This window comes from Thermoprotei archaeon (genome assembly GCA_038881895.1).
GTDB lineage: Archaea > Thermoproteota > Thermoprotei > Gearchaeales > WAQG01 > JAVZOV01.
Map to the genome: position 1 here is coordinate 115,344 of JAVZOV010000001.1, position 57,671 is coordinate 173,014.

The window sequence follows — 57,671 nt, forward strand, 5'->3', positions numbered from 1 at the left end:
AGTTCCTTTATGCTTGCCTCCTATTGACCTAATTACATGATAAAACTCATGGAGCACAATATAGGGGTTACGAAATGATTCAGAATCTCGAAAATAAATTGTATGCTTTGATGGAACGTAACATGCGTAGGCCTTAAAACATTTATTTCGCGGTAATCCAATAGCACTTTTAGGCGGATCTACATGATAAAAAGTTGATATAAGTTTGAGTGCACCATCAGTATCACCGTTAATTATCATCCTTATTATCATCATCGCTTCATGATTGCTTAGTGGAAACGAATTCTTAGACATTTCTATATTCTATATTAAGAATCATATTTTATTTTTATCTAATTTTAACATTAAATGGATAAGTTTTTAACTTTTATTATTTTTCTATGCCTAGAATGCAGATGATGGACGATCTCATAGCAAGACAAGAAGAACTTAATGCCCTCAGAGAAATTTTTAAGGATTCCATCGAAAGTGGAAAGATTGCTCTCATTTCAGGAAAACCTGGAATTGGAAAAACTGCATTAGTAAACAAATTCCTCAATGATGTGAGTAATGATTCTATCACAATATTTTTGGATTCAAGATTTTACAACGTGCTCGAGCCCTTCATAACAATCTTTTCAAATATTAAAGATTGGTTACAAAAATCTCAGCTCAGAGTAACAAAACCTATAGATGAGATATTAGATTTGCTCAATGTAATAAATAAAGAATTAGATATGTCTGAAATCAGAGGAGATGCCCCTCATGATATTTTTAGCCCAATTTTAAATTACACACCGTTATTTAATGGTTTAACGATAAAGGAGACACAATTATCAAACAGGATTAAAGAATTCTTAGTAAGTATAAGTGATTTGTTGTCATTGGTAAATCTAAGATTGGTAATTGCGTTGGATCACTCGGAAGTTCTGAATGAATTAGTCATAAAACTCCTAACAAGCCTTATAGATAATTTACCACCAAGAATAATGTTAATACTTATCTATGAATTAACCAACGAAACAAGAGAATTGTATGAAAGGTTGGGTGATAAATTAATTAATTATGAAATGGGAATCGTTGAATTATCACCTTTCACAAACGATGACATATTAGAACTTTTCAATAAAGAAAACATTACTATCAATCCTATTATTGCAACAAACATAAAAGAAAAATTAAAAGGAAGTCCACTCCACATCATGCGTCTTATTAAGTTAATAAAAGATAATGAAATACAATTATCAGAAAACAACATCCCTACTATCGATGAACTCTATAAACTATTCTTCAAAAACCTTAATAAAAATGACATAGAATCACTAAGCCTAATAGCGTCATTAAAAGACCCTTTCACTGAGACGGAAATAGACGATGTAATAGGCAGAGAACAACTAAAACGTTTTCTTGACAATAATATTATAAGACACGATAACGGGTTATATGGATTCTTACACATAGATGATAAGGAGTTCTTCTCATCACTTCTTCCTAGCGAGAATCGACGTAAGCTTCATGAAAAAATTATCGGGAAATTAAAAACTAGAGTCGAAAATGGCCCAAAAGTAAGTTTTGAGTTAGTTTCGCGAATGTGTTGGTATAATCTGAGGTCTTTTCCTGATGAAAATTCACTAAGACTTTGTATACTTACAGCACGCATAGCCCACGATAAAGCACTATTCTTAACAGCTCTAAAGATTCATAATGAGGCTCTCTTACTACTACAAACACTCACACTACAAAGCTCTCGTTTAATATTAGCATTACTCTACTATTGGCAAGGAGTAGAATATTTAATGATAGACAATAAAAAACATGCAGCAAGAAGCTTTGAAAAAGCCTTAAAGAATTTTGAACGTCTTGGAAACATCGAGGGTGTTGGAGCCACATTATACATGGAGGGTCTCCTTAACGAGAAAAAAGGTGATTACAAAGATGCAATAAAATCATTCAATGATGCAATAAAAATGTTCGATTCAATGCGACACAATGAAATCAGCAAACACCTAAAAGCACACACATTATTAAGACTAGCCAGAGTCAACTTAAACCTAAATAATATTAATGAAGCAATTGAGCTCATCAACGCAGCGTTAACCCTATCACATGATATTAATAATAAACAACTAATAATTCATTCACTATATGAACTTGGTCTAATAAAATATGCGAAAGGTGATTTTGATGAAACTATAAAAATACTTAATGAAGCACTTAACCTATCATACACTACAGAAAATTTATACACAATGCCACAAATATTTCTTTATTTAGGGCTAACATACATAGGTCGTAATGAAATTGAAAATGCATCAACATACTTTAGAAAATCCGTAGAATTAGCGAGGGAAATTGGTGATAAGGAGACGGAAGGATTAGCATTGGCCCAACTGGGCATATTAAACTCTAGCACAGGCTCATATGACACGGCACTTAACTTATTAAAAGAAGCACATAAAATATTATTAAATACAGAAAATTGGAAAGACATCACAAAAGTAGATTATATGATCGCGACAGTACTAATATCATTAGGTGACATCGATGGGGCATTCGATGCACTATTAGATATGTTAGACTCAGCAGCAAAAGCAGGCAACGACATAATATTCTTTCGTTCGTTTAACATGGTACTAGAAACACTTGAAGAAATGATGCAAAAAGATCTCTGGGCACACTTATCCAGAGGAATAGATAAATTTATCAACGCATACTCAGAAACTGAAGTAATAGAACTAGAAAACTTCTTCAGAACATTAAAGGAAATAACAGTATTTAAGATAGCCAAATCTAACAAAAACTTAGTAACGAAATATTACAATTTAATAAATAACCGTGAACTCAGCAAAATAATTGAATCAATAATATCAAGGCACGCACCAGAATTGACAGATGCTCTAAAGAAAAATTAACAGAAAACATTTTTATAACTAAAAGCCTCACTTCAGAACAAGAAGTTCACGAAGATTCTTAACAAATCCTGAAAAATAATATCAGCATTTTCTTAACATAGTTAAGATAACTGAGAAACTGATTAAAGGTTAGCTGTTTTCACTTTCGATGATTTAATAATACTAAGGATACTCTAAAGTCAAGCCATCGCAAATTAACTTAAAAATTATATCACATCAAAGGAAATTTCAAGCAGTTGTTTCGCAGGCCTAAATCTGACTTTCTCTATCTTAATACCTCCAATCTCACCGGTCGTCTTACAGTGATTGGATTTACACGCATTAACATTCCAATCTTTTATATGAAGGATCTTAACACGAATAACGCCAGGAGGTAAGGGAAATAAATCGTATATCCTATCACCCCAAACACGTTCAGCTTCAGAACGATCTATTTCAAGTTCTTCAATAGACTGATTTTCTAAAATTTTTTTATTGGCCAGCTCCTCAATCCTGGAAATTTCTTCATCAGTAGGTTTTCTATCAAACTGCACAGTTAATCTACCATGTTTTCCCTCAACATACACACTAGCGGTCCATTTTGCTCCTAAAACCACCTGCACAGCACCCTTTAATACATGAAGAGCAGTATGCGTACGAACATTATCATCAACCATAGCACTCACAATGTCAATAAAAGCAACAATAGATAAATTTTTTCAAGCCCAAAAACTGTTTAATAATACATAATAATTAGACATTGAAGAACAGAACTTCGTGGAGTTGCTTTACTAAAACTAAAAATTTTTATTCTTCGAATACAGTAAGGTAATGTGAAGACTATGAATCAAGATACTGATGAATCCAAAGAATTATTGGTCTACAAAATTGTTGCACTACTCAGTGGCATAGTTATGGCTTTTTCCTTTGGTTACGGAATTTATGAAATGTTCCTAGAATATATAACCACTGGTAGTTTTGTGATTGGTGCAGCAATGGTCTCCATAGAATTTCCTTATAAATACTTTGCAAAACCCGTAACGTATTTTGCCATTTCCCTGGTTGTTTTCTGGTATAGTGTGATGCATGTTATCCATAAAAAAATTATTTCCTTAGATAAAGAAATTAAAGCACTTCTATCAATCATAGCACTCGGAGCAGCATATGCTAGTGGATACGAACTACTTTATAACTTCATGGTATGGAACGCAATAGTTGTGACACAAATATTTAAAGGTAATTTAAACATTGACCAAGCTATAATAGGATATCCAGACCCCCATCTACCATGGAATTTAGTCTTTGCTACCAAATTATTCTCAGCCCTGTTCGTTATTGCATTATATACGTTCTATTACCTATCAAAGAATACTAAAACTGAATAAACAAATATTTAAAAAACAAAACACATCCTAATTAAGTGAAAAATTAAATCCCAAAAATTGCATATGGATATATTTGTATGCTGTTTCAGAAATAATTCCTCTTCAAACTTAGAGAACTAGATTTACAACCTGAAAGCCTCCCTCTTTAGGGCGGGGAGGAGGTCAGCTATCGATAGGTGATTAACTGCATTAAAAATATTTAAGAACGCTTCATCTGTCAATAAGTACTGCACAGTTGACATTCTCCACGGCTGAAGCCGGGAGATTCTCGGTTCCTCAAGGCTAAGCCTTCATCATACCGAGTTCCGGGCTGTGTCAAGCAGCCCCTGCTATGGACGTGTAGTCCATGGCCCGCTTGCTGGAATCATCCCCACTCTTCTCGGTTCGGAGCCTTATTCCAGCCTTCGGACGTCCCATCCACATCCGAGCGACCCGCTCAAGAAAACATTGTTTAAGCACTTATTTAAGCCTATCGACGATTCATCCCAGAACAGAAGCTCTAGGCTTTCTCGTTGCATTTTTGTAATTTTCTTTTATTGTTAAATATTTTTCAATTATACCGAAAACTTTGTCTTTGAAGGGAATGATGCTAACTTAACATGTGTCAAGCTAGTTGAGGGCATACTTGATGATACGTTTGTTGTTATTCCTAGTTTATTCTGGACTTTGCTCTTGGTCAGCCTCTAAAATTAAATAGCCTCTATAACCACATTTCGTACAGACGTATCGTGAAGGATAAAGCCATCCGAAACTATGCTCGATTTTTATAGAAGAACTACCACAAACAGGGCATAGATATTTTCTTCGTTTACTGTTATGCTTCACGTGCCTTAATACTTCTCTTAAGTTGTTTAGCATCTTGATTACTCCACTACTATATTCTCTTTTGAGTATCCAATGCTTATCAGAATTTCTTTAACTCGATTTCTATGATCACCTTGCAGTTCAATGCGTTCATCTTTATAAGTGCCGCCACATGCTAGTTTGTTTTTTAAGAGTTTTGCTGTCCGTTCTAGTTCTGAATTTTCTAATCCTTCTATTATTGTAACCTCCCTTCCCCAACGGCGTTTCTCTAAACGTATCTTAATGCGTTTTTCCTCCTTCTCTAAGATTTTTACCACAGATTCTACGTCCAAGCTTAGATCTAGGTTAAGATCCGTGTTATCCTCATTTAACTGATCCTTCACCATGCTCATATCTACATGTAAATAGTTACGTAAATACTTTTTGGTTTAAACTTTGAACAATTCATAGAAAAAATAAAATAGTTGTTTACTGTAATAGCTAAAGTTATATACTTCTGAAACAAATTTCTAGTGAGGATGTCATGAAATACAGGCTCATGGATTTACTTGCATGCCCTATATGCAAACACTGGCCATTAGAACTAATACCTTTTACAGAAAATCATTACAATTATGAAAACTTACCAAACAAAATACCATATTGTAAAGATTATTGCGGTCTCAATAAAGCAAAAATATCCGAATTAAAGATAGACCAACTTAATTGTAAGGAATGTGTTACACACGAAATAGCCGAAGGAATCCTAATCTGCAACCAATGCGGACGCTGGTATCCCATAACAGAAGAAATACCAATAATGCTACCAGATCCACTACGAAACGGAAAAGAAGACCTGGATTTTCTTAAAAAATGGTCAGAAAAGATACATGAAAAAGTACTCAAAGAAGGGAAACCAATACACTTGTAAACAGCATCTCGAAAGAATGAGAACCTCAATTAAAAATTATGAAATTAACATCAGAATCTTTAAAAATCCCCACACATATGATAAATGTGGTGAAAGCCGAGGTAGCTCAGCTAGGTAGAGCACCCGGCTGTTAACCGGGTGGTCGTGGGTTCAACTCCCACCCTCGGCGTCTCTATCCTTTTAACTTTGACGGCGGGGAGTCTCCATCCGTAGGGGTGGGGATGAAGGCCGATAAGCTTATATTTTTTCTCGTTGTATTTATCATTGTCTGCTTGGCTGGCAGACCTAGTAGGCATGGGACAGGCTGAAAGAGAAGACTGCTGAGGGCAAGACCTCCGTAACCCACCTTCCACACGGGATTCCCGAAACGGTCTCACCTGCCGAGACCTCCGCTGTGGGTGAGTGGAGATCGAGTCTGTCCGTGGAAGCAGGAAGCCACCTGCGAAAGCTGGTGGTAGTTCACACACCCAACTTAAACTATGCTAACTTTTGAATCAACATTAAAACTAATTCAATACGATAATAAAAAATATATGGAAAAAAGAAATTATAACACCATGTCAATAAAAGGCATAAATCATATAGCAATTGCAGTCTCAAACCTCAACGAGGCATTAAAAATCTACAACGAAATACTTGGTCTTAAAATAAAAAACATCCTAGAAATAAAAGAGCAGGGTGTAAAAATAGCCATACTTGAAACAGGCTCAACATTAATTGAACTCCTTGAACCCCTTAACGAAAATACTCCAGTAGGCAAGTTCATTAAAGAAAAAGGAGAAGGCATACACCACATTGCACTAACAGTCGACAATATAGAATCATTCACATCAAAAATAAAAGAAAAAGGACTAAAACTAACAAATGAAAAACCACAAAAAGGTGCCGAGGGCCTTATAATTTTCATTCATCCATCATCAACAAGACGAACACTCATAGAAATCGTAGAACCGTACAAGTAAACAAAAAATATTAAGAACTGAAATGTAAGAAGAAATGAAAAACGAAATGTATCCTACAAAAACAAACAATACTGGAACAGGAGGCTCATCATTTTCTCACACATCTAAAATAATAGTCCTAATAGTTGCTACATTCGCATCATTCATGACACCATTCGACTCTAGCATAGTAAACCTAGCCATTCCTTCTATTGGAAAAGATTTGGGAGGAAATATAGAACTCCTAGGCTGGATCCCTATTGCTTATTTAATGGCACTATCGATATTTTTTATACCGTTTGGAAGACTCGCAGACATACATGGAAGAAAGTTAATATTTGTTTTAGGGATATCAACATTCGTAGAAGGTTCACTAGCATGCAGTTTATCACCATCCCTACCACTTCTAATAGCTTTTAGATTCATTCAAGGATTGGGATCAGCGATGATGGGAGGCACCGCCATAGCATTAATAACATCAGTATTCCCACCAGGAGAAAGAGGCAAAGCACTGGGTATCAACACAGCAGCAGTATACGTAGGATTATCACTGGGACCTCCTTTAGGTGGTTTTTTAGTGCAGTACTTAGGTTGGAGATCAATATTTTATGTAAACATTCCAATAGGTATTATAGTAATCATACTCACATTAATCAAAATTCATGAAAAAAATTATATTAAAGATGAGAAATTTGACCACATTGGTTTCATGCTATATTTTCCTTCATTAACATTAATATTTTTAGGTCTCACACTATTACAACACACATTTGCAAATGAAATACTAATTATCGGTATCCTAATCTTACCGTTATTTTTTACCTATGAATATTATGTTTCCCATCCGCTAATAGATGTTGAATTGTTTAAGAACCTTACATTTACATTTTCCAACATTACCGCCCTTCTTAATTATAGCTCAACATATGCAATCTCCTTTATAATGTCTCTTTATCTGCAGCTAATCCTTAAACTTGATCCACAATACACCGGATTAATACTTTTATCTCAACCATTATTAATGGCTATATTCTCACCATTTGGCGGATGGCTCTCTGATAAAATAGAACCCAGGATTATTGCATCAATAGGAATGGCATTAATATCCGTATCAATTTTAAGATTATCATTCTTAAATATTAACACATCCATCCTAGATATAGTATCATGGTTAATGATACTAGGATTTGGATATGCCCTCTTTAGCTCGCCCAATACCAACGCAGTCATGAGTTCTGTAGAGAGAACCAAATATGGTATCGCTTCAGGAATACTTGGAACCATGAGGTTCACAGGACAAGCACTCAGCTTAGCGATCACAGTGTCAATCTTCTCAACAATCACCAGAACAGTAATAACCACAACAGGCAATTTACAGAGACGTAGCAGAAAGCCCATGATTTTAATCATGGGATGAATGCGTTTAAATACTTGTCAGTTAATTTTTCTATGGGCGAGTCGCTCATGAAGGCTAAGAAAACCATTAAGGCAAAGATTCTTGAACTTCGCAAAGGCAAGGAAGAGCTTCTTAGAAGGGAATACGAGAATTGGCAACGCTATTTGCATGGAGACAAGTCTGTTCCACTTTATTCCGCTACAAAGCAACAGGCTGACAGACTTCTAAAGAGGCTTGGAAATGTTAAGCCTAACAAGGAATACCCGCTAATTCTGAGGAGAGATGTCTATAGGGCTGACACCAAGCTGACGCCTTATTGGCTCAAGATTCCAATTTATGGGGTTAGAGGCGGAATAAACGTCCCTATAAAGACCCATGAACCAATAACTGATGACATGATTTGCAAAGAAGCTAAAATCGTAAAGAAAGGTAATGAGTGGTTCGTTCACATAACTGTTGAAAAAGAAGTGGAAGAGAGAAACCCTAAATCAGCTCTAGCAGTTGATATGGGGATACGATGGATAGCCACAACAGTCAACTCAAGCAATCCGAGACCGAAGTTCTATGGGAGAGAGCTTAGGAGGGTTAAGGGGCATTTCTTCTGGCTTAGGAGAACCTTAGCCCTGAAGAAGGCACATAAAGCGATAAAGAAGATTGGGCGTAAAGAGAGAAAGGTGGTTAGCGACATCCTGCATAAGATTAGCAGAGCCATAGTAAACGAAGCTTTGGCGAACGACTCCATGATAGTTCTTGGAAAACTCAAGGGTATAAGACGAAACAGCAGAGGTAGGACCTTCAAAAGAAAGCTCAACAACGGATTTCCATATTATAGGCTAAGCCAACTCATAGAGTATAAGGCGAGATGGCGCGGAATCAAAGTTGTTAAGATAAGCGAAAGAAACACTTCAAAGCTGTGCCATAAATGCGGTCACATGGGCATCCGAGTCGGAAGCTCCTTCAAATGTCAAAACTGCGGAATCCAATGCAACGCAGACTATAATGGGGCAACGAACATCCTTAAGCGGGGCATGGGCTACATGCTCATGCCAGGGGGTGATTTGACACACCCCGAACTCGGTAGGATGAAGGTATACGAAAGCCCAACGAACCGAGAATCTCCCGGCTTTAGCCGTGGAGAGTGTCAACAATAGAACCACAGAAATTCTTAACAGGCATGAAACTAACATTAATCATCATGACCATCATATGCACTATTGGTATATTCACATCACTCATTAGAGGAAAAATAAAAATCAACAAATAAAAAACATAAAATAATTATCAATAATACCAATCTCCCACACTCAAGCATCATGCATAAACACAGCTAAAGACTATGAAATGGAAACTTTTTGAATAATACTCCTTAACGAATCTTCCAACTTCTCACGTAACTCCTCCTTGGTATCACTTACGATAATTTGAGAATTATAAATCTTGACTATATTCCTAAGATAATCAGAGATTTTCCTAATCCTACTTGTAAGAATAATATTCCTCATCCCACAATCCGCAGCTTTTATAAGAAAGCTCATAACTTCGCTTTCATCATCACTAAATATGAACATTATCGCTATATAGTTAGAATCCTTTTCTAATGCTAAATCAAACCTCTGAACAATACCTGAAGAACCCGTTCTCTCATAATTCTCAATCAGATTAATACCAAGCTTATCAACTACAGGTTTTATGAGATCTTTCAATATAAGACTTTTTATCACATTATCGTTTATCAAAACATCATAATTAATATTATAGGCAAAGATAGGAACATACTGCGCATCCGTTATTGAAAACTCACTATCGCATACATTACACTTTAATGTTATGCTAGGATCGTTAGTCCTGTATGAACAACTTTGACACTCATACAACCTACCTAACTCCTTATAATCACTACTACTTAAAGAAAACAATCCCTTACACTTTGGGCACTCATATATAATCTCCTTTCTTCTATCAACAATCCTAAAAGCACTTTCGACGTCCGTAAAACCACAGACTCTGTGCTGCATCACCAACTTCCTCTCAAGATTATATGAATCACACTTTGGGCACTTTAACCTTGCACGAACACTATTACTTCCACACTTAGGACAACTAATAAACCTGTTAACAATAACAGGCTTAAAAACATTAACAGCAACAAGCTCATCAAATACAGACGCATCCACCGCCACGGAACTTGAAACAGAATAACTAATACCAGAAAAACTAACATGCGGCTCAATGCTCTTGACATTTGAAAATAGAAGATACTCCAAAAGATCCATAGCTTGACGACTCAACTTGATATGGATTTCTTCCATTTTATCTATATTATGTATAGAACCGCGAATTAATATTTGTTTCTATGCACAAAATACTTAATAAACCTCCTCTTAAAAAGAGATAAAAAACACAAAACAACAACCCAACAAGAACTGTTTTCCATGAATATTTTATAGGTTTATGTTTTTCTCGGCTCGTCACTATCGCATAAACACTCTTGGACATTCATCTTTTTATTATCTCTAAGAAATACAACGCAAGGAATCCTTTATAAGGAATTTGACAGGAAAGCTTACGGTTTTAACCGTGGGATGAATCGTTGATAAGTTAAAGAGTGTTGTAGGTGCATTAAATATAGCTCTTCTCCAAGGAGAAGAGGTTAAAGGGGTGGTTGCACACTCCTCGCTTCTAAGATGAAATGAGGTGAGGTGAGAGCCTAGAAGGGCAATGAACGATCAACTGATGAAAACCTTAGAAGCAAGAACCTCCCGACCTCAATCGTGGAAAGCGTCAACATGTTATGGTATTATGTCTACTCTCTAACCAATAATGCAAAGTTTTTCTTTGTTAATGAAAAAAGCAGTCCAATAAAATTCAACTAGAAATGAATCATCATGATTACTTCTCATTTTGTTATTATTACATCTACAATCTTTGTTTCAGTATTCGATATGATAGGTAGGCCAGTCTTAGTTGTATCAACACTTACAACAAACACAAAATAATTATTAATTTCTCCATCTTTTGGGACATAGTATGTGAAGTTAAAAAGGAGAGATTTTGTCTGACCAGCTGAAAGAGATACTTCCTGTGTTATGTTTACAGCGTTTCCTTTCGGTTTTTGAGGGAATGCTCCAATCTTTGTATCTGAAGAGAGTGTGTATCCTAATACTGTTATATTAAAGTTAAGTGTTTGCTCGACTAAGTTGGTCGCATTGACAACTAACTGTATAACACCCTCCTTGTATTTAGTTTGTATCACAGTTCCATTTTTGGGGTATGCAACAATATACACAAAACGTGGTATGCTTGGTAAAGGCCTGTAAGTAACTTTTACGACAGCAATATCATAAAATCCCTTTGGAGCATCTGAGTAACTTGCATTAAAAATCACAACAGAGCTGGGGGCGCCACTTATCAACACATCCCATTTAAATACTGCTACATCACCGAACCCTAGCCATGGAATTGTTGGTGCATTGCTTGCTACTATACTATAACTTGCATTACCGCTAATATTCAGAACGGGAGTTAGATCATAAACTGCATCAAACCTAGTGTCGTTATTCCTTATAATTAGGAGTAAACTAGCCCGCTGCCCACTAGCTATTAAAGGAGGAGAAGCGTAAAGTTGAATTTGAAGTCTAGCTTGTTTAGATGGAGCAAACCTTGCAGAAAAAATATTCCCTCGACTAGTAACAAGCTTTAAAACATAAATGTTACCCCTCTGAATAATAATGTTGGAACCAATGTTAGAAACACTCTCGCCAGGATTTAAGATGATGAAAGGGTTAATGTCGAAATTATAATAATAATTATTCGTAACATTGATAAGCCATATCCTCACTATATTAACAACGACAGAGCCAGTATTTATAACAGTGGCATTTAACCTATTGCCAGGACCAAGCATAACCGTTTGAATGAAAAGTCTTTCGTTCAACTTCTCACTCTCGCTAGCTTCACGAGATAAGATAGCACTCTGTATATTATTTGAGTAGATCATTATTAGTTCAAGACCAATGAACATTAAAAGCGCAACAGCAATAAAAAACATAGCAGCAACTATACCACCAACACCCCTACCCACCTTTACTCACCACCACAACAGAATTACCATTTTCACTCTCAACACTAAACATGTAAACATTACCATACACAGGTAAAACAAACCTAATAAAAGCCTTACCTCCAGGGCTCAAATAAAGAGGCAAAGAAGGTTTAGAGGAAGTAACGAGAGTCTCATTAACATATACATGAACAATATTAACACCAACGTCACCATAATTGTACACACTCAAAATAACGGTACCATTTTTCATAACCCACGCATTATCTATAATAAAACGCTCCTTTAACCTAGAAATTTCACCAGAAGCAATAGAACCGAAAGAACTCGTCGTTGTAGTAAAAACACTCAGCGCATAAGTATAAATAATAATACCCAAAACAACAGCTAAACCTAAAATCATCATGGAAGAGATGATCTCACTAATACCCCTCAACAAAAACCACCTATAAATAAAAAACAAAATAGAAATAAAAACATTACTACTATAACCACACTAAAATACAGGTAAATACTAAAAATAAGAGCCTCTCTAAATTTCCTCTTCTTCTTCCACAGGAGGAGCTCCCGGAGCTCCAGGCTTCCTTATTCGCCTCCAAATCAAAAACGCAGCTAACGCTACTATAACAACAGTGACGCCTATCATGAGTGGCTCAGCAAACAACGGAGCGGGAGTAGTTACAGCTTTAGCGGGCACGATGAACTTCACATCTACAGTCCCAACATGCGCAACACACGCTATATTCTTTTGAACAGACCTACCATCAGTAGACGTAAAAATAGCCGTATAATTATCCTCTTCAAGAGTTATCGTAGAAGGTACGCTAGAACGCATAACCATTGCTGTATCATTATATATTATTACAGTCCCACTGATAGAGCGACCGCTCTCATCAACAGCACTTAAATTAATACTACAAATACTATGTAACGTCACAGAAACTTGCTTATCAGCATCAGCTAAAACACTACTCCTAACTAGGTTATAACCCTCCATACTCACATTATAATTTACCACATAATTTATTGGAACCAACAACTTAAACATGCCAGTCTCATTGGATTTACCTACAAATGTTTCATTCTTAACATTAATAACAATAGAAGCGCCGGATATTGGAGCATTCGACTTAAACTCTCTTACAAGAAAAGTCAATAATACAGACGTTCTATTTGTTTTTAATACAACAGAAGTATCACTAGCAACATTAACAACTTTACTTACGCTCTCATGCATGTTTGAAGAAAATACTAAAGTATAATTACCAGCCAAAACAAACGTGAATACCTTACCATTCTTAACTGCAAACTCCTTATGAACAGTCACACCATTGAAAGTCAAACCATCAATAGTGACACGCCCAACATTCACAGGACCAAACTTATCCTCAACACCAATGTTAAGATTATAGTTCATTGGCTTAAGAACAGCAAAAACAAAAGCATTAGGATTGTCTCTTGTCACATTAACGCTAACAATAGTTGGTTCCAAATAAGAACCACTAACTTCCAAATGATAAACACCAGACCTAGGCAGAAAAACAGTCGCACTCCCATTTATCGAACTAGTAATACCTAGCTCTCTCACAACAACACTTCCCACAACAGGACGCATATCAGAAGTCACAGCAGTCACACTAACACTAAATCCACCTAAAAACGTCGGATTAGGTATCACAAAAGTACCATCGGACCTCAAATACACCAACATCACATCAGAACCAGCGACCATAACGGGTGCAACCCGAAGCTTCAAAGTAACCCACACACCGCCTGACAAATCCCTAAGCAAAAGCAAACTTGAATTAAACGGAGCATCAACCAAATATGAGCCAGCGGGAACTAAAACATCACCAGATGGCGCAGACATTAGAACAGTATTATTGCCAGCCACACCATACACAAAAATACCATTGCTAGTCCCAATACCAACAACAGACAATCTAGAACCTATAAACCTAAGATCTCCGGAAATTGGCGGTTTCTCACCAGCATCCATAATCCACAGCAACCTAGCATCAGAATACGGCAACCTTACACTTGTCACACCATTAAACCTGGAAACAACATAAAGAATACTACTATTACTATCCTTAAAAAGAACACCATGAAAATTACCATCAGTAACCAAACCACTAACAGAAATATAACCAGTCCTATAACTGACAATCTCCTTAAGAGACAAACAATCAAAAACATGCATCACAATATTATTTCCCTCGCGTACATACAACACAACATTGCCAGAAACAACCTGGGCCCCCTCCAAAAAACCAAACACACCAGCATTCAAATACCTTAAAGACCCATCAAGCAAATTAATCACTCCAACAATACTACTATTCCTAGACCAAACCACAGCATACTGCCCATCCAAATCAAAACCGTCAATGCTAGGAAATCGTCCTCCAACACTAAAACGTCCCTCAATACTGAACACATAAAAATCCCTAGTGCCCCAAGCAATCAAATAACCATCAACAATCCTCACACTACTCACACCAAATACATTCCCGCTCCACGCTTTCGTCAAACTACCATTAATATACTTATACACATTTACAACATTACCAGAAAACACAGCTAAATAATTTCTCCACACACTCACAACATCGCCAGGAGGCAATACAGACTTAGAAATATAACTCTCATCAGAGACTACATAACTCACAAATGGCTGCCCACTCGACCTTATAATAGAAGCATCACCCAATACAAAAGAACGCATGACAACCCTATAATTAACAAAACCTGGCGAAGTAACAGCAATAACACCCTCACCATTAAGAAAAACCCCCACAACCCTAAACCAAACACTACTCGACACAGGAACCCTAAACTCAACATCATAACCCCTAAAATCAAACACAAGATCAAAACCAAAACGATTAACCCTCACAACACCCTCAACCATAACAGGATTACCATACCCATCCACAAAACTCAACCTAACAACAGCAACAGGAGATCTAGTAGCATAATCCACAAACACAGTGCCGTTCGAATAAAAAACAAAATAAAGCATATCATATTCATGCGTTACACCAACCAAAGACGCATTCCGAACACTAACCAGCTTATCCACGACTCCACTGAACACATCAACAACACCAAACTCCGCAACCTTTAAACCATCAACCTCATACCCAAACCCAACCATACCGTCAACTTCATCAACATCAACGTCAGATACAGACACAAAACTCTTGACAAGCCTACCATCCAAGGAATAGATGAAAACCACATCACCAGCCTTAATCAACATAAACCTATCAGTGAACCTCAACAAATCTGTCGGAGAACCAACAGAAATTCCAAACTCAAACTCACCACTAGAATTCACAACATGAACAACCCTATAAGACAAACTCTGATTAAGAGCAGGAACATAAACAAAAGCAAAAACCCTCCAACCCCTAGCAACCTCAATAAACGGATAACCACCCAAAAACCTCACATCACCCAAACCAGGCACAAGAGAAATATGAAAACCACCAACACCAACAACATTACTAGAACTCACAACATGAACCACAGTACCGTTCTGCAATCTAACGAAAGCACTCCCATTAACAACCAAGGGAGCAATAAAATTAACAGCTACATGAACTACACCGTCAACAACACCAACGCCAACAACATTAACCTTAAGAACATTCCTAGCTTCATCACCAGTAGCAGAAACAGGAATAGGAACCTTATAACTAACAGTCTCATTCAAAACAACCCCACCCAATGAATTAATAACTTTAGCCAACACTACATCCCGCACAGTATAATGAAACGAACCATTCACAACATAAATTGAACTTGACGGTACGGAGGAAGAATTCAACAAACGATAAACATAACTCCACACATCATAAACACCAGGCCTAACATAACCAGGACCACCAAACACATAAACAGTCGAATTATCCCAAACAACCAAAGACCCATCAAACAAAACCTCAACACCAGACAACCTATTAACAGAAAACCTACCGACATTCATTAAACTACCATTCCACAAAGCCACACTCCTCCCATCAAACAAACCAAAGAAACCAGGACTCCTAAAAAACCTCACAGGACCAACCAAACCAAAACTAGCTAAATTACCCAAAACCCTCTCCTCACCACTACCAACATTAACAGCAACAACGGAACCATCCCTCAAACTAATAAACCAACCATTAAACACCCCAAAACCTCCCACAAAACCCAAAAACCTCCTCTCCCCAACAACAGAATAACCAGAAACACCCTCACCCAACACAAACGAATACAAGAACGTAACAAAAAACAATACAAAAAACAATGCAACAACCACAAACACAACCAAAATCCTTCTTCGATACATAGTTATAATCATTCTCAAACAAAATATTTAAACTTAACTCAAATAAAACTATCCATTTAATTTTATTCCTAAAACTTAACTAAACCTAATACTTCTCATTAAAACCGATGACCTCTTCCAAAAAGCAGAATCCCATTTTTGTAAGACATGATCACACTGCTAATAAAAAAATATTTAATATTATTTTCCGTTGTACCATTGACACACCCTTATCATGCAGTAAACCTAAGTATTGCAGTATTATTCTTAACAGTCGTAACCTCAACAACATAGTCTGTTCCTTTAGCCAAGGGGTTATTTAATGGTACTTTTAGCGTACTTGTCGCACCTGGATTGATGACGATGGTGGGAAAGCTGGTGGTATTTGTAGCTTTAACTTTGGTGTAATTAGCATAATATACCTTCACAGAAGTAACATTGATTGCTGAGGATCCTTGATTGAGTATTGTAACATCCAAATAATTGGTGCTGCTGACTACATAATATTTTGCTTTTGTTATTACGAAGTTTTCTTGTCCTGAGAGCCCTCCGATTTGTGTTCCTATGTAGCCTGTTGCCCAGATATATACTATAACTCCTGCTGCTACTGTTATTAGTATGAGGATTAGTGCTGCTATGATTGGTGATATTGCCCTCTTTTTCAGGGTTTTAGGCATGTCACGTTCATTATATTTTTGGAGGTATATAAGTCTATTTTTTTTATGGTGTTTTGATGTATGTTTTTTGTTGTCTTTTTGTATGTTTTTTGGTTTTTTTGTGTTGTGTTTATGTTTTTCCTTGTCTGTTGCTCGTATCTTCTTTGTTTGTGTTGGGTGTTGTTTTTATGTGGTGTGTTATATTGTTATGAGTGGGTATGCTGTCAGGAGTATTGTTGTCATGATTGTTGTGTGTATTAGTCCGGCTTTTGTGGTTCCTTCGGTTATTTTGCCTATTACTAGTCCTCCGAAGATGGCTTGCATTAGTGATGTGTAGAAGAATATGGCGTAGTAAAAGTTTGGGTTTATGAACGCGATGAATCCTGTTCTTGGGTTTTTTGTTAGTGTTAGTATGAATTGGTTTACTGTTATGTAGGCTATGATGAGGTAGATTATGAAGCTGAGGTATATTATGAACGTGTATGGTTTAAGTTCTGTGCGTTTTTCTTCGTTGAATAGTAGTAGTTCTTTGTATAATTTGGCTGATGTGTTTAGTGTTTCTGTTATGTTGCCTCCGCTTTCGAGTGCTTGCTTTAGGATTTCTATGAAGTGTGTGGAGAACTTGCTTTCGAGTTTTTTGGCTGTGATGTCTAGTGCTTGTTCGATGTTTAGTCCTAGTTTGATTTTTGCTACTGTTTGTGCTAGGGCGTTTCTTAGGGGTGTTTTGCCGAGTTTTGCTGACCTCTCTATGGCTTGTATGAGTGTGAGTCCTGCTCTTGTGCCGTCGGAGAGCTCTGAGAATACTAGTGGAATTTCTCTGTCGATTAGGCGTGTTCTTCTCTGTCTTATTAAGTTGATTATTGATTGTGGTGCGATCGCGATGAGCATTCCGAGTCCGATTGTTAGGTATGCCCATTTGTTTGTTGGTATGCCGTTGATGAGATCAAGTTTTATGAAGAGTAGTGCGTATAGGATTATGCTTATTCCTATGATTATTGAAGTGCTTAGGAGCGTTAGGTATTTCTTTTCTGTGTATTTTGTGAGAGTTTTTAGTGTTCTGTTTTTCATGTTCATACCTCCGAGAGCATGCTGTCTGTGATTATGATTATGGCTATTGCGCCCAGCGGCATTACTATGAAGAGTAGTATTGTGATGAGTAGTAATGGTGGCATTCCCGCTATTGTGCCACCGAGCATTAGCATTAGGGATAACATTATAATTAGGATTGAGGGGAAGACTACCATGAGCGATACGTACAGTTCCCCGATAATGCCGAGTGAGCTTACGAGCCGTTTTAGGCGTTCTCTTTTTTCCTCTAGTAGCCTTGTTGTTTCGCCGAGTAAGTAGGAGTGTATATCACTGGTTGTTGACGATACGCTTGCTAAGCCGTCTAGGAATAGTGAAAAATTTATGGAGGGTGAGGTGTCCCTTATTTCTTTTAGTGCGGAGATTGTGTCCATCCCTAGTATGAATTTGTTTCTGAGGAATCTGAGGAAGAGTAAACGTAGGGGTTTTATGGTGGTGATTTTTGCGATTGTTTCTATTGTTTTGTCGATGGTTATGCCGGAGGCTGTGATTGCTGTCATGAGTGTTGACGTTTCTAGGAATTTTGAGTTGATGGTTCTGCTTTCTGAGTTCATTTTGTAGATGGGGTAGTAATACATGATAGCTATTGTAGTGCTGAATGCTGTTGAGGCTAGTATGAGTGAGAGTGGTATTGCGTAGTATTCGTAGATGATGAAGTGTATTGGGAGAGATATTATGAGCGTGACGGTGAAGACTATGATTGCGATAAACAGCATTTCGCTAATGTAGACTTTGAAGTATATTGGGATTCCGGATTTCGAGTATGCGAATTTTTCGTAGAATTCGAGTTTTTTGGAGAGGGGGTCTGCTATGTTTTTCATTAGGTTGTAGCTGAAGTGTGCAAGGTTGTTTTTTATCTTCATTGTGATCACTTATATTGTTAGTGTTTTTAAGTCTAGGCGGACATGTTCCATGATTACATCTGGTCTTGTGTAATATGTTCTTATTACCTTTGCAACGTCTTCTTTTCTTCTTAGGTTGTTCCTTGCCATCCACTCGATGATGCTGGCTCTTTTTTTAATTTCTTCGAATAGCATTGAGGGGTCTATCTGTAAGAATTTGGCTATTCTTTCTGCTATGATGCTTTTGTTTGTAAATTTTATTGTGTCTTCTTTCATGTCATATTGGAAGGCTTGGTTGAAGATGACCTCGTTTTTTTCATTGATTCCTACGATTTCTTCTATGTCCAAGATTCTTCTTATGATTGTGTCGCCATGTTTTAGTCTGCCCATAAGCGCGAGGGAGTTAACCATGGGGATTAGTTGTAGTGGGACGTCCATGGGTTTGGAGATTAATCTTTTGATGACTGAATCGATGTTGTCTGCGTGGATTGTGCAAAGTCCACCGTGTCCGACGGCTATTGCTTGGAAGAATGTGTATGCTTCTTCGCCTCTAACTTCGCCGACTACTATGTAGTCAGGTCTCATTCTTAAGGAGGCTTTAAGGAGGTCAAAGAGTGCAACTTCTTGGACGCCGACTTGGTGTGCAGGTCTAACGACTAGTGAGACCCAGTTTTCATGGACTAAATTCAATTCAGGTGTTTCTTCTATAGTGACTATTTTCATTTCAGGACGAACGAAGGAAAGTAACGTATTCAGTAGTGTGGTCTTGCCTGAAGCCATAGCACCGGCAATGAAGATTGGTCGTTTATGCTCAATGAGAAGCCAGAAGTAGCCTGCTGCTTCTGGAGAGATTGTGCCTGATTTAACGAGGTCAATGATTGTGAGCGGTTCAATGAAGAATTTTCTGATCGTGAAGGATGATCCTTTTCTTGAAACATCGCTTAGTAGAGCGTGAAGTCTAAAACCTTCCGGAAGCATGCCTTCTGCGACTGGTCTCGCTACGGAGATTTGTTGTCCTGACATACTAACTAGTCTTACAACGTAGGACTCTACTTCTTCAACTGTTTTGAAGATGATGTTAGTAGGCATGGATTCGTAAACTCTATGCCACACGTAAATGGGGATGCCAGCGCCATCACAACTAACGTCCTCTACCATCTCATCGTTCATTATAACATCTAGTTTGCCATAGCCTATTGAATCCCTAATAATGTAATAAATAATCTTGTTTAACCTATCTTTGTTGAGTTTGATCTTGTGTATTTTTGCAATTTCTCTGACTCTTCTTCTTAAGTATGTTTCGATTGATTTTTTGTCTTTGAGTATGTCGAGTGGAATGTCGATATCTTCGCTTCTGATAATTTCTCGAATTAGATTGAAAGCGTTTGTCTCCTCTTTGTCTAGAATAGGTTCGATGATGTAGTATATGAGTTTACCTGTCTCCTTCTCTAACATAATGCCAACGTGAGCGTAAGGTTTTCTAACACTGTAGAAATCTTTCATGATTAAATTTTCGGGAAGTGTTTTCTCTATACTTTCTTTGGTAAGAGTTTCTTTAGTAGTAACTTTTTCTTCCTTTGGTCTTCTGAAGACTTTAAGAATTTTAAGTATACTAACCATTTCGGTTCCTCCGCTCTATTTATTATAAAATGATCAAAAAACCTTATAAATGTATGTGAACTACCCCTCGCTTTCGCAAGGGGCTTCCTGCTTCAACGATGAGGCTTGCGGGAACACGGATTAGTTCCCGGCGAGCCTCCATCTCGGCAGGCGAATCAGGGCTGCCCCCTCCCCTCATTTTTATTCTATTCGCCGATATCCAATCCCTATAGGGATTTTCATAGCTTAGCCCTTCAGATGTACCTCTTGGGTTCACCTTCACCACCCGAACACCGGCGCTTTCAGCCTTGTATTCGAGTAGTTGAAGGAATTTTCCCCAAGAAGCGTCAAGGATCTTCTGGGCTAAGTTGTGGTTTCTAACCATATTTTTTATGTTTAGTTTTTCAACACAAATAACGTCATAGTTATCCACGTAGAATCTTGAAAGCTTGTGTAGGAAGTCGTTTCTCTGGTTTACGAGTTTCTCATAGGTTTTGGCAAGCTTTATTTTTTGTTTTTCTCGATTCTTTGAACCTTTCTTTTTCCTTGAAAGCCAATGCTGAAGAACTCTTATCCTTCTAAGTGTTTTCTCATAGAATCTCGGATTCTCTATTTGTCTTCCGTCACTGTCCGTGAGAAAGTGTTTTATTCCAACATCTAAGCCTACAACATTTTTAGGCTCTCTTTGAACGTTAAAGTTAAAGTTAAAATAAAAAATGGAAGTGTTTAAATTTTTTCGAAATATTCGATGTCGTTTATGTTTCCTTTTCTTTGATCTTCAGACTTTAATTTTGCTTTAACTTTCATACCGATTTTGAGCTCATCAACATTGACCTTTAGTTTGTGAATGAGTCCGCCTTTAATGTTATCGAATGAGATGAATGCAACTATTATTGGTGGAGATATTGGTTTATCGTCTTTATCAATGTGTATAACAGTATATGTTTCTACGGTTCCTACTGGTTCTACTTCGATGTAGTCTTTGATCTCGTTGAAGCAATTTTCGCAAAATGTTTTGGGAGGTATGTATTTATTTCCACATTTGTCACACTTTGAGGCGATTAGAAGGCCCTTGTCTTTAAGTGTTTTAAAGAATCGTTCTCCTGCTTCTCCAACTGTATAAACGTAACTGTCTACTTCCATGTCACCGAACCATTGTATTATCTCATTGGGTTTAATGAGCTTCTCCGAGCTCATAGGGCTCACTCCTTAACAGGCTCAAAATATTCGATATCGGTGATGCTTCCTGTTCTCTGTTCTTTTGTTTTCCATACAGCCTTTACTTTCATTCCGAACGCACTTCTGTTAATCACGTCTTCAGGTTTTATGTTTAATCTATGGAAGATTCCTGAGCCTGGAGCATCTTCAAATTCTATCACACCAATAACTTCTGGCTTTTCTAATTTGGCCCTGTCTGCGGATATGTAACTTACTACGGCTGTTGTTATTTTTCCTACATCTCTTACATAAACCCATTCATCAGTAGGTCTGAAGCATGCTTCGCAGTACATTCTTGGTGGTATGAGTATTCTGCCGCACTTGTTACATTTTCTACCGATTATCCTGCCTTCTTTTAGTTCAAGCAAAAATCTGCTCATTGCTGTTCCAGCCGACCACGAATATTTTGCAGATGACTTATCTTCTACTAGAATTACTCGTTTGAGATCATCCTCTTTTAATCCGTGACCATATAATTTAGCCTCTTTTGTCATTTCATCCACCTCTCATTACAATAACAGTGCCAACCTGCATCAGATCACCCCATGCTTGTGCTAAACCTGTATACACGGGTTTTTTCACTTGTCTTTTTCCTGCCTCATACCTTAATTGCCAGAATATTTCAGCGACCTTCATTAAACCGGCAGCGGCAATAGGATTACCGACACCTAAAAGCCCACCACTAGGATTTATTGGAAGGTCTCCATTTCTTTGGGTTATACCCTCTTTTGTTAAGATTGGGGCTTCGCCTTTTCTGGCTAACATTAATCCCTCCATGTGGTGTAGTTCTTTATAATCAAAGGGATCGTAAACTTCAGCAACGTCAATCTCCTTTCTCGGGTTTTCAATGTTAGCCATTCTGTATGCCATCCTAGCCGCGACCTCTAAGTATTTAGGATATGAGAGATCCCTGTTAGTCCAATGAGTTGAGTCGAGTGCCCAACCAACACCTTCAATCCAAACTGGGCTGTCTGTGAGTCTGCGTGCGATCTTTTCAGACACCATGACGACTGCTGCAGCACCATCACTGACTGGGCTTATGTCAAGTCTCTGAACAGGCCAGACTAAAACCTCGCTCTTTAATACATCGTCTACAGTAATTTTACCTGCGGCTTGGGCAGCTGGATGATTTAGGGCATTGGCTTTATTCTTTACACTAACTAGCGCAACGTCCTCTTTCTTTATATTATATCTGTATATATAACTATGCATTTCCATGGCAAAGATCCAAATCAGATTGAGATTGAGCGGTCTTTCGATTATTGGATCCCAAATGTGTTTGAATACGTACTGAGGATGAGGTTGTGCAGGGCTCATCTTTTCTTCAGCAACAGCAATAACCACATCAAACAAGCCAGATGCTACATGCCACCAGCCTGCGATAGGAGTGAACACGCCAGTCCCACCACCCACATAAACTCTCATGGTTGGTTTCTCAATGCCACCGGAACCATCACTTAAGTATTCTCCTTTCATGTGAACACCATCGAATGCGTCGGGTGCAGATCCTATTACTACAGCTTCCACATCTTTTATATCAAGTCCGGCACTTTCCAAAGCCATTTTCACAGCTCCCCATGCAAGCTCTTTAGGAGTATCTAACATGCGTCTTCTAAATAATGTGAGCCCAGCACCAACAATTGCCACTCTGTTCTTAACATTAATGTTTGTTTTCATAGGATCACCCCTAATTATCACTACTTAACACAGCTACAGCACCTGTTGTAGTAGGAATCCCTCTCCAAGATTGTATGACGATCTTCTTTGCAGGGACTTGCCTACCTATTGCTTCATTTCTTAGTTGATAAACTCCCTCAAGTACTGCAACTAATCCAGACGCTTCTAATGCCCAACCAACGCCTAATTCGCCACCGTGTGGATTAACAGGTAGTGAGCCTTTGATGCTAAATTCTCCATCCTCAAGCAATCTTAGCACATTGTTACCTCCAGTTAATCCAAGAGCCTCTATATGCTCCAATTCTTTATAACTAAATTTATCATCAACAATAGCCATATCAAACTCTCTTGACGGATTCTTGATACCAGCCAGTTTATAGGCCATGTTAGCTGCAATTCTTGTATATGTAGCGTGGCCCCAAATCCTGTTTTCTATATTAGGATTCTCAGTAGCCCAACCAATGCCATCAATCCATACGATTTTATCAGTAAACTTTTTAGCTATATCACCACGCGCCAGTACCACGACAACACTTACGTCAACAGGTCGAGCAATGTCAAGAGAGTTTAGCGGTTCTATCACTGGTTTTAACTTATCAACATCTTCGGCAGTAATTTTGGATGCATAACTAGCTAAAGGATTTTTAAGGGCATTAGTTTTATTTTTTTCCACGACTAAAGAAAGATGATGCCTCGAACCGCCGGTTCTGTGCAAATATTTAGTAGCTTCTAAACCTGCCAGAAAATATGGATGCAAACCTAACGGTCTATTGTAAATCGGATCGTATGCAAAGTTAATAATATCATTGAGTGTGATGATTTCGCTGGCTTTACTGTGGGCTTCAACAATCACGATGTCAAACAATCCAGTGCGTATTTTCATGTATGCTGAGGCTAACCCAACCAAACCATCACCAGCAATGGTGTATACTGGTTTATACACTCCACCAAGCTGATCCGGTGTAAACTCGTCAAAAATGCTAATTCCGGACCAAAAATCTTCTTCACAAGTCACAAAAGCGTCAATAGTTTTCCTCGGATCATCAACACCCGCATCAGTATACGCTCTGGATGCAGCTTCAAACATCATTTCTCTGAAAGAAACTTCGGGGGTTGTTGGTTTAAAGCCATAATACCCAACACCTATTATGCCAACATCATACAGCGTTAATCACCTCAACAATAACTATTCGTCAACATAGATAAGCTTTACCAAAAACTCACAGAAACTCAACAAGAAAGTCTACAGTTAAATACACTTATAATAACAGAGAATGACCTTGATCACCTTTCGTCCTGAAATGCAAAGGTTCTCCTTGAGGCTCATTAGTTTTCCACATTTATTTGAGTTTACATCTTTCATCTGCGGGTGTTAAGTGATCAGAACCTTATCTATCTTGAACAAGATTAGAACCCTCCGTTCTATGAAAAAAGGTTATTAGACCGTTATCATAGAAAGGGATATTATTGAGTTCTCAAATTTAAACATTTCATTCTCGTTAAAAGTATCTAAGAGAATTATATGCAAGAATTCCTGAACCTAGTCGCAAACGAATGACGATCAGAGTTATAGTAAGAACTGTTAGATCGTAGTCAATACATCCACTATTTCTTTGACGGTTTTCTTTTTACCGTCATTTGTTAATGGTTCTCTACGCTTCCCAACCATCTTTTCAACTAAACTCCTTATATTATAAAGGTCTTCATAAGAAAAACCGAGTCTAGTAGCGTTGTATTCTTGTTCGAAATGATTTTTAATTGGTATAGCAATTATCGGTGTGCCATAAACCAACGCTTCATCGATCGTACTCTTTCCAGCCAACGAAATAACAAGGTCTGCGGCTGCAATATATTCATGAAGGTCCCTTACAAAATTTCTCATAATAAATCTGCTATCATGTCTAGTCTTATTATTAAATTCTCCTACAATAAAAAACTTATAATCGCCTTTGAGTAATGATACTTCCTTAATAATTCTTAGGATCATGTGTTTCCCAAGATTGCTACCACCACCAGTTATCACAATCAATTTCTCGTAATCAGCTATATTAAGCTCTTTCCTAATATCATCTTTATTACGTTTAGTATCGCGAACAATAGGACCAACATAAACTACATTATCGCTAGGATAATCAAATTCAGATTTAAAACTGGGTACGATAACTTTTAAAGAATTTGATATTCTTTCCTGCATCCACTTATGAACTCTCTCTTCAAAAAATTTAGCTACCTTTGTTTTAGCGAAAGCTACGCTGAGCTGATCTGTGATGAGTATTGTAGGTATATTGAGCTTTTGAGCGTTACCAAGCACAATAAAGTCTTCATCAGAGACCACTAATCTCGCGTTTAGCTCTTTATACAGTTTTTTAAACAATTCGAAACTTTTGCGATACCGCAACCAATACCTCAAATACCACAAAGATACATTAACAACTTTACCCTTCATAGTAGTTAGCAACGGTTCACCATAATATTCGATAAATTTAAAACCATAACTTTCAACAAATTTACGGATAGTACCACCACCGATAAAAATCGGTTTTATTCCTATCTCATCTAAGCTCGTACATACTGCCACGTCTCTAGAAACATGACCATAACCTATATTACTGGAAGCATAAATTAACTCTTTCATACATAAAACCTAAGAGTGTGAATAATTTAAATTTTTAGTATTTCATGAAACTATTCACATAAACTGCGTATTAAGGTCAAAGAAGAAAGATTACTACAAGGTTAAGAAGCTCTCTTCTGTTGATCATATTTGAGTAGAATCTAGCGTCACGGGCTTTAGTCTTAGGTTAGTCATGATCGAACTGAAAGTCTCACATTTTAGGATGAAAGAGTTACAGGAGTTTTAAGTGTCCAGTTATTGGGTCAAGTAGGTCTTTTGGAGCGGGGCCTATTCCGAGGGTTGTGATTGTGCCTGTTTCTAGTTGCGTTAATCCTGCGTCTTGGATGAGGGCGTTGGGCAATCCTTTTTCTTCAGCGATTTCTTTTATTCTAAGTAGTTCATTAAGGTTGTCTGCTTTGACAACTATCTTTTTCTGACCCTCGCTCATCCATTCTCTGTACCATAGTGGTCTTGTGTTTCTACAGATTTCTGCTGCTAGTACTGCTGCATGGGCTACTTGTGCAGCTAATTTTCCTTTACCCATTTTCAAATCAGCTCTAACGATGATAACCTGCTTGTATGTGGCTTCCTTTATTTTCTGGTTGGATGTCACATTACTGTATTCTATTTTGGTTAATTTAAATTTCACGGAAAATGCTGTAAGATAAACTTTTAGAGTTGTGAATGTCTTATTGTTTTGTGGCTTTGCGGACAGATTTGGTTGTTGTTGGTGCTGGTCCAGCTGGTCTTTCGGCAGCTATCGCGGCTGCTGAGGCCGGGCTTAGGGTGGTAGTGTTAGAGGAGCATAGGCAGATAGGTAGGCCTCGGCATTGTACTGGTTTATTGAGTTTGAGGGGTGTAAAAATTGTAGGTGAACCTGCTAGACAGTCTATAAAGAACTTGCTTAATGGTGTTGATGTCTATGTTAATAATAGGAAACGGTTTTCTGTTATTTTTAAAGAACCGCAGACAGCAGTTCTTGACAGAGTAATGTTTGAGGAGTTATTGGCAAAGAATGCTCTGCAAAAAGGTGTTGAAATATACTTTGGTAGAAATGTTAGGAAAATAAGGATGTACGATACTGGTGTGGATGTAATAGCTAATTCGAGTGATGGTGAATTTGTGCATTCAGGAAGGTATGCTGTTGTTGCTTCTTCTGGTTCTGCTGCTCTGCTTCTCAGTGAGTTTGGTTATGAGCCTCCTAATGGGAGATTGCCGGCTGCTCAGCATTTGGTAGAAGTTGATGAGGTGGATCCTAATATTGCGCAGATGCATTTTTCAAGGATAATAGCGCCTGGTTTTTTTGCATGGGTAGTGCCTGTAAGTAATGAGAGAGTGTTAGTTGGTTTGGCTGGAAAAATTAATGTGTGGTCTGCCCTTAAGTTTTTTGAGGGGACGGTGCTCGGTTTAAGAGGTTTAAAGACTCTTGATGTTTATCCTGGTGTTGTGATAACTGGTGGTATGTTAGATAGGTTGGTTTATGGGAATGTTGTGGTGGTTGGTGATGCAGCTGGGCAGGTAAAACCTACGACTGGTGGCGGTATACTTTTTGGTACTAGTTGTGGTCGTATTGCTGGTAACATTATTGCATTAACGTTGAGTGGTTTAACAAGTTTAGATGATTATGAGCGTGTTTGCAATATGATGTTAAAGAGGGAGATGTGGAGTATGTTATTCATTAGGAGAATGCTTAATCGTTTACCTGATGAAATTCTATCCATGTTAGCTGATATTGCGTTCAGGAATGATCTGGCATCAGTATTTATTAATGGTGATCAAGATTATCAGAGTAGTTTGTTGAAGAATCTGTTTAAGGATCCTCGTTTTTACTTAACTTGGTTTCGATTTTTGTCAAGTTTGTACAAATTAAAAAGAGAAGTATAAATCCTAGTTTGTAGAATTTAACTTGAGCGGATATGGCGACAACTAGTGAGACAACATTTGTTATTGAACTACCTAGGTGTACTTCTTGTAGGAGACCTATAGCACCGTATGATAAGGGTGTTAAGTTTGTATGCCCGAATTGTGGTGAAACCATCATATGGCGTTGTAGTCATTGTAGAAAACTATCAATAAGGTATAAGTGCATTAAATGTGGTTTTGAGGGACCATAAGGAGTGAGGTGCATGGGGAGCATTATAGTCGTGATCAGAATTTTACCGAGCGATATCGATGTGGATCTTGAGAAATTGAAGGAGGAGATTAAAAAGCGAACACCAATAGGTACTACTGTAAGAGCATTTGATGTTAAACCTGTGGCCTTCGGTCTCAATGCGCTTTATGTTTATATTTCAATGCCTGATGATTATGAAGGAGGAACTACCAAGGTGGAGGAGGCAATCTCCTCCATTCAAGGCGTTGAGCAGGTCGATGTAGAGTTTATATCTTTGGAACACTAATTTCATATATGGAATTTGGGAGGGTCTTTTTTAAGTCATGTCTGAAGGAAAATTAACTGAAGAAAGGAGAGAAATCACGCTTAGAGTAGCGGAGGTTAAGCAAAGAGACTTATACAAAGGCAGAGCACGGATCGGAAGAGCAGATATGGAAAGACTTAATATAAGTAGTGGAGACTTCATAGAACTTGAAGGTAAGAACAAGACTGTTGCAATGGCTATGCCAGCATACCCTGAGGATGAGGGTTCAGGCTTAATCAGAATTGAGTATACAATACGAAAGAATGCTGGTGTAAATTTAGGAGAAATGGTTGTAGTTCGGCCTGCTACAGTTAATCCAGCAATCTCAGTAAAGATCGCAACACAACAACCTTTAGATCCTGAAGCATTACAACAGATAACTGAGTATGTTAAAAAGAAGATAATTGGAAGACCGTTCGTTGAAAATGACATATTCCAAATACCAGGAATGTCACAATATTTCAGGGTAGTATCTACAAAACCAAAAGGACCAGTAGTGGTAACTGAGGAAACAAACGTGGTAATGACAAGAAAAACTGGTGTGTTAAGCAAGACTGTGCACATATCTTATGAGGACATAGGCGGGCTAACAGAAGTAGTAGAAAAGGTTAGAGAAATGATAGAGTTGCCACTGAAATATCCAGAATTATTTAAGAGAATGGGAATAGAACCGCCGAAGGGTATATTATTCTATGGTCCTCCTGGCACAGGCAAGACTCTATTGGCCAGAGCAATTGCAAGCGAAACTGACGCATACTTTATTTCCGTTAATGGTCCTGAAATCATGAGTAAGTTTTACGGTGAATCAGAGGCTAGATTAAGGGAAATTTTTGAGAGTGCGAAACAGCATGCCCCATCGATCATCTTCATCGATGAACTTGATGCGTTAGCTCCTAAAAGAAGTGAGGTTACTGGCGAGGTGGAGAAGAGGGTTGTAGCGCAGCTGCTAGCACTTATGGATGGTCTTGAACCTAGAAGTAATGTTATTGTAATAGGAGCTACTAATATGATTAATGCTGTTGACCCAGCTCTTAGAAGGCCTGGAAGGTTTGATAGGGAGATAGAATTTCCAGTACCAAATAAACAAGGGCGTCTAGAAATACTAAAGATACACACAAGAGGAATGCCTTTGGCTCCCGATGTAAATTTGGAGAAGATAGCGGAGATTGCTCACGGTTTTGTTGGTGCTGATTTAGCTGCACTTAGTAGAGAAGCTGCTATGAGAGCGATAAGGAGAATCTTCCCGCAGATTGATTTTAAACTTGATCACATCCCTGTAGAAATACTTGAAAAAGCAGTGGTAACGAACCAGGACTTTATGGATGCCTTAAAGTCGATAACGCCTAGCGCATTACGTGAAGTATACGTAGAAGTGCCGAACGTTAAATGGAGTAACATAGGTGGTCTTAAATCCGTGAAGAGAGAACTTGAGGAATCTCTTATTTGGCCTGTTAAATATCCTCATGTTTATGAGAAAATGGGCATAGAGCCGCCACGTGGTATTTTGCTCGTTGGTGCTCCAGGTACAGGAAAAACGATGCTTGCCAAGGCTATTGCTACTGAGAGCGGACTTAATTTTATTTCTATCAGCGGTCCGGAAATATACAGCAAATGGGTTGGCGAATCAGAGAGGGCAATAAGAGAGGTATTCAGAAAGGCTAGAATGGGAGCACCTAGTATCGTGTTCCTTGATGAAGTGGAATCCGTTGGAGCATTTAGAGGAGCAAATACAGATGAGGGTGTGAGTGAGAGAGTTTTAAGTCAATTGCTTACTGAGATGGATGGATTTAGAAATGGAGGCTACGTTTTTGTGCTTGCGGCCACTAACAGACCTGATCTTATCGACCCTGCACTCTTAAGACCTGGAAGATTTGATAGGATTATTCTTGTTAATCCTCCTAATGTGGAGGAAAGGATCGAGATATTACAAATATACACAAGAAAAACACCGTTGGCATCTGATGTAGATTTAAAAGAAATAGCGAGGAGAACGGAAGGTTATACCGGTTCTGATCTGAAAGCATTGGTAAGGGAGGCTGCGTTCTCAGCGTTAAGAGAGGACATGAACACTGCTGTAGTGAAAATGGAGCACTTTATTGAGGCCATGAATAAGATTAAACCGTCAATCAATGAACAAATTGTGAACTATTATGTTAATTGGGTTAATAAAGCTCGTCAGTTATATGCTTCAAAACCATCGCCTATAAGTTTTATGTAGGTGGTCACAATGTCTATGCAACTTGAAACAACAATTGTTGAGATATTAATGAAGAATAGCAGCAGGGTTGTTTCAGATAAAGAGCTATTGAGAATGATTAAGGCAGAATTGGGAGAAACTTTTACCTTGAAGGATTTTTATAAAGCGTTAATGAAGTTAGAAATGTTCGATGTTATACAAGTTGCTTCACAGAAAGATGGTTTCTCTATAGCAATTAAGGGAGGTAAAGAGAATGGGGGTTGATTTAGGAGATTTAATAACAAGAAAAACATTAACATTACAACAATTACGAGATAAAAGTATTGCGATCGATGGTTATAACGCATTGTATCAATTCTTAACTGTTATCAGACAACCTGATGGCACACCTTTAATGGATTCTCACGGGCGTATAACAAGTCATCTTAGCGGAATATTTTATCGAACCATAAACCTACTGGAGGAAGGCATAAAACCTGCGTACGTTTTTGATGGAAAACCACCTGAAATAAAGGAAATGGAGATTGCTAGAAGAAAATCACTAAAAGAAGAAGCGATTAAAAAGTATGAAGAAGCATTACAGACTGGTGATCTTAAAGCCGCGAAAATGTATGCCATGCAGGCGGCTAGGTTAAAGGAGGATATGGTTGATGAGGTAAAGAAATTGCTCGATGCAATGGGCACTCCATGGGTTCAAGCTCCTTCAGAGGGCGAAGCTCAGGCTGCTTATCTTGCCATGAAGGGTGATGTATGGGCATCAGCAAGCCAGGATTATGATTCTCTTCTCTATGGAGCGCCAAGACTTGTTAGAAATTTAACAATAAGCGGTAAACGTAAGCTACCTAGAATCGAAGAATACGTAGAAGTACAACCTGAATTAGTGTACCTCGACGATGTATTAAGACAACTTAGGGTTACTAGAGAACAGTTGATAGATATAGCTATATTAATAGGTACAGATTACAATCCTGATGGTATAAAGGGAATTGGTCCTAAGCGCGCTTATAACCTAATTAAACAATTCGGTAATTTAGAAGATGCTTTGAAGCGTTTGCCCGAAGCGCATTTTCCAGTTTCACCCCAAATCATTAGAGAAGCCTTCTTAAAACCTGCTGTTACTGATAATTATACGCTAAGGTGGTCTCCCATCGATAGAAGTAAAGTGATCGAAATATTAGTAGAAGAACATGACTTTTCATTGGAACGTGTTGAGAAAGCATTGAATAAGGTTGAAGAGTCATTAAAGAAAACCACAAAACAGACAGGACTTGATCAATGGTTTTAATTAGAGTAGGGAAAATTCTTTATTCAAGGTATCAGTCTATCAACGTCTCTAGGAAACATTGTGACCTCTTTAATGTTCTTTTTACCTGTCAATGTTAACATTAATCGTGATAATCCTAATCCAAACCCAGCATGTGGTGGTGCACCACTGCTTAAGTATTTTATGAATATTTCAAAGTCTGCTGGATTGAGACCTCTTTTTAAGAGGTTTTGCATGAATAAATCTTTATCTGTGATTCTTTCAGATCCTGATGCTATCTCTAACCATTCGTAAATTAGGTCGAACGCTTTACATACTTCAGGTTTTCTGGGGTCTGGTTTAGTATAAAATGGTCTTAATTGTGAAGGCCAATCAATTATGAAATAAAATTGTGAGGCAAATTCTTCACCGAGAGCTTTCATCTGAGGGGTTCCGAAATCCTCACCCCAAATCATCTCGATTCCTTTGCTTTTTACTATTTCTACTGCCTCATCATATGTGATGCGTTTGAATGATGAGTTAATTGAGGGTAGTTTATGGTTTAGTATTTCTAACTCTTTTTTGTTATTCTCTTTAACTTTCTCTATGACATATTTTACTAGGTTTTCAAGCGTTTCAACAATCTCATGCATATCCACAAAAGCTTCCTCTACATCAACGGAAACAAATTCAGTTAAATGGTAAGTTGTTCTAGATTTTTCAGCTCTGTAAAACAGGCCTATCTCGAATACTCTTTCAAAAGCACCAGCCAGCATTTCTTTATATAATTGAGGACTCTGCGCCAAGAAAACTTTTTTATTAAAATAGTCAACAGTAAAAAGGTCTGCTCCTCCCTCTGAAGCATAGGCTATTATACGTGGACTTATCATCTCTATATACCCATTTCTCCACAAATATTCTCGCATTGCCATAAGTGCTGTAGTTTGAATTTTAAAAATAGCTTGATTATCTGCCAATCGTAGACTGAGATATCTCGCATCAAGCTTTGTGTCTAGATCAGCTGGTGTTTTTCCAGCGACATCAAGAGGGAGGGGATGAATTGCTCTTGAAAGAATTTTTATATTATTTGGCATAATCTCGTAACCCAGTTTTGCAATCTCCGATTTAACTACAGTTCCCTGAACTTTTATCACATCCTCATGATGAAGTCTTAATGCCATTTCAGTCAATTCCTGTTTACTTTGTTTAGGAATCGTGATCTGAGCAAAACCACTGCGATCTCTTAGTATAATAAAAATAAATTTAGCAGTATCTCGTACTTCATGAACCCAACCGTATAAAGTCACGTTTGAACCAACCTTTTCTGGTATTTCGGATATTAACGTTCTCTCTCTTCTCACATTAATCCTCTCCACTTATATTAGAGTAAATCTTATAGACTCATGAATCATATCCTTAAAAACTCTTCTCAGATCTTCTAAATCAATGGTGACTTTTCTCAGTTCTCTCTTATGTATCATTACATCGTATTCAACACTTCCATCAGGAAGCCACATGATACTAACGCCATATACTTGTGCAGGATCAAGAATTTGAGAAATCATCTTCTTTATATTCTTAGACTGCTCGACGACCTTTACATCAACACCCATTTTATTAGTTAACTGTTTTGAAAGAGTTGATAAAAATAAGCTGTTGAGTAGTTGAGGATGATGAACTAAAACAATAATAACATCTCCCCCATCTATATTTTTTACTCTATAACTTTTGAGAAAGATAAGATCCTTAAGTTCGGGATATTGATGTTCAATTAGAAAAAGGTGTTTAGTAAGATTAATATCGTCATCATTAACCAAACCACTTCTGTATCTTTCCTCATCTACCTGACATAACACACCACTCATTGCGCACACTTTACATACCGGGCCCTTCAGTCCCTGCCACCTCCTTTTTCACATGTATACTGATCCAGCTTCTTGGTACAGTCTTGCCACTTGACAATGTTACATAAGTTGTACCAATATTAATACCTTCTACTACCAATGTTGACATGAATTTGTTGCGCGCAATTAGGACAACATCAACTGCTTTTGAAATATTAAACCCAGTACCTCTCACAGTAACATCACTTATTCCCTCATGAAGATATGATAATATCTCTTTTACATATTCCATTGTATCAAGCTCTCCGATCTCAATTACTTTTTCCTTGGACATCGTTTTATCGCCTCACATGCTACTACTAAAAATATCAACACTATATTAAAAAAGATATCGAAACTCAATCTAAAAATTAATATCACAATAGAGAAGCAAAAACTTAAACTTTTTGTGATAAAGAACATTGACACTCTCCGCGACTGAAGTCAGGAGATTCTTGCTTCTAAAGTTTTCATTGATCTGTCATTCATTGCCTTTCTAGGTATCTTGGTCTTGTGCTTGATATTTTATGTTTGTTCACTTCAACAATACTTTAATTCTGTACTCCTCCGTCTTTTAATACATGACGAACGAATTAGGGATAACAGGTAGAAATGCTTAAATCTTCTAAAATATTCATTCTTTTAGGCGCCCCGTTGGTGCAGCCCGGTAGCATTGGCGGCTGTCACCCGCCAGGCCCGAGTTCAAAGTAGATGCGAACAAATCTCGGACGGGGCGCCACACATTCTCATATCGTATAAAGTCTTCTGGAAGATAGTTTAAATATTGCCAGTGAGAATATATTAATGAGAACAGATGCCATACACTTATGGTAACGTAAAGATTAGTTGGCTTGGTCACGATGCATTTAGGTTAAAAAACAGTAAAGTAATCTATTTTGATCCTTATGAGATTTCGGGTAGAGATAAAGCTGATATAATTCTTATAACCCATGAGCATTTTGATCACATGAGTATTGGCGATATTAAGAAAATTGCTGATCAGCATACTGTAATCGTGGCGCCCTCAATTTGTGGTAACGACTTAAAAGGATTAAAAGTAAAAGAGATAAAGCTAGTTAAACCTGGTGATAAAATAAATGTTGAGAACATAGAGATCAATGCAATACCTGCATATAATGTAAATAAGTTTAGGAGCCCTGGGAGAGTATTCCATCCTAAAGAAGATGGGAGAGTTGGCTATATTGTAATGTTTGATGGAGTGAAGATCTATCATGCAGGAGATACTGATTTAATACCTGAAATGAAAGATCTACAACCTGATATTGCATTAATTCCTGTAAGTGGAACTTATGTAATGACTGCTGATGAGGCCGCCGAAGCCGTAAAAACCATTAAACCAAAAGTTGCTATACCAATGCACTATGGGTCGATCGTAGGTAGTATCTCAGACGCTAACAGATTTAAAGGATTAGTAAAAAATGTAGAAGTAATAATACTTCAAAAAGAGCATTAACCAAAATAACTTACTTTTTTATTTTTAAGGCTAGGTTTCATCTCTCATAGTTTTTATAGTATAAATACTGAAGGAGTCAAAAACAAAAAATTATATATCACTATATAGATTTCATTCATCATATTTATTTGATTAATTTTTTGTTGATAATCGGTGAGAAATATTGCAAAATAGAAAAGCAAAAATTGCAGTTACGAAAATAATTTATATAGGTATAATCATAATTCTAATAGTAGTGGTCACAGGTATTATATATGCAAGATATATGACACCTAATACGTCTAGTACTACAACTAGTGCTGTAGTAGCAACAATAAGAGCGGGAGGTTCTACGTTTGTAAATCCTCAGATGCAGAAGTGGATACAAGATTTCTCTCGCGATTATCCTTCGATAAGTGTTACTTATGATTCTGTTGGTAGTGGTACAGGCGCGTCACGTTTTCTGCAAGGAGTATATGATATAGGTGCAAGCGATGTTCCACTTCCTAATGATTTATGGAATCAAGCAGTACAAAGATATGGAGCAATTATAACTATCCCAGACGTTGTTGGCTCAATAGGTATGGTATACAATCTACCAAGCTTCACTGGTATATTAAATATGACCGCAGAAGTCATAGCAAAAATATATACTGGAAAGATTCAATACTGGGATGATTCATCAATAGCTAGTATAAATCCTGGATTCCATTTCCCACATGAAAAAATAATAGCCGTTCATAGAAGTGATGGCAGCGGAACGACGTTCGTTTTCACGCTTTATCTGCAAAAAGCTGCTAGCGATGTATGGAACGTTGGAGCTGGCTATACTGTTAATTGGCCTGTTGATAGTTTAGGAAATGGTTTGGGAGGAAAGGGAAACGAAGGGGTAACAGCTTATGTTGTGCAAAATAAGTATTCTATTGGCTATGTAGAGTATCAGTATGCAATACTTAATAATCTTCAGACAGCATGGTTAAAGAATCACGATGGATATTTTGTGCCACTTACAAAGGATACTGTAATAGCTGCGCTGAATAATGTAGATCTCTCTAAACTACCAAAACCTACTGAAGATTGGTCAAGCGGTTCTAGCTTATTATTGGACATTCCCGGAAAAAATGCCTATCCGATAGTATCATTTAGTTATTTAATTATTAAGAAAGATTATCAAGATCAAAATAAAGCCATGGCGTTGTATCTCTTCCTTAAGTATATTCTATCACATCAACAAAGTGTTCTGAATGGTTATCTACCATTACCTGACAATATAATTAATTATGTAATAAATAATGGATTAAATGAGATTACAGTTAATGGTAAACCGGTTTATACAATGTTACAGACAAAATCATAACAGTGATAGAAATGAACTTTTTTAGAATAAACTCAAATAAAATTAATTTTTCATACTTGTATTCTCTACCTATTTTTCTGATTTTTCTTTTGGTTGGTAGTGTAATAATTTCTTTAGTTTTCGCAGCTTCTGATGTATTTTTCAAGAAGGGTATTGCTGTATACACTTCTAGTGTGTGGGACCCAACTCGTGACATTTACGGTGGTTTAGCGGCTATTTATGGTAGTATTGTTGTTGTCTCAATAGCAACTGTTATTAGTTTACCTCTTTCATTATCATTAGCAATATTTTTAAATGAATACGCCCCCAAGCAAATGAGACCTCTTTTCATAAATGTTACGGATTTGATGGCGTCATTCCCTACAGTGATATATGGATTTTGGGGGCTTTATGAACTATCAATTCTATTAAAAGATACGTTCTTTAGATGGTTGTATGAGAATTTTTCGTGGATACCTTTATTCTCAACACCACCTTATGGGCCGAGCTTTCTTTTAGCAGGCATATTACTTAGTATAATGGTAACACCATTTGCTTCATCTCTAATAAGAGAGGTTTATGCTCAGGTTCCTGAGAACATAAAAGAGGGTGTTTATGCTCTAGGTTTAGGTAAATGGGAGGTAATAAAAATTAATATCAAGTATGCTAAAAGTTCCATAGTTGGGTCTCTTGTATTAGCCTTTGGACGTGGAATAGGCGAGACTGTTGCTGTTTCTCTCACGGTCGGCAATGTGTTAAATATCACACCAAGCATCCTTGCTCCAGGATACACCATACCAGCACTAATAGTCAATCAATTTGGATCAGCATATTATCCATCACTTCAAGCCTCAGCGCTTTTTGCTTTAGCTCTTTTACTTTTTATCATAGGAATGTTTATGATCACAATCACAAAGTTCATTATATTAAGAGGTGATTAAATGAGATTCAGAGACATACTAATAATGTTTCTTACAGGTATTGGGACAGTCATAGTGCTTATTCCATTCTTTTGGATTCTTTTTGATGTAGTAAAAAATGGGTTGCCGGTAGTAATTCAGCGTGGAATTGCTTTCTTAATAGAACCACCTCCTCTGCCTGGAGAAGGTATTGGTGGCATAGGCACGGTACTTGAAGGAACACTATTTATGGTAGGTATTGGAACGTTAATAGCTGGACCTATAGGTCTTTTTGCAGGAATATACATGGCTCTTAATCCTAGATCATTTTTAGCTAAATTCGGCAGAGCTTTAGTTGAAATTATGGTGGAATTCCCAACAATCATAATAGGTATTACAGTTTTCCTTGTAGTTGTTGTAGGATTAAATTTTGGAGCTTCAGCGATCGCAGGTAGTATAGCTCTTTCAATAATTATGATACCATATGTCACTATACAAGTTTCAGAGTCTCTTAAAATTCCTAAAGAAAAGTTTATGGAAGCTTCATATGCTCTTGGATTCACAACTAAGGACGTAATCAGAGTATTAATCAGTGCTGGAAAAAGCGGTATACTTACAGGTTTTCTTATAGGTCTTGCAAAAATTGCAGGTGAAACTGCACCGCTTCTCTTTACAACAACTACGTCATTCAATCTCTATTTAACATCACCAACTAGCCCGGTGTCAGCAATCCCAGTTTTAATATATGTTTATGCCTTTAGTCCGTATGAAAACTGGCATACAGTTGCGTGGGGCGCAGCATTTGTGCTCATGTTAATTATTTTGATCATTTTCATATTCAGTAAAATTATTGTAGCACGGAGATGAGGAAGATGGGCGAAGATGACCCGCCAATTGAAATTAATAACCCTATACTAAAAGTAGAGAACTGTAATGTTTGGTACAAAGAGATTCATGTACTAGAGAACATAAATATCAGCATACCTAGAAATACAATTTTTGCAATCATGGGCCCATCAGGTTCTGGTAAATCAACATTACTGAGAGTTTTTAACAGGTTAATCGAACTTAATCCTGATGCAAGAATCGAGGGCAGAATATTTCTCGATGGAAAAAACATTTACGAAATACCTGCAACAGAAGTTAGGAGAAGAATCGGTATGGTCTTTCAACAACCAAATCCATTTCCTCACATGAGCATTTATGACAATATAGCATTCGCAGTAAAAGCCAATAAGATAGCAAGAAAAAGAGAAGAAATCGATCAAATCGTCGAAGACGCTTTAAGAAAAGCCGTCTTATGGGATGAGGTAAAAGATAACTTAAAGATGAAGGCTGGCAAGCTATCAGGAGGACAGCAACAACGATTAGTAATTGCTAGGGCTTTAGCTCTAAAACCAGATGTATTACTTATGGACGAGCCAGTGTCAATGATAGATGTGGTCGGAGCCAGGAAAATCGAAGAACTTATGATCAACCTAAAAAATGATATAACTATAGTTCTAGTTACGCATAATTCGCAACAAGCTGCTAGAGTCTCAGACTACGTAGCATTCCTTTATCAAGGAAAAATCATAGAATGGGGACTGACCAGCAAAATATTCACAAACCCAAAAAACGAGCTTACAGAAAAATATGTACTGGGAAAAATTGGTTAAAAATATATGTACAATTTTTCTAACTTCATCATGACTTCAAGAATCCAACTTGCTTCATCCCTGGGCACTATCAAGAGCACTCTTAGAGTAAGCGACCTAGCTCCCGCTTGATTGTTAAACCACTCGTCCAAGAGCGTTATATCTAAATACTTAGCTTAAGCTAAATACTTAGCTTAAGTCTGTTAGTGAGCTTCTCCACGGCTGAAGCCGGGAGCTTCCAACGTTCGCCTGGAGCTTTACGCTTCCAGTCACATCTGCTGGTTTGCGGGGCTCACAGCTCCGCCATCCCATAGAGCCCATTACCCTATGGGCTGTGTTGACTCAACCGTCAACCGAACATCCTTCTGCACGGAACATCCAAGATCGATTACTTTGAGGGACTCATTAAATTTTGCACCATTCATCCCACGGTTAAAACGCGTGGGTTTTCTGGCTAACTTTATATACAAGGAGAAATATAATTCATCCCAGAATTAAGGTTCTAGGTTTTTTGCTGAATTTTTCTGTAACGCTAAATATATATGGTAACTTGGAAAAATACTTGATAGGTGTGTGGGGATGAGTTATATACCAGATGTGCCCTTTGTTCCTACACCAGAACCTGTGGTGAAACGTATGCTTGAAATCGCAGGAGTAAAACCTGGTGATCTTGTCTATGATCTCGGGGCAGGGGATGGACGTATAATAATAACTGCAGCAACACTCTTTAGTGCACACGCGGTTGGAATAGAAATACGTAAAGAATTTGTATCTAATATTGAGAGTAAGATCAAGAGTTTAGGTCTTGATGATAAAGTTACGATCATGCATGGTAATATCTTTGAGGCTGATATAAGCAAAGCCAGTGTTGTTACCATGTATCTTTTAACTAGTGTAAATGAACGCATTAGACCTAAGTTAGAAAAGGAATTGCGTCCAGGTGTAAGAGTGATATCGCATGATTTCGAAGTACCAGGATGGATGCCAAATTATTCAGAGGAGTTTAAAGAAGAGAACGGTAGAGTTCATAGGTTATATCTTTACATAATGCCACCTAAAAAATCTGAGATTCCGCGTCCCAAATTCTTTTAAATCGTTATGAATTTTCTAATAAATAATGCTCAATTTCTTTTATTGCATCTAAAAAACTTTGTTCATGATCTGATTTTTTTAAACGCTGTACGTATATTTTTGTTTCTGGGATTGCCAATAATTTACGGATGAGAATCCACTTCATTTTTCTGCCTTCTGAATTTAGTATCCCATCGTTTGCTAATTGATCTATTGAATATTTAATCTGCTTAATTAGATTTAATATTTCTTGCTTATTTTTTAAACATCTTTCATTTGCCATAGTGCTTAAGTATTCATATTTGTTTGGTGAAATAAATATTGTGGTGCGCGTGTCAAGGAATGCTCAAATAAATAGTAAATATTTGGATGAGCTATTAAAGATTTTAAAGGATAATAACGGTCGTGTTTCTATTGAGCATCTTCTGGACTGGATCAAAAATAAAGGTGGTAGTATGCTTGTGCTTTATGCATTATTATCTGAAGCAGAAAAATTGGGTAAGATAGTACAAATTGGTATATGGCCTAGTTCAGATCCACTATTTCAGCTTCCAAGAGAAGTTATTCTTAAACAACCCGTCCAAGAGCAAGTTCAAAAAGCAGAGAAAGTTCAACAGATAGACAGTATACTAGAAAAAGAGCTAGAGACTGCTATCAACTATCTTCGGAAGTATTTTAGTGTTGGTGAAATCAGGTTCCGATTAGAGTTAGGTAATAAAATACATAACATTGACAAAGTATTAAAAGAATTAGAATCAAGGGGTTTGATAGAATATAATAGAGATTTAGGTGTAATAAATGCGACCAGTAAACTTCTTTCTATGAAGAGTGCACAAGGATTGCATGAATTAATGTGAAATGGTGTTAATATATGGATATTCATATTAGATGTGCTGAGACCTCTGATCTGAAGAACTTAGGCATACTTTGGATGAGCATGATTAAAGAGCTGGACCTATCTTTATCAGATCCATCTACTGCATTAAAAATATGGCTAAACCATGTTGCGTTACTCATTGCGGAAGATCCATGTCAGGTATTGATAGCACATTATAAAGATCTTATAATAGGTTATGCCATAATTGAACTTAGCAATTTAGTTCCAATCTTAAGAGTTTTTGGTTATGCTGTGTTGACTGATCTCTATGTAAGAAAAGAGTGGCGTGGCAAGGGGATTGGGACGTTACTTTTGAAAAAAGCAGAGGACATAGCTCTCTCTAAAGGTTTTTTAGAAGTTCGCTTATCAGTATTAAAAGATGCTGATGCTATACGTTTTTATAAAAATAGTGGGTATGAAGACTATGGTATAATTATGCGTAAGAAGCTAAAAATAAACAATTATGATCTGTGAGATATTTTTAAAGCTTTTCTGTCGCACACAAATACACACTGCATACATGAGACACATTCAAAGTAGTCTATACGTCCTAAACCAGCACCTTCAATATCTATTTGAACGGGACATACTCTATTACATGCTCCACAATTATCACAGCGTTCAGGATACTTGTATATTCCAAATACAGAATACTTTGAAACAATACCATTAAGTAATCCTATAGGACAACCATAGCGACACCAAAAACGTTCCACTTTGGCCATTCCTATTAATACTATCACCATTATAATGAACCTCATTAGTAGAACACCATTTCCTACTAAATATTGCGCACCTTTTAATATATCACTAGGAAACCCTAGGAGAATGCTTAACGGTATCGTCGAAAAGATCAGTGTGTCAGGCGAGAATGCGTTATACGGTGTGAGAACGAATGCTTTTCCTAAGTATGTTTCATATGTACTTAATAACCCTCTTGAATTTATATATGCAAATATAAAGCTAAACATTAGTGTTAGAATTAGTATTATCCATCTAATTTTATGCAGTGATGCATGAGTTTTAGGATTTATTTTTCGCTGAGCGTTTGATACCACTGCTACTATATCTTGAGCGAAACCAAAAGGACACACCCAACCACAAAATATACGACCCAAGAATATGTTTGATAGTATCAGAGTTATTATAGGGATTATCGGAACCACTAGTAAAGCAATCATAATCTGTAGTAGCTCAAACACACCAGGAAACGTACTCCATGGTGCTGAAAGTCCAAGAACTGGTAATGGCACTGGATACGGTCCTAGGGCGAGATTTACGACAAATAAGAAGATCAGTTGGGCTGAAAAACGTATCACGCGTAATACTATGTAATTTCGTTGATTAATGCTAAAATTAATGAACCTTTTTGATATATTTTTTGACATTTTTAATCACCTATGGAAAGATGCCATTAAATCCTGCTGATATTATATTTTTCCAATATTCTAGGATCGAATTAAGTTGATCAAACTCTATTATCATTGTGAACAATGTCGCTGCTATACTTAGTAACATTAATGTTATTATCCTTGTTCTAGAGATCATGCCGATCTACCTACTTTAAAATCAATAAATATTTAAGCTTCTCTGCACTAAATAATATTACATGATGAAGCTTGAAAGGGGGGAGCTCAGCAATGACCGACCCATGCAGCTCTGACAAAATTTCATGTTTACTTGAGTTTTTCTCATAATCTCATCTGTTAAGATTTTATACAACATAGTAAATTATTAGAATGGTGTGGCATTCGATTTACTGGAAGAAGAAGCGAAAAAACTATTAAGGGCTCAACTAGGTGATTTAGGGGAGTTTGATTTAAAAGAGCCACCAAGATCTGAGTTTGGAGACTTAGCCTCAAGCATATGCTTTCGCATCTCCAAGAAAATGAATAAAAATCCTAAAGAACTTGCTGAAGAGATAGCAAAGAAAATTAGAGAAAGCTTGACAACTGAAAGTCTTATAGCGGATGTGAACGCAATTGATGGGTTTCTTAATTTTAAGATAAACTTTGAAAAATTTACACTAGCAACAATATTCAGAGTGCTAACAGAGGATAATAAATATGGAGCTCTTAATTTAGGTCATAATAAAAAGGTTCTCATAGAACATACGAATGTAAATCCTAACAAAGCAATGCACATAGGACATGCCAGAAATACATGCCTAGGAGATTCGCTTGCAAGACTACTTCGTTTTACTGGGCATAAAGTTTATGTGTTGAATTATATTGATGATACAGGAACACAAATTGCTGACGTTGTTGTGGGCTTTAGATATTTAGGATTTAATCCAGAGCCACCAGCAGGTATGCGTTTTGATAAATACTGTGGTGATGAGGTGTATGTTAAGGTAAATAAAAGCTATGAAGAAAATCCTGAACTAGAAAAATACAGAGCGGAGGTTCTAAGAATGATTGAAGTGGGTAACAATGAAATTGCCAACTTTACTAAAAATATTGCTGAACGCGTCTTAGCTGATCAATTGAAAACTTGCTGGAGATTAGGAGCACATTTCGATCTTCTGAATTGGGAGAGCGATATCGTCAAAACAGGATTATGGGAGGAAGTTTTTAACCTGCTAAAATCTAAGAATCTCGTAGTTTATGAAACAGAGGGTGAGTACAAAGGATGCTGGGTAATAAGACTTAGGCACATTCCTAGATTCGCAAAGGAAACAGACAAGATTGTTGTGAGATCTGATGGAACGCTCACATATATAGCAAAAGACTTGCCTTACGCTATGTGGAAAGTTGGATTATTAAGCAAAGACTTTTCTTATAAAGTTTATCTAGAAAAACAACCTAATGGTGAAGCATTGTGGTCAACAAGCCTTAAAAATTCAGAAACATCGCATCCAGATTTTAAAGGCTCAGATTTAGCAATTTCTGTAATAGATGTGAGGCAAAGCCGTCTTCAGGAAGTCATCAATATTATTTTAAACGCTCTCGGAGGACCAGAGTTAGCTAAAAAGTACTTGCATTACAGTTATGAAGTTGTAGCATTAAGCAGAGAAACCGCAATAATGATGGGCGCTAAAGACATAGAATCAAAGATAGTTCATATGTCAGGTAGACATGGAATTTACTTCAACGTAGACGATGTTCTGGACAGATTAAAAGAACGCGCGAAGGAAGAGAGCAAAAAACGTAACCCCAACGCTAGCGAATCATGGTTGAATGAAGTAGCTGAAGATATAGCCGTTTCTGCGTTAAGATATCAATTAATTAAAGCTGATAGGAATAGGTTAATCGTTTTTGATATAAACGAAGCACTCAAACTCGAAGGAGATACTGGGCCGTATTTGCAGTACACCTATGCCCGAGCGCGAAGTATTTTAAGAAAGGCCAATATGTATGATATCAAATTATTTGATCCTAAACTTCTCATCACAGAAGAAGAAAAAACACTGATTAAGATGATCAGTAAATTTCCCATAGTAGTAAGAGATGCAGCGATAAATTTAGAACCCCAAAATCTCGCTGTTTACATATACGAATTGTCTAATAGTTTTAACAAATTTTATGAAAAGTGTCCAGTCTTAAAGGAAAACGAACCATTGAGAAGTACGCGTCTTGCAGTTGTGGATAGTTTTACACGAGTGGCTCGTAACGTTTTTCACTTATTAGGTGTAAAACCGTTAGAAAGCATGTAATATATTTACTATTCACGCTAATAATATTTTAGATTTGGCGTGTGCGGTATTATTGGTGTAATAGGGAATAATAATGTGAAGCTTGGCACTTTTCTCTATGAAGCACTAAAAAATCTTGAGTATAGAGGTTATGATTCCGTGGGTGTTGCTTTCATTAACGATAAAAAGCTCGTAGTTAATAAATCATCCGGGAAAATAGATGACCTAATTTACAAATTAAACTTTGATGGAATTGATGGCGAAATTGGAATTGGACATACTAGATGGGCGACGCACGGGCCTCCGACAGATTACAATGCCCATCCCCACACTGAATGTACAGGTAAAATCGCGGTTGTGCATAACGGTATTATATATAATTACTATCTGCTTCGTAAAGAACTCGAAGATTTGGGTCATCAATTTCTTTCGGATACCGATACAGAAACAGTTGCGCATCTGATAGAGGAATACATGAAAACAGACTCGTTCACTAACGCAATATTAAAAACTGCTAAAAAGTTAAGCGGTTCTTTTGCGATAGCAGTCATCTATGCTAGTGAACCTGATAAAATTGTTTGTATGAAAAAAGAAAGCCCGCTCTACATAGGAATCTCAGACAAGGCATTATACTGCTCCTCAGATATTCCAACTCTCTTGAAATACGCAAACAAAATTGTTCCATTAGAGGACGATGAGATATCAATACTCACAAAGGACTCATATGTAATAATGAGCTTTGATGGACATCCAGTAAACAGAAAACCTATGATTATTAATTGGGGTGTTGAGATAACAAATAGGGGCGCGTATAAGCATTTTATGCTCAAAGAAATTTACGAGGAACCCGTTGTAATAAGGAATGCTCTAAACATAAAAGCCAGTACATTAGACAAGCTGGTCGTTAACCTATTAAAGGCAAACCGCATATATATTATTGCAAGTGGTACAAGTTACCATGCTGCGCTCTATGGCTCTTACTTATTTTCACAAGCAAACAGAATTATGTTGTATCCAGTAATAGCATCTGAGTTTAATAGATATATATTACCTTCACTATCTTCAAACGATCTAATAATAGCTATATCACAATCAGGAGAAACTATGGACGTTCTTACCGCAGTAAAGAGAGCAGCGTATTTAGGAGTAAAATCCTATGGAATAGTAAATGTCATCGGTTCGACATTAACCAGACTTGTGAACGATTATATACCAATGCTGGCTGGTCCAGAAATAGGTGTGGCAGCGACAAAAACATTCATTTCAGAAATCACAATACTAGATCTAATTTCAGCAAGAATATCTGACAATGACACATTCAAAAAACATTTACAAAATTTGATCAACGTATCACACATTCTTGAAAAAATACTGCCCTCAATAGATCAAGAAACTGAGATACTGGCACAAGAAATAAAGAATTGTGAAAGCTGTTATGTCCTCAGTAGAGGGCTCGGAGTACCACTGGCTATGGAAGGAGCCTTAAAGATAAAAGAGGTTAGTTATGTTCATGCAGAATCATACCCAGCTGGCGAATCAAAACATGGTCCAATAGCTTTAGTGAACAACAACTTCCCCTGCATATTTATAGATCCCCCTGATGAAAATTTCGATGAGATGTCAGGAAATATAATGGAGATGAAAGCAAGAGGTGCACAAATAATCCTTATAGGTAATAGAAATGCATTTTCAGACATTACCATTAACACACCTACCATAGGAGACCCTTCTTCCGACTCAATACTTCGAATCGTACCACTGCAACTACTTGCTTACCATTTAGCTGTAAAAAGAGGTTTTAATCCTGACAAGCCCAGAAACCTCGCAAAATCAGTGACAGTCTTTTAACTTGACATAAAAATTTCTTTATAATTTATAAAAATTTGGATTTTATTAAAATATTTCTGTATGAATTATTATATCAATGTATAATACATAAAAAGAAATGTTTTTATACTTTGGCACACACTTTGTAACAAATGACAGGAGTAGCTAGCGATCTACATGGATTAGTAATCTTTGCGATTATAATAACTCCGCTAGCTATAGTTTCTTATAAATATAGATTCTTAACAAACACGGGTCTCCTGACAGCAACAATTATTGGAATAATGCTAACATTGTTCGGAGACATAAGATGGTTCTTTTTGGTCCTTTTCTTCTTTTTGTGCTGCAGTATTGTAACCAAGTATCGCAAAGAATACAAACATAGTATAGGAATAGCGGATCCAGAGGGTGCAAGAGATTGGAAAAATGTCCTGGCTAATGGTGGCATTCCAGTAATTTACGCAATTTTAGAAAGTTTTATTAAAGGAGATATAATCGCTGTAGGCTTCATTGGAGCCATAGCAATAGCAACAGCAGACACTACCGCAACAGAAATAGGCGTTCTTTCAAAAACACCACCAAGATTAATAACAAACCTATCAAAAAATGTTCCTCCCGGATATTCAGGAGGAATCTCATTACTTGGAACATTAGCTTCCATCTTAGGAGGATTATCGATAGGTGTTATATCAGCATTATTCAACCTAATTCAGATGCAACCAATGCAAATAATAATTCTGGCATCACTAACAGGATTACTAGGCTCATTATTAGATAGTCTTCTAGGTGCCAAGCTTGAAGCAAAATATTGGTGTGAAAAATGTCATACGTACTCAAAATATTACATGCATAGTAAATGTGGATCAATAGCAAAACATGATTCAGGATACAAATTTATAAATAACCACGTTGTGAATCTACTCTCAATAACCATGGGTTCAATAATAGCAATGATCATTTATCAATTAATGATACTTTAGTTTTAAACTCTTAATCAGTTTTATAATAAATAAAATTAATGGAGCATTTAATTTATTCAGAAACATCTACAATACTACCTCCAGTTACTTGTTTTAGCACGTCAACCGGTATTTTAATTATAGAATTTAGAGAACCACCAGCCGCATAAACAACCTTAAATCGTTCAACAGATCTATCTATTAATACTTTAATAGGCTTATCATGACCAAACGGTGGAACACCACCGACAGGAAACCCGGTAACCTCTCTTGCAGTATCAGGGTCAGCCATTTTTGCTTGACAACTAAACAGCTTAGATACTTTGTTCAAATCCACCCTCTTATCACCAGAAATTACTATAACCATAGGTTCATTACATAATATCACTATTGATTTAGCAATCTCAGCAACACTACAACCTAAAGCATTAGCAGCCATGTGTGAAGTTTTAGTACTCTCCTTTAATACAATAAGCTCTGCTGAAATATTATGATCATTAATAAATTTCTTTAACTTCTCAACACTTCTCATTTTGTATCATTAAGTTACTGCTAAGATAAACCTAATAAATTTAACGCCTCAACGAATTAATCGAGAGGGAAGGGTTAAGTAGGAATGAAAATAACAATTCACTATATATTCCTACTTAACTCAGAACCCAGTAAGTAAGAACCGTATTTAAAAGCAAAATTATTCATGTGATTTGTCTCATTGCTGAAGGTAAGATGGCTTACATTAGAATATGTTTGGGAATATTTTTATAAAAGTTATTAGTAAAGAATTCATAGTGGGCGGGGGTGCCCGAGATAGGACGAAGGGGCGGGACTTAAGATCTATCATGAAGGGGTTTAAGAAGAAATCCCGTGGCTAAGGCCATCGTGGGTTCAAATCCCACCCCCCGCACTAATTTACCAGTAAATTATAAATGCTGACGTTGTTTATTTTTTATTGGTTTATGAAGTCTGATAGGGTTCTGAATTAAGTATGGATATGTATGGATTCCATACTTAGTTCTTGAGCCTCATCCCTCTTGTCCTCCTCAGGGTTCATTGGAGGACTCATCGAGCTCTGCTCCTTTCGGGGTGAACCCATGAATCCCAACATCCTAAGGAACGTTTTCCAAATGTTTATTGATGCATTCTTCTGCCTATCGATTACAAGTCCGCATTTTGGGCACTTGAAGACTGCTCCTCTTAGGTCTTTGTTGTAGTACCCGCATTTGGAGCAGGTCTTCGAGGTGCCCTTCGCCTTCACATATATGGTAGCATAACCGTTCCACGCAGATTTGTATTCCACGTACTTTTGTAGTTTGATGTAGTCGTGCTTGCTGTTCTGCCTGTTCATGCTCCTACTCTTCGTCCTAGCAATCCTTTCCTTGAACCCCCTCAGGTCCTCGAAGACGTTTGTCCTGTTGGATAACTGTTTAGCCAGCTTGTGCAGCGCGTCGTCAACCCTGTTCCTCTCCCTCGAGCGGTACTTCTCCAGGAGCTTCTTCCTCGTTTTTCCGGGTAGCTTCTGGATGACCCTTCTCTTCAGCTCGTACGTCCTGTGGATAGTGTAAATTTCCTTCAAGCTTATCGAGTGGTGGGTTTCACCATCATAACCATCCAAAGTCAAGAGGTTTACGTCCCATGCTATCGGGTTCTGGACCTTCAGTTCCACATCCTTTCTAACGGTTACTATGAGCCTGTTCTGCTTGAGTATGAGTTCGCCGAGCTCTAATCCCCTAATCCTATCCCAGCACCACGTCTTCCTCAAATCTACGGTCACGCTTTCTTCATAGGGTTTCACTGAAATCTTGAGAATTCCATCCCTGTAGCTGTAGAGGGTTTCCTTAACTCTAACGAATTTCCTCTTCAACTCAGGCCTTCTTCTTCCAGCCCGCCCACGTAGATATCTTTTCCTCCACGATTCAAGCACAGAATAAGCCTGTTTTATCGCTGAGTCCACGTAGTGCTTGGAATAGGTCCATCCCCCGAGATGCCTGTCCCTGAGCTCCCTCCTGAAGCCCCTGTCCTTCCTGAGAAGCGGTATGATCCTCCTGTCCTCCCTCTCCCACATCATGCTCCCCCAGAGATCGTCCAGAATAGCATTCAGGAGACACATGTAATCCTCTATAAGCTCACTTACCTCAAGGTTATGCGGTATCGAGTATGCTTTAACCAACAAGGTTCCTGACACCTTCAACAACCTCCCTATACTTACGGCTTCTCATGCCTACGATAATTCTTTCCTCTCTTAAACCAAGGATGCGTTTTATTTCGCTCTCAGGGATCCTCTTGCGTCCTCCAAGGGTTCTAACACACCTAATCTTGCCCTGCCTATCCCATTGCTGAATGGTCCAGGTGGTGACTCCAAGAAGCTTCTTCGCCTCCTTGATTGTATAGAGCTTTTCGGACATCAATATTCTCCTATATCTACCAATATTTAAACACATCTATTCTGAAACTGCTGAAAGAGGCGTATCCGGCATAACTGTAACTTTCACAGATAAGAGACGTCTAAACATTTATACGATACTATCATTTTACTGATTTCAGGGAGGGAACATGGTTACCAAGATAAAGAGCACTTCTGAGTTTAAGCAATTGTCCATCGAAGAAACACTCAAAATATTAGAAACATCTATGCAGGGGCTTACAGAGGCTGAAGCAAAAAATCGAATAGAAAAGTTTGGATACAATGAGATAGTGGAAGAAAAGAAGAATCCCTTCATAGATTTTCTTAAACGTTATTGGGGTCCTATGCCTTGGCTACTGGAATTAGCCATCATCCTCTCATATATTCTCGGTCATTACCTTGAAGCTATCATAATTTTTGTTTTACTCACCATAAACGTTGTCATAGGTTTCATACATTCACATCGTTCACAAAAGGCGTTGCAGTTTTTAAAAAAGAGGCTAGCGATAAAAGCGAAGGTGTTGCGTGAAGGAAAATGGATATTAAAAGATGCTAAAGAAATTGTTCCAGGAGATATTATACTAGTAAGACTTGGCGACTTAGTGCCTGCAGATGCCAAAGTAGTTAGCGGTGAACTTTCTGTTGACCAATCAGCTTTAACAGGAGAATCTTTACCAGTGAATTTAGGTCCTTCAGATATTATTTACTCGAGTTCTATAGTGACGACAGGCGAAGCCAAGTGTGTTGTGGTTAATACTGGAGCAAACACGTATTTCGGAAGAACCGCTGAATTAGTCAAAGCAGCTAAACCAAAATCTCATCAAGAAGAAATAATAATGTCTATTACTAAGTATATGATGTACGTTGCAATAGTGGCGTTGATTTTAACTTCAGCATATGCCTTGCTTTTAAATATAAGCTTTCTATCCATACTGACGTTTGCAGTTATCTTCCTAATGGGCGCCATTCCAGTGGCATTACCAGCAGTACTCACCATAGTTCAAGCTGTTGGTGCTATTGAGCTTGCAAAAGAAGGAGCTCTAGTGACCCGTCTTGATTCTGTTGAAGATGCAGCTTCAATAGACGTAGTCTGTTTGGATAAAACAGGCACAATAACACAAAACAAGCTCTCAGTTGCTGAAGTCATACCCTTTTTTAAGTATACAAGAGAAGATGTAATATCAATAGCAGCTTTGGCGTCTGAAGAAGAAAGCAAGGACATAATAGATTTAGCAGTTATAAACTACGCAAAATCGCTAGCCGTTGATCTCAATTCATATAAACGAGTCTCCTACACGCCTTTCAACCCAACCATTAAAAGATCCGAGGCCATTATTGAGAGCAAAGAAATACGTTTTAAAGCCGTTAAAGGTGCACCCCAAATAATTTTAGCTCTATGCAAGAACGCAGATGAAATACAACAAGAAGTAAGCAAGGTGTTAGAAGAGTTATCCCACAAAGGATACAGAACTTTAGCAGTGGCAAAATCGAATGACAAAGATTTAGACAAACTCATGTTTATGGGGCTCTTAGCTTTGGCCGACCCTATAAGACCAGATTCAAAAATGATGGTGGAGGAGATTAAAGCGCTTGGCATAAAGCCCATGATGCTTACAGGCGATAATATCAATATTGCCAAAGAGATAGCTTCTCAAGCCTCAATCGGTGATAGAATCATTCCAATAGCTGAACTTGAAGCCCTAAATGAAGCAGAGAGAACAAAAATTGTCGAGAAGTATGATGGTTTTGCTGAGGTATATCCCGAAGATAAATATGAGATAGTGAAACTTTTGCAATCGAATGGACATATGGTTGGAATGACTGGTGACGGAGTTAACGATGCGCCTGCACTTAAACAAGCGGAAATGGGAATAGCTGTGAGTAACTCGACAGATGTGGCGAAAGCCTCTGCCAGTGTTGTTTTAACCGAAGAAGGCTTGAAAGTGATTGTTGGCGCGATAAAAATAAGCAGACAGGTATACCAACGAATGCTAACGTGGGTCATAAATAAAATTAGTAAAGTAATAGAATTCATCACTTTATTGACGCTTGGATTTTTCTGGTTACATGACGTTGTTCTCAGCCTATTAGGTATGACACTACTAATTTTTGCAAACGATTTTTCAACAATGTCACTGGCAACTGATAACGTGAAACACACAAGTAATCCAAACAAGTGGAATGTCAAAAACATTACATTGGCATCTCTTGTAGTTAGTTTACTCTTGGTTGTTGAAGACGTTACTGCAATGGTAATAGGAAAAATTTATTTTCAGCTAGGGTTGGAAAGACTGCGCACTTTTATAATGTTGGTGCTCATTTTTAACAGCCAATTTAGAGTGTACATTGTAAGAGAAAGAAGACATTTTTGGTCTTCAAAGCCCGGCAAGGAATTGATTGCATCTATTATAGCTGTGATAATTGGATTCACATTGTTGGGCATATACGGCATAATAATTCCTTCACTTTCACCAGACCAGGTTCTTTTCGCCCTAGTCTTTCCAGCATTATTTACCATTGGATTCGTTGACCACTTTAAATATTTAGCCTTTAAAAAATTCCAACTTTGAACTTAAGGTTAAAATATGTCATCGAAAGTCTAAAAGTGTTGGGATAGAAAAGGTAATAGGTAACCTTATTTTAATAAATATGGGGTTAAAAAAATTGAGTATCCTGGGACCTGGTTTCATAAGAAGTATGACTGATTGGATAAATGAGCAGAAAAACCTACTCGATATAGCTAAAGAGAACGAGAAATATTTTGAAAAGGCAGATAGATTAACATTAATGTTAGCTGCAAGAACAGCTTGTACGCAAGCAATCAAAACATTGAGAGGATTTGAGAATTGGTTACAAAATCCAGTCATAATAAGTGTTATGCCTGAAGACATGCTTCGTGAAGTCCACACGAAACTTTGGGAAACCATGATAAAGTTAATTGAGTTTGATATTAAGCATACTGGGGAATTTGTTGAGTATGTAAAGAGTGCAAACGTGGATATACCGCAATTACTTTTGAAAGTTGGTAAGAGTGAAGAGAGTAGAGGACCACCTTTATCATTATAGAGTTATAATCTAATCATCCATTTTTTAATAAATAAAAGATACAGTGCTATGCCTATGAGTATAAAGCTAGAAAGCATTATGACATCCTTTATAGATGATGGTGGAGTAGTTGTTGTCAGCATATTATTGCTAATGTATAAATAGTCACTAGAAATCCATCCGTATTTACTAAAGTGTGCTCTAGCTTTAAAGGATGTAAGTCCGGTCACATTACCGATAACCTTTATGTACGATGACGGTGAATTATTGCTATAAACATTCCATTCAGCAATAATAGTATTATTCATTATTAGTTGTACCTGATCTAAGTATCCATCAGTAGATGAATTAAAATAAACATTAACACGTATGCTGTTTCTTCCATCTATATTAATTAGATCCAAAATTATTGAGGGTGAAGCATATGAATTGGGCATTAGGTAGAGAATTATCAATATGGTTAACATTAATACACCGATTTTTTCTCTCATGTTATACCCACATGCATTATTTAATCAAAGTTTATATATTTCTTTCTAATTATATTTCATAATGAACATAGTAATATTTGAAGATTCAAAACAACTTCATCCCTTTACTCTTCTTAAACCATCTTTTGAAATATTTCATGGTGCTTATAGCATATTGTCCTTTTTTACTTCAACATTTTCATCTAATGACAAATTAAAAATATTCGTAGCTTCACTGCGCAATGAAATAATGGATGAATTAAAGTCTAGATTTGGAGCACAAAAAATATGGAATGAATCGATGGGTAGTGATTCAATAATAATAAATGGGCGAGCTATAATTAATGAGCAGCTAATTAAGCTTCTAAACAAAGTAATAAGTAATCCTCCTTCAACGAATAAGCTATTTTTTAGTGAGAATGGTTCCTTAGTAATTGGATACTTAATTAATGATGTATCAGCTTTTTTAAATGATATAATGAAGGGGGTAATTAATACAAGTGAGGTAACAAAAATACCAGGACTGCGAACGTTTGAAAACATTTGGGATTATATAGTGTTAAATAAAACACTGATGCTGCAGCATTCGGCTTTTCTGAAAAATAAATTACACGATACTGAATACAAAGATGTTTATACTATGGGTTCTGTAGAAGTTGAGAATTCAGTGATTTTTAATACAAAAAATGGTCCGATAATTATTGGTGATAAGTGTTATATTCAGGGGCCTAGCCGCATAGAAGGTCCGACATTTATTGGTGATAATGTGATGATAACTGCACACGCTCATATAAGAGGTTCATCGATTGGTTCAAATTCAATCATCGGTGGTGAAGTCACTAACAGCATAATATCGATGAACACCAATTCTCGTCATCAAAGTTATATTGGAGATTCATACATAGGTGAGTATGTAAATGTTGGTGCATTAACAGTTTTTTCGAACGTAAAAAATACAATGGGTTATATAAACGTTGACCTCTATGATCGAAAAATAAGAACTAATTTAACTAAGTTAGGTGCCTTTGTGGGCGATCACGTGAAAATCTCCGTTGGAACCACGATTTATGGTGGAAAAATCATTGGTGCGTCTGCACACATTTATTCAAAAGCAGACAGAAGCATTCCCTCGTTTACTATATGGCTAGGAGACAAAGAAAAAGCATTTGAACTAGAAATAGAGTCAGTAATAGAAAGTGCGAAACGTTTTATGAAAAGTAAAGGTAAGATTATGAGTCTTGAATATGAGCAATTGTTACGTGATGCATTTAAAAAAACAGAAATCGAGCGAGAAAAATTTGGTGTAATAAGAGGGAAAGCAATGTTTTAGTCATTAATGCTTTGTTATCGTGAATTCTATCTCCGGATACCCTTCAACTTTCTCTTCACCATTACCGTCACCTGTTATGATTAGATTTTGTATTTTTAACGTGCCTTGTATGTCCTGCATATGGTTGCTTAATAATTCTTTATATGTTCTTGTATAAATAATGGCTTTAGGTATCGATGCATTTAAAGGTATTCTGGCCTTTGCTTTTGCTCGTCGCATGGATTTAATCACCTTAATTATTACATCACCCTTTATTATAGCCTCCTTATCTATTCTTTCTACCTTCACAGATGACCATTTAGCTAGATGTATGCTCTTTATTCCGGTTGTTTGTGAATAAAATCTGCTGTAAATCTCATCAGTAATATAAGGTGCGAATGGTGCCAATAACAATAGTATTCTAAGGAGAACTTCATGCAATGTGTATTTTGCTGCGTACTTATCATCGTCATCATCTGATTTTAGTCGATATTTTACAGCCTCTAAATAATCATCACAAAATATATGCCACGTAAAATCTCTTATAGCTGTGGATGCGCTCATGTAGTCAAAATTTTCCATACTTTCAGTAACTTTTGATGTCAATTCTTCCATTAAAGATATTATCCATTTATCGAGCAATCTCAGTTTTGGCTCCTTATCAAAACGTACATCAGTGCCAGCCTCTAACATTATAAACCTTGCTGCATTCCACAGCTTTGTAAGGAAGCGCCAATTGAAATCTACATCTTCCCAACGGAATCTTATATCTGACCCAGTAGTAGCGCCAGTAGCAGCCCAGAGTCTAAATGCATCTGCACCATATTTATCCAGCACTTCTCTTAACGCAACATAATTGCCATAACTCTTATGCATCATTCGTCCATCAGTACCTCTAACCATTCCATTTATTAAGACAGTTTTATATGGAGCATAACCAAAAAGGGTTACATGTCTTACCATTAAATAATAATCCCATGTTCGTATTATATCATAACCGTTTGGTTGTAGATCTGCAGGTAATAAACGTTGATCAAAATTATCAGGCCAACCTGCATGAACAGCGCACGTTATGCTTGAATCCATCCATGTATCCATGACGTCGCTTTCCCCAATAAACTCAGTAGAATCACAATACGGACATTTATCGATCCTTGGTTTTTCAGACCTAGGATCTACAGGTAACCACTCAGGCTCTGCTACTATTGTAGCCCCACATTTCTTACAATACCATACAGGTATTGGTGTTGCAAAAAGTCGCTGTCTGGATATAACCCAATCCCAGTCTAATGAATTAACCCAATCTATTAACCTTTTTTTAGCATGCTCTGGAACCCATTTAACTTTATCAGCGCACTTCAGAATTTGATCCTTAAGATCCATGGTACGAACAAACCACTGGGAACGTGAAAGTATCTCGATAGGAGTGTGACATCTCCAACACGTTCCAACAGTACTTTCAATGTCAACAGTCTTAACTAATAACTTATGTTCCTTAAGTATTTCGACCATTTTCTTTCGAGCATCATTCACACTCAAACCCTTTACCAATCCAGAATTTTCTTTCATTATTCCATGCTCGTTGATCATTTCTCTAACAGGCAATGAATAACGCTTTTGCCATTTCACATCAGTTTTATCACCATATGTCGATACCATCACAATGCCAGTACCAAAATTAGGATCAACGTCCTTATCAGCGATAACTGGTACTTCATAATTGTAAATCGGAACACGGATTTTCTTATTAATAAGATGAGCATATCTGTTGTCATTGGGATTTATCATTACTGCAACACAAGCTGATATCAATTCTGGTCTTGTAGTAGCAATAGTTACTGGTGAATTATCATCAGCTTTAAAAAAGTTAACATAATATAACTTACTTGGTTTACTTACATACTCGACTTCAGCCTCTGCAATAGCTGTTTCACAACGTGGACACCAATATATTGGGTGTGCGCTTTTATAAATCAAACCTTTTTTATACATGAGAATAAACGACAATTGTGTCTTTCTCCAATAATCAGGGTCCATGGTCTTATACTCTAAACTCCAATCTATGGATATTCCAAGACGAATCACATCTTTTTTCATCTCCTCAATCCATTTCTCAGTATACTCCCTGGATAATCTAATGAAAGCTTGTGGAGACATCTCACTCTTACGCTTACCTAGTATGTTTTCTACTCTAACTTCGGTAGGTAATCCATGACAATCCCAACCTTGTGGAAAATGCACATTAAAACCTCTCATTCTTTTGTATCTTGCAACAAAATCAAAATAGCACCAGTTTAATGCATTACCTACGTGAAATTCTCCACTAGGATATGGTGGAGGCGTATCTATCGCGTACGTAGGTCTTGACTTATCTAAACGATCAAATCTATAGAGATCCTTCCAAAAATTAACTAATCTTTCTTCAACAGATTTAAAATTATATCTGGTCTCCATCATTCTACATCACTATCTTAGACCTTGCCTGTATACTGAGAATTACTGATTTAACACTGATATATAGCTTTTTAATAGTATTTCTTTGATTTTGCTGCAAACTTACATGTTTGTGTATACTAGGCATGACAAGTTCACAAAATTATGGTTTAGGAATATTTAAGTATTACTAGTTCACTC

54 protein-coding genes, 3 tRNA genes and 1 pseudogene (1 of these 58 only partly in view) are annotated in these 57,671 nt (G+C 37.2%); 29 read left to right on the forward strand and 29 right to left on the reverse strand.

The genetic code is table 11. The features are described 5' to 3' along the window. Positions 1-294 carry the 5' portion of a hypothetical protein gene (locus tag QW128_00640; protein MEM3832096.1) on the reverse strand. It extends 57 nt beyond the left edge of the window, so 294 of the gene's 351 nt are visible here — the first part of the coding sequence; the start codon lies at positions 292-294; the stop codon falls past the left edge of the window. A gap of 86 nt (positions 295-380) precedes the next feature. Here QW128_00640 and QW128_00645 point away from each other — a divergent pair, with 86 nt between their 5' ends. Beyond that, positions 381-2,891: a tetratricopeptide repeat protein gene (locus QW128_00645; GenBank protein ID MEM3832097.1), complete on the forward strand. Its 2,511-nt coding sequence runs from the start codon at positions 381-383 to the stop codon at positions 2,889-2,891. Between the two features lie 206 nt (positions 2,892-3,097). Here the strand turns inward: QW128_00645 and QW128_00650 are convergent, their stop codons facing one another. After that, entirely contained in the window at positions 3,098-3,547 is a 450-nt protein-coding gene (locus tag QW128_00650; protein MEM3832098.1) for an alanyl-tRNA editing protein, read from the reverse strand. A gap of 156 nt (positions 3,548-3,703) precedes the next feature. Here QW128_00650 and QW128_00655 point away from each other — a divergent pair, with 156 nt between their 5' ends. Further along, entirely contained in the window at positions 3,704-4,255 is a 552-nt protein-coding gene (locus QW128_00655; GenBank protein ID MEM3832099.1) for a hypothetical protein, read from the forward strand. Positions 4,256-5,118: 863 nt separating this feature from the next. On the opposite strand, the gene yciH is transcribed toward QW128_00655, so the two are convergent. Beyond that, positions 5,119-5,445, reverse strand: coding sequence for a stress response translation initiation inhibitor YciH (gene yciH / locus QW128_00660; GenBank protein ID MEM3832100.1), 327 nt, complete (start codon positions 5,443-5,445; stop codon positions 5,119-5,121). A 137-nt stretch (positions 5,446-5,582) separates the two neighbouring features. On the opposite strand from yciH, the gene QW128_00665 reads away from it, so the two are divergent. The 5 genes from QW128_00665 (at position 5,583) to QW128_00685 (ending at position 9,457) form a co-directional block, all read left to right on the forward strand. Further along, positions 5,583-5,969 carry a Trm112 family protein gene (locus QW128_00665; GenBank protein ID MEM3832101.1) on the forward strand — a complete coding sequence of 129 codons (387 nt, stop codon included), beginning with the start codon at positions 5,583-5,585 and terminating at the stop codon, positions 5,967-5,969. A 95-nt stretch (positions 5,970-6,064) separates the two neighbouring features. Then, positions 6,065-6,138 (forward strand) — tRNA-Asn (locus QW128_00670). Between the two features lie 388 nt (positions 6,139-6,526). Continuing rightward, positions 6,527-6,931: a methylmalonyl-CoA epimerase gene (gene mce, locus QW128_00675; GenBank protein MEM3832102.1), complete on the forward strand. Its 405-nt coding sequence runs from the start codon at positions 6,527-6,529 to the stop codon at positions 6,929-6,931. A 34-nt stretch (positions 6,932-6,965) separates the two neighbouring features. Next, positions 6,966-8,327 (forward strand): MFS transporter, encoded by a 1,362-nt coding sequence (locus QW128_00680; protein ID MEM3832103.1) that lies wholly within the window; start codon positions 6,966-6,968, stop codon positions 8,325-8,327. 32 nt (positions 8,328-8,359) lie between these two features. Beyond that, entirely contained in the window at positions 8,360-9,457 is a 1,098-nt protein-coding gene (locus QW128_00685) for a transposase (GenBank protein ID MEM3832104.1), read from the forward strand. A 183-nt stretch (positions 9,458-9,640) separates the two neighbouring features. Here QW128_00685 and QW128_00690 read toward each other — a convergent pair whose 3' ends face one another. The 15 genes from QW128_00690 to pth2 all read right to left on the reverse strand — a co-directional run bounded on the left by QW128_00690 (position 9,641) and on the right by pth2 (position 26,974). Beyond that, complete coding sequence (locus QW128_00690) at positions 9,641-10,579, reverse strand: hypothetical protein (protein MEM3832105.1); 939 nt, start codon at positions 10,577-10,579, stop codon at positions 9,641-9,643. A gap of 623 nt (positions 10,580-11,202) precedes the next feature. Beyond that, positions 11,203-12,387 carry a hypothetical protein gene (locus QW128_00695; GenBank protein MEM3832106.1) on the reverse strand — a complete coding sequence of 395 codons (1,185 nt, stop codon included), beginning with the start codon at positions 12,385-12,387 and terminating at the stop codon, positions 11,203-11,205. After that, on the reverse strand, positions 12,380-12,802 hold the full coding sequence (locus QW128_00700; GenBank protein MEM3832107.1) for a hypothetical protein: 423 nt from the start codon (positions 12,800-12,802) through the stop codon (positions 12,380-12,382). The genes QW128_00695 and QW128_00700 overlap by 8 nt, the downstream gene beginning before the upstream one ends. Before the next feature lie 96 nt (positions 12,803-12,898). Further along, on the reverse strand, positions 12,899-16,708 hold the full coding sequence (locus QW128_00705) for a hypothetical protein (protein ID MEM3832108.1): 3,810 nt from the start codon (positions 16,706-16,708) through the stop codon (positions 12,899-12,901). Between the two features lie 212 nt (positions 16,709-16,920). Further along, positions 16,921-17,364 carry an archaellin/type IV pilin N-terminal domain-containing protein gene (locus tag QW128_00710; protein MEM3832109.1) on the reverse strand — a complete coding sequence of 148 codons (444 nt, stop codon included), beginning with the start codon at positions 17,362-17,364 and terminating at the stop codon, positions 16,921-16,923. A gap of 177 nt (positions 17,365-17,541) precedes the next feature. Then, entirely contained in the window at positions 17,542-18,411 is an 870-nt protein-coding gene (locus QW128_00715; protein ID MEM3832110.1) for a type II secretion system F family protein, read from the reverse strand. 2 nt (positions 18,412-18,413) lie between these two features. Next, positions 18,414-19,292 carry a type II secretion system F family protein gene (locus tag QW128_00720; protein ID MEM3832111.1) on the reverse strand — a complete coding sequence of 293 codons (879 nt, stop codon included), beginning with the start codon at positions 19,290-19,292 and terminating at the stop codon, positions 18,414-18,416. A 9-nt stretch (positions 19,293-19,301) separates the two neighbouring features. Next, positions 19,302-20,891, reverse strand: a complete 1,590-nt coding sequence (locus tag QW128_00725) for a type II/IV secretion system ATPase subunit (GenBank protein ID MEM3832112.1) — start codon at positions 20,889-20,891, stop codon at positions 19,302-19,304. A 43-nt stretch (positions 20,892-20,934) separates the two neighbouring features. Next, positions 20,935-21,615: a transposase gene (locus QW128_00730; protein MEM3832113.1), complete on the reverse strand. Its 681-nt coding sequence runs from the start codon at positions 21,613-21,615 to the stop codon at positions 20,935-20,937. Further along, positions 21,597-22,067, reverse strand: a complete 471-nt coding sequence (locus tag QW128_00735) for a Zn-ribbon domain-containing OB-fold protein (GenBank protein MEM3832114.1) — start codon at positions 22,065-22,067, stop codon at positions 21,597-21,599. The genes QW128_00730 and QW128_00735 overlap by 19 nt, the downstream gene beginning before the upstream one ends. A gap of 5 nt (positions 22,068-22,072) precedes the next feature. Continuing rightward, positions 22,073-22,582, reverse strand: a complete 510-nt coding sequence (locus QW128_00740; GenBank protein MEM3832115.1) for a Zn-ribbon domain-containing OB-fold protein — start codon at positions 22,580-22,582, stop codon at positions 22,073-22,075. 1 nt (position 22,583) lies between these two features. After that, the gene (locus QW128_00745; protein MEM3832116.1) at positions 22,584-23,765 is read right to left on the reverse strand and encodes a thiolase domain-containing protein; all 1,182 of its coding nucleotides are present in this window, start codon (positions 23,763-23,765) and stop codon (positions 22,584-22,586) included. 10 nt (positions 23,766-23,775) lie between these two features. Continuing rightward, positions 23,776-24,930: a thiolase domain-containing protein gene (locus QW128_00750; GenBank protein ID MEM3832117.1), complete on the reverse strand. Its 1,155-nt coding sequence runs from the start codon at positions 24,928-24,930 to the stop codon at positions 23,776-23,778. A 417-nt stretch (positions 24,931-25,347) separates the two neighbouring features. Beyond that, complete coding sequence (locus tag QW128_00755) at positions 25,348-26,400, reverse strand: glycosyltransferase (GenBank protein MEM3832118.1); 1,053 nt, start codon at positions 26,398-26,400, stop codon at positions 25,348-25,350. Between the two features lie 211 nt (positions 26,401-26,611). Then, the gene (gene pth2, locus QW128_00760; GenBank protein ID MEM3832119.1) at positions 26,612-26,974 is read right to left on the reverse strand and encodes a peptidyl-tRNA hydrolase Pth2; all 363 of its coding nucleotides are present in this window, start codon (positions 26,972-26,974) and stop codon (positions 26,612-26,614) included. Positions 26,975-27,084: 110 nt separating this feature from the next. Here pth2 and QW128_00765 point away from each other — a divergent pair, with 110 nt between their 5' ends. The 6 genes from QW128_00765 to fen are packed head-to-tail and all read left to right on the forward strand — an operon-like array spanning position 27,085 to position 32,278. Next, entirely contained in the window at positions 27,085-28,263 is a 1,179-nt protein-coding gene (locus tag QW128_00765) for an NAD(P)/FAD-dependent oxidoreductase (protein MEM3832120.1), read from the forward strand. Positions 28,264-28,295: 32 nt separating this feature from the next. Further along, positions 28,296-28,493 carry a zinc finger domain-containing protein gene (locus QW128_00770; protein MEM3832121.1) on the forward strand — a complete coding sequence of 66 codons (198 nt, stop codon included), beginning with the start codon at positions 28,296-28,298 and terminating at the stop codon, positions 28,491-28,493. A gap of 12 nt (positions 28,494-28,505) precedes the next feature. Next, the gene (locus QW128_00775) at positions 28,506-28,778 is read left to right on the forward strand and encodes an elongation factor 1-beta (protein MEM3832122.1); all 273 of its coding nucleotides are present in this window, start codon (positions 28,506-28,508) and stop codon (positions 28,776-28,778) included. A gap of 37 nt (positions 28,779-28,815) precedes the next feature. Then, on the forward strand, positions 28,816-31,014 hold the full coding sequence (locus QW128_00780; protein MEM3832123.1) for a CDC48 family AAA ATPase: 2,199 nt from the start codon (positions 28,816-28,818) through the stop codon (positions 31,012-31,014). Between the two features lie 9 nt (positions 31,015-31,023). Continuing rightward, the gene (locus tag QW128_00785) at positions 31,024-31,257 is read left to right on the forward strand and encodes a hypothetical protein (GenBank protein MEM3832124.1); all 234 of its coding nucleotides are present in this window, start codon (positions 31,024-31,026) and stop codon (positions 31,255-31,257) included. Continuing rightward, positions 31,247-32,278, forward strand: a complete 1,032-nt coding sequence (gene fen / locus QW128_00790; GenBank protein ID MEM3832125.1) for a flap endonuclease-1 — start codon at positions 31,247-31,249, stop codon at positions 32,276-32,278. The genes QW128_00785 and fen overlap by 11 nt, the downstream gene beginning before the upstream one ends. A 23-nt stretch (positions 32,279-32,301) precedes the next feature. On the opposite strand, the gene aspS is transcribed toward fen, so the two are convergent. Genes aspS through QW128_00805 form a run of 3 tightly spaced genes read right to left on the reverse strand, consistent with a single transcriptional unit; the run spans position 32,302 to position 34,414 of the window. Further along, the gene (aspS, locus tag QW128_00795) at positions 32,302-33,597 is read right to left on the reverse strand and encodes an aspartate--tRNA(Asn) ligase (GenBank protein MEM3832126.1); all 1,296 of its coding nucleotides are present in this window, start codon (positions 33,595-33,597) and stop codon (positions 32,302-32,304) included. A gap of 15 nt (positions 33,598-33,612) precedes the next feature. Next, positions 33,613-34,101 (reverse strand): hypothetical protein, encoded by a 489-nt coding sequence (locus tag QW128_00800; GenBank protein ID MEM3832127.1) that lies wholly within the window; start codon positions 34,099-34,101, stop codon positions 33,613-33,615. A gap of 10 nt (positions 34,102-34,111) precedes the next feature. Then, positions 34,112-34,414, reverse strand: coding sequence for a hypothetical protein (locus QW128_00805; protein MEM3832128.1), 303 nt, complete (start codon positions 34,412-34,414; stop codon positions 34,112-34,114). Between the two features lie 353 nt (positions 34,415-34,767). Here QW128_00805 and QW128_00810 point away from each other — a divergent pair. The 7 genes from QW128_00810 (at position 34,768) to QW128_00840 (ending at position 40,536) form a co-directional block, all read left to right on the forward strand. After that, a tRNA-Asp gene (locus QW128_00810) sits at positions 34,768-34,858 on the forward strand. Between the two features lie 75 nt (positions 34,859-34,933). Beyond that, positions 34,934-35,593 (forward strand): MBL fold metallo-hydrolase, encoded by a 660-nt coding sequence (locus QW128_00815; GenBank protein MEM3832129.1) that lies wholly within the window; start codon positions 34,934-34,936, stop codon positions 35,591-35,593. 163 nt (positions 35,594-35,756) lie between these two features. Beyond that, positions 35,757-36,929 carry a phosphate ABC transporter substrate-binding protein PstS gene (gene pstS / locus QW128_00820; GenBank protein MEM3832130.1) on the forward strand — a complete coding sequence of 391 codons (1,173 nt, stop codon included), beginning with the start codon at positions 35,757-35,759 and terminating at the stop codon, positions 36,927-36,929. Between the two features lie 11 nt (positions 36,930-36,940). Continuing rightward, entirely contained in the window at positions 36,941-37,849 is a 909-nt protein-coding gene (pstC, locus tag QW128_00825; GenBank protein MEM3832131.1) for a phosphate ABC transporter permease subunit PstC, read from the forward strand. Then, complete coding sequence (locus tag QW128_00830; protein ID MEM3832132.1) at positions 37,850-38,674, forward strand: ABC transporter permease subunit; 825 nt, start codon at positions 37,850-37,852, stop codon at positions 38,672-38,674. A 5-nt stretch (positions 38,675-38,679) separates the two neighbouring features. Beyond that, entirely contained in the window at positions 38,680-39,465 is a 786-nt protein-coding gene (locus QW128_00835) for a phosphate ABC transporter ATP-binding protein (protein MEM3832133.1), read from the forward strand. 558 nt (positions 39,466-40,023) lie between these two features. After that, positions 40,024-40,536, forward strand: coding sequence for a methyltransferase domain-containing protein (locus tag QW128_00840; GenBank protein MEM3832134.1), 513 nt, complete (start codon positions 40,024-40,026; stop codon positions 40,534-40,536). 4 nt (positions 40,537-40,540) lie between these two features. On the opposite strand, the gene QW128_00845 is transcribed toward QW128_00840, so the two are convergent. Then, positions 40,541-40,798, reverse strand: coding sequence for a hypothetical protein (locus QW128_00845; GenBank protein ID MEM3832135.1), 258 nt, complete (start codon positions 40,796-40,798; stop codon positions 40,541-40,543). Positions 40,799-40,838: 40 nt separating this feature from the next. Here QW128_00845 and QW128_00850 point away from each other — a divergent pair, with 40 nt between their 5' ends. Both QW128_00850 and QW128_00855 read left to right on the forward strand, forming a co-directional pair. Beyond that, positions 40,839-41,372, forward strand: coding sequence for a hypothetical protein (locus tag QW128_00850; GenBank protein MEM3832136.1), 534 nt, complete (start codon positions 40,839-40,841; stop codon positions 41,370-41,372). A 14-nt stretch (positions 41,373-41,386) separates the two neighbouring features. Beyond that, positions 41,387-41,866, forward strand: a complete 480-nt coding sequence (locus tag QW128_00855; protein ID MEM3832137.1) for a GNAT family N-acetyltransferase — start codon at positions 41,387-41,389, stop codon at positions 41,864-41,866. Here QW128_00855 and QW128_00860 read toward each other — a convergent pair. After that, a complete protein-coding gene (locus QW128_00860) occupies positions 41,854-42,780 on the reverse strand; it encodes a 4Fe-4S binding protein (GenBank protein MEM3832138.1) in 927 nt (308 codons plus the stop codon). The genes QW128_00855 and QW128_00860 overlap by 13 nt on opposite strands. A gap of 10 nt (positions 42,781-42,790) precedes the next feature. Beyond that, entirely contained in the window at positions 42,791-42,940 is a 150-nt protein-coding gene (locus tag QW128_00865; GenBank protein MEM3832139.1) for a hypothetical protein, read from the reverse strand. Positions 42,941-43,136: 196 nt separating this feature from the next. Between QW128_00865 and QW128_00870 the strand changes: the two genes are divergently transcribed. The 3 genes from QW128_00870 to QW128_00880 all read left to right on the forward strand — a co-directional run bounded on the left by QW128_00870 (position 43,137) and on the right by QW128_00880 (position 47,833). Then, positions 43,137-45,047, forward strand: a complete 1,911-nt coding sequence (locus QW128_00870; GenBank protein ID MEM3832140.1) for an arginine--tRNA ligase — start codon at positions 43,137-43,139, stop codon at positions 45,045-45,047. A gap of 39 nt (positions 45,048-45,086) precedes the next feature. Further along, entirely contained in the window at positions 45,087-46,874 is a 1,788-nt protein-coding gene (gene glmS, locus QW128_00875; GenBank protein MEM3832141.1) for a glutamine--fructose-6-phosphate transaminase (isomerizing), read from the forward strand. 131 nt (positions 46,875-47,005) lie between these two features. Then, positions 47,006-47,833 carry a DUF92 domain-containing protein gene (locus QW128_00880; protein ID MEM3832142.1) on the forward strand — a complete coding sequence of 276 codons (828 nt, stop codon included), beginning with the start codon at positions 47,006-47,008 and terminating at the stop codon, positions 47,831-47,833. A gap of 52 nt (positions 47,834-47,885) precedes the next feature. Here QW128_00880 and QW128_00885 read toward each other — a convergent pair whose 3' ends face one another. Beyond that, entirely contained in the window at positions 47,886-48,344 is a 459-nt protein-coding gene (locus QW128_00885) for a YbaK/EbsC family protein (protein MEM3832143.1), read from the reverse strand. A 260-nt stretch (positions 48,345-48,604) separates the two neighbouring features. On the opposite strand from QW128_00885, the gene QW128_00890 reads away from it, so the two are divergent. Then, positions 48,605-48,716 (forward strand) — tRNA-Leu (locus QW128_00890). Positions 48,717-48,791: 75 nt separating this feature from the next. On the opposite strand, the gene QW128_00895 is transcribed toward QW128_00890, so the two are convergent. Next, positions 48,792-49,979 carry a zinc ribbon domain-containing protein gene (locus QW128_00895; GenBank protein ID MEM3832144.1) on the reverse strand — a complete coding sequence of 396 codons (1,188 nt, stop codon included), beginning with the start codon at positions 49,977-49,979 and terminating at the stop codon, positions 48,792-48,794. A 49-nt stretch (positions 49,980-50,028) separates the two neighbouring features. Continuing rightward, a pseudogene (locus QW128_00900) lies at positions 50,029-50,220 on the reverse strand (helix-turn-helix domain-containing protein). Positions 50,221-50,362: 142 nt separating this feature from the next. On the opposite strand from QW128_00900, the gene QW128_00905 reads away from it, so the two are divergent. Further along, positions 50,363-52,783: a plasma-membrane proton-efflux P-type ATPase gene (locus QW128_00905; protein MEM3832145.1), complete on the forward strand. Its 2,421-nt coding sequence runs from the start codon at positions 50,363-50,365 to the stop codon at positions 52,781-52,783. Positions 52,784-52,877: 94 nt separating this feature from the next. After that, on the forward strand, positions 52,878-53,279 hold the full coding sequence (locus QW128_00910) for a DUF2153 family protein (protein MEM3832146.1): 402 nt from the start codon (positions 52,878-52,880) through the stop codon (positions 53,277-53,279). Between the two features lie 2 nt (positions 53,280-53,281). On the opposite strand, the gene QW128_00915 is transcribed toward QW128_00910, so the two are convergent. Next, positions 53,282-53,749, reverse strand: coding sequence for a hypothetical protein (locus tag QW128_00915; protein ID MEM3832147.1), 468 nt, complete (start codon positions 53,747-53,749; stop codon positions 53,282-53,284). Between the two features lie 61 nt (positions 53,750-53,810). On the opposite strand from QW128_00915, the gene QW128_00920 reads away from it, so the two are divergent. After that, positions 53,811-55,058, forward strand: a complete 1,248-nt coding sequence (locus QW128_00920) for a putative sugar nucleotidyl transferase (GenBank protein ID MEM3832148.1) — start codon at positions 53,811-53,813, stop codon at positions 55,056-55,058. Positions 55,059-55,061: 3 nt separating this feature from the next. Here the strand turns inward: QW128_00920 and QW128_00925 are convergent, their stop codons facing one another. Beyond that, positions 55,062-57,494 carry a valine--tRNA ligase gene (locus tag QW128_00925; protein MEM3832149.1) on the reverse strand — a complete coding sequence of 811 codons (2,433 nt, stop codon included), beginning with the start codon at positions 57,492-57,494 and terminating at the stop codon, positions 55,062-55,064. Positions 57,495-57,671 lie beyond the last annotated feature (177 nt).

What these genes read in the sequence shown, in the direction of transcription:
- QW128_00705 (MEM3832108.1), bottom strand. Translation starts at nt 16,708, where the DNA reads ATGTATCGAAGAAGGATTTTGGTTGTGTTTGTGGTTGTTGCATTGTTT.
- QW128_00745 (MEM3832116.1), bottom strand. Translation starts at nt 23,765, where the DNA reads ATGAAAACAAACATTAATGTTAAGAACAGAGTGGCAATTGTTGGTGCT.
- QW128_00720 (MEM3832111.1), bottom strand. Translation starts at nt 19,292, where the DNA reads ATGAAGATAAAAAACAACCTTGCACACTTCAGCTACAACCTAATGAAA.
- QW128_00865 (MEM3832139.1), bottom strand. Translation starts at nt 42,940, where the DNA reads ATGATCTCTAGAACAAGGATAATAACATTAATGTTACTAAGTATAGCA.
- mce (MEM3832102.1), top strand. Translation starts at nt 6,527, where the DNA reads ATGTCAATAAAAGGCATAAATCATATAGCAATTGCAGTCTCAAACCTC.
- QW128_00915 (MEM3832147.1), bottom strand. Translation starts at nt 53,749, where the DNA reads ATGAGAGAAAAAATCGGTGTATTAATGTTAACCATATTGATAATTCTC.
- QW128_00715 (MEM3832110.1), bottom strand. Translation starts at nt 18,411, where the DNA reads ATGAAAAACAGAACACTAAAAACTCTCACAAAATACACAGAAAAGAAA.
- QW128_00830 (MEM3832132.1), top strand. Translation starts at nt 37,850, where the DNA reads ATGAGATTCAGAGACATACTAATAATGTTTCTTACAGGTATTGGGACA.
- QW128_00650 (MEM3832098.1), bottom strand. Translation starts at nt 3,547, where the DNA reads ATGGTTGATGATAATGTTCGTACGCATACTGCTCTTCATGTATTAAAG.
- QW128_00775 (MEM3832122.1), top strand. Translation starts at nt 28,506, where the DNA reads ATGGGGAGCATTATAGTCGTGATCAGAATTTTACCGAGCGATATCGAT.
- QW128_00665 (MEM3832101.1), top strand. Translation starts at nt 5,583, where the DNA reads ATGAAATACAGGCTCATGGATTTACTTGCATGCCCTATATGCAAACAC.
- QW128_00905 (MEM3832145.1), top strand. Translation starts at nt 50,363, where the DNA reads ATGGTTACCAAGATAAAGAGCACTTCTGAGTTTAAGCAATTGTCCATC.
- QW128_00835 (MEM3832133.1), top strand. Translation starts at nt 38,680, where the DNA reads ATGGGCGAAGATGACCCGCCAATTGAAATTAATAACCCTATACTAAAA.
- QW128_00800 (MEM3832127.1), bottom strand. Translation starts at nt 34,101, where the DNA reads ATGAGTGGTGTGTTATGTCAGGTAGATGAGGAAAGATACAGAAGTGGT.
- QW128_00855 (MEM3832137.1), top strand. Translation starts at nt 41,387, where the DNA reads ATGGATATTCATATTAGATGTGCTGAGACCTCTGATCTGAAGAACTTA.
- QW128_00680 (MEM3832103.1), top strand. Translation starts at nt 6,966, where the DNA reads ATGAAAAACGAAATGTATCCTACAAAAACAAACAATACTGGAACAGGA.
- yciH (MEM3832100.1), bottom strand. Translation starts at nt 5,445, where the DNA reads ATGGTGAAGGATCAGTTAAATGAGGATAACACGGATCTTAACCTAGAT.
- QW128_00785 (MEM3832124.1), top strand. Translation starts at nt 31,024, where the DNA reads ATGTCTATGCAACTTGAAACAACAATTGTTGAGATATTAATGAAGAAT.
- QW128_00920 (MEM3832148.1), top strand. Translation starts at nt 53,811, where the DNA reads ATGAACATAGTAATATTTGAAGATTCAAAACAACTTCATCCCTTTACT.
- QW128_00780 (MEM3832123.1), top strand. Translation starts at nt 28,816, where the DNA reads ATGTCTGAAGGAAAATTAACTGAAGAAAGGAGAGAAATCACGCTTAGA.
- QW128_00645 (MEM3832097.1), top strand. Translation starts at nt 381, where the DNA reads ATGCCTAGAATGCAGATGATGGACGATCTCATAGCAAGACAAGAAGAA.
- QW128_00770 (MEM3832121.1), top strand. Translation starts at nt 28,296, where the DNA reads ATGGCGACAACTAGTGAGACAACATTTGTTATTGAACTACCTAGGTGT.
- QW128_00805 (MEM3832128.1), bottom strand. Translation starts at nt 34,414, where the DNA reads ATGTCCAAGGAAAAAGTAATTGAGATCGGAGAGCTTGATACAATGGAA.
- QW128_00880 (MEM3832142.1), top strand. Translation starts at nt 47,006, where the DNA reads ATGACAGGAGTAGCTAGCGATCTACATGGATTAGTAATCTTTGCGATT.
- QW128_00690 (MEM3832105.1), bottom strand. Translation starts at nt 10,579, where the DNA reads ATGGATCTTTTGGAGTATCTTCTATTTTCAAATGTCAAGAGCATTGAG.
- QW128_00725 (MEM3832112.1), bottom strand. Translation starts at nt 20,891, where the DNA reads ATGGTTAGTATACTTAAAATTCTTAAAGTCTTCAGAAGACCAAAGGAA.
- QW128_00815 (MEM3832129.1), top strand. Translation starts at nt 34,934, where the DNA reads ATGCCATACACTTATGGTAACGTAAAGATTAGTTGGCTTGGTCACGAT.
- QW128_00755 (MEM3832118.1), bottom strand. Translation starts at nt 26,400, where the DNA reads ATGAAAGAGTTAATTTATGCTTCCAGTAATATAGGTTATGGTCATGTT.
- QW128_00840 (MEM3832134.1), top strand. Translation starts at nt 40,024, where the DNA reads ATGAGTTATATACCAGATGTGCCCTTTGTTCCTACACCAGAACCTGTG.
- pstC (MEM3832131.1), top strand. Translation starts at nt 36,941, where the DNA reads ATGAACTTTTTTAGAATAAACTCAAATAAAATTAATTTTTCATACTTG.
- QW128_00740 (MEM3832115.1), bottom strand. Translation starts at nt 22,582, where the DNA reads ATGACAAAAGAGGCTAAATTATATGGTCACGGATTAAAAGAGGATGAT.
- QW128_00885 (MEM3832143.1), bottom strand. Translation starts at nt 48,344, where the DNA reads ATGAGAAGTGTTGAGAAGTTAAAGAAATTTATTAATGATCATAATATT.
- QW128_00735 (MEM3832114.1), bottom strand. Translation starts at nt 22,067, where the DNA reads ATGAGCTCGGAGAAGCTCATTAAACCCAATGAGATAATACAATGGTTC.
- QW128_00860 (MEM3832138.1), bottom strand. Translation starts at nt 42,780, where the DNA reads ATGTCAAAAAATATATCAAAAAGGTTCATTAATTTTAGCATTAATCAA.
- QW128_00845 (MEM3832135.1), bottom strand. Translation starts at nt 40,798, where the DNA reads ATGGCAAATGAAAGATGTTTAAAAAATAAGCAAGAAATATTAAATCTA.
- QW128_00925 (MEM3832149.1), bottom strand. Translation starts at nt 57,494, where the DNA reads ATGATGGAGACCAGATATAATTTTAAATCTGTTGAAGAAAGATTAGTT.
- QW128_00685 (MEM3832104.1), top strand. Translation starts at nt 8,360, where the DNA reads ATGGGCGAGTCGCTCATGAAGGCTAAGAAAACCATTAAGGCAAAGATT.
- fen (MEM3832125.1), top strand. Translation starts at nt 31,247, where the DNA reads ATGGGGGTTGATTTAGGAGATTTAATAACAAGAAAAACATTAACATTA.
- QW128_00710 (MEM3832109.1), bottom strand. Translation starts at nt 17,364, where the DNA reads ATGCCTAAAACCCTGAAAAAGAGGGCAATATCACCAATCATAGCAGCA.